Origin of the sequence: Phycicoccus sp. CSK15P-2 (assembly GCF_016888005.1) — a bacterium.
Classification (GTDB): Bacteria; Actinomycetota; Actinomycetes; order Actinomycetales; family Dermatophilaceae; genus Phycicoccus.
In genome coordinates, this window is record NZ_JAFDVE010000031.1 from 1 (window position 1) to 56,038 (window position 56,038).

Genomic DNA, 56,038 nt, shown 5'->3' on the forward strand with positions numbered 1-56,038 from the left:
CGCCCGCGGCCGCCCCCGCGCCCCGGGGGGGGGGGGGGCCGCGGGGGGCGGGCGGCCCCCCCCCCCCCCGGCCCCCGCGACCTGGTCCCCGGTCAGCGGGGTCCGTCAGCTCAGCCGACGGTCACGGTCTGACCGAGGACGTTGACACCGGTGACAGCGTCCCAGGTACCGACGTTCGCCGTCCGGATGGCGTAGCGCGGGTCGTCCGCCGTCGTGTCGTCCGCGGCCGGCAGCGCGAGCGCCAGGGAATACTGCCCGGGCCGCACCCCGGAGAGGTCTGCCGTGAGCGTCGTGGTCGTCCCCGGCATCCAGGACCGGGCGTCCGACTCGAGCGGGACCTCGACCGACCCACCGCTGCCCGTCAGGACCAGCGTCGCGGGCCGCGGCTGGTACGGCGCCGCCCATCCGTCGTTGCGGACGTCGATGCTCACCGTCGGCGCGCTCTGGCCGGAGCCGTCCACGGTGCTCGACTCCAGGACGAACCGGTACCCGAGCCGCTTGGCGGTCTCGGTGATGCCGGCCGCACCCCAGCTGTTCAGCACGTCCTGGTTGTAGTCACGGTTGAGGTAGCTGTAGTGGTAGCGCGCCATCTCGGCGGACGCGCTCGGCCACTCGGACCGCGGCGGGTTGACGTTGCACGTCTCCCCACCCATGGGGACGTAGGCCGTCTCGGCTTCCAGGTACTCCTGGTCGAGCGAGATCGGGTCGGACAGGAAGGTGCCGAAGTCGTCGGGCGACGCGAGGAAGCAGTCGTTGTGGTGTCCCACGCGTGCGATCGGCGTGTCGGTCCAGGCCTGGTCGGCGGTCACCGCGCTGTCGGCCCCGCTCGGCACGTCGAGCAGCTGCTGCTTGGAGAGCATCGTGCGGACCTGGACGCTCCGGTCGGCCGGAAGCTCGTCGAGGAGCGCCTCGACGACGGCGTTGCGGTTCTCCCAGTCGGCCTCGGTGACGACACCCGGGTTCGAGGGGTCGGCGACGAAGTGGTCGGTGTAGTACCCCTCGCCCCACAGCCCGACGAAGCCCTGCTGCACCACGGCGATGACGTCGGAGTTGGCCCGCATCACCGGCCCAAGCTGCTCGATGTGCGAGAGCACGACGTCGACCGGGGCGTCACCGTACGGCGGCTCGTAGGGCCACGCCCCGCCCTGGGCGTAGGCGAACCGCAGGATCACCGAGACGCCCGCGTCCCGGGCGGCGTCGAAGTCGGCCTGCAGCTTGCCGAGCAGGTCGGCGTCGAGGGTGGGGGTGTCGGCGAACTTCTCGAGATAGACGACGCGCAGGATCTGGGTGATGCCCTCGGACCGGTACCCCGCGAGGACGCTCTCCTGGAGTGGCGTCCATCCGGAGCCGTCGGCCCGCAGGTGGGTCTCGGTGTGGTGGTAGAACCCGCGTTGTGGGTTGGCGACGACCGCGTCGGACGCCTGGTAGGTCACGGTCGAGGCCGCCTCGGCATCGGCGGTGGCCGTCACCGGCACGGCCAGGCCGACGCCGACGGCGAGGGCGGCTGCTGTCAGGACTTTTCTCACGGAGGATCTCCTTCGGTCGGTCCCGGCGGGGATGCGCGCCGGGTCACTTCATCCCGCTCGACGCGAGGCCGTCGATGACCCGGCGTTGGAGCACGATGAAGAGGATGAGGACCGGCGCCATCGCGAGCAGGCTCGCGGCCATGACGACGGGGTAGTCGGTCGTGCGGTCTCCGATGAGTGTGGCGAGCCCGGCCGACAACGGCATCTCGTCGCTGTACGTGGTGACGACGAGCGGCCACAGCAGCTCGTTCCACGACCAGAGCACGGTGGTGATGGCGAGGACGCTGATGGACGGGCGGGCCAGCGGCAGCATGACCCGCCAGAAGACCTGGAACGGGTTGGCGCCGTCGAGGCGTGCTGCCTCCTCCAGCTCCCGCGGCATCCCGAGGAACGCGGTGCGCATGAGGAAGGTCCCGAACGCGCTGAACAGGCCGGGGAGGACGAGCCCGGGCAGGCTGTCGAGCAGCCCGAGCCCCTGGATGATCTGGTACTGCGAGAGCAGGTACACCTGCGAGGGCACCATGAGGATGGACAGCACGAGGGCGAGGAGGACCCCGCTGCCGCGGAAGCGCATCCGCGCGAACGCGTACCCGGCGAGGGTGCAGAAGAGGATCTGCGCGAGGGTGCGGATCGTCGTCATCCACACCGATGTCTTCAGCTGGTCGAGGAACGGCAGCCGGTCGAAGACGACGGCGTAGTTGTCCCAGCGCAGCTCGGCCGGCCAGAAGACCGGGGTCACCGACACGACCTCGGCGTTGGTCGACAGCGACATGATGACCTGCCAGACGAACGGGAAGGCCATGACCGCGCCGCCGGTGGCGAGGACGAGATGGGCGACCACGTGGGACTGGCGGGCCCGCCCGGAGCGCCGGACGGATGGGCGCGCGACGGTCTCAGACATCCTGGACCCACCGCCGCTGCATCCGGAACTGGAGGGCGGTGACGACGCCGATGACGAGGAAGATCACCATCGCGACGGCGGCCGCGTAGCCCTTGTCGTTGTTGACGAAGCCCTCCCGGTAGAAGAGGTAGACGAGCGACATGCTCTGCGGCAGGACGGGGTTGGCGCTGCCGAGGATGGCGTACAGCAGGTCGAAGAGCTGGAAGCTCGAGATGACCGTGATGATCGTGACGAAGAAGATGCTCGGGGTGAGCAGCGGCACGGTGATCGACCGGAACTGCCGCCAGGTGCTCGCGCCGTCCAGCTCAGCGGCCTCGTAGAGCTCCGGCGGGATGGTCTTCAGCCCTGCGCCGAGGACGATGACGGAGAACCCGAGCGAGGACCAGAGCCCGACGATGGCGACGGCGACGATGGCGGTCGAGGAGTCGGAGACCCAGTACGGCCCGTCGACGCCGACCACCCCGAGCGCCCGGTTGACGAGGCCGAAGTCGCCGTTGAACATCACCCGCCACACCATCGCGATCGCGGTGGGCATCGCGACGTACGGCAGGAAGAACAGGACCCGGTAGAACTGGGCGAACCGCAGCCCCGGCAGGTTGAGCAGGCTCGCGACGTACACGGCGATGGGGATGCCGAGGGCCACGATGCCCGTGTAGACCAGGGTGTTGCCGAGCGAGGTGTACAGCTGCGGGTCGGCGACGAGCTCGGTGAAGTTGCCGAACCCGATGAACGTCGACCCGCCGAACGGGCCCGACCTCGTCATCGACAGGTAGGCGGTGTTGACGATCGGCCACAGGTAGAACACCGCCACCCCGGTGAAGAGGGGTAGGACGAACAGCCACGGCCAGACGCCGTCCCGGCGCAGCGGGGGGCGTCGCTGCCCGCCGGGCCGCCGCGACCGGGTGCTCCGGCCCTGCCGGGCCGCCGCCACCTCGGGGGAGGCGACGACCCGGGGGTCGTGGGTGGACGTCGTCATCGGGTCGCTCACTCCTCGGCGAGCGCCGCGTCCATCTGCTTCGCCAGGTCGGCGGTCACCTGGTCGACCGGCTTCGCCCCGGAGAAGGCCTGCGGGAGGAGGTCGGTCTCGAGGGCGTTCCAGGCGGCGGAGTTGTTGCTCACCGGGAGCGGCTTCGCATAGGCCACCGCGTCGAGGAAGACCTGGAGGTTCGCGTCCGGCATCGACGCGGTGAACGCGCTCTGGGTGCCGGTGAAGGCCGGGATGACCGAGCCCGCGTCACCCTGCTGCTGCTGGGCGTCCTTGCTCGCGAGGAACACCTGGAGCGCCTGCGCGGCCTCCTTGTTGGTCGACGACGCCGCGACGACGTTGGCCACGCCGTGGATGACGGTGGCCTGCTCCTCGTCCGTCGGCAGCGGCAAGACCGTGACGTCCTTCGCCAGCGCCTCGTCCTGGAGCGCGGCCCGGAACCAGCTGCCGCCCCAGTACATCGCGAGCTTGCCGGACGTGAACCACTGGTCGGCCGTGGTGTCGGTCAGCTGCTGCATCGACGGCGAGGCACCGCTCTCCATCAGGTCGGTCCAGAACTGGATGCCGGCCTGGTCCTCGGGCGTCGCGTAGCCGGAGGTGCCGTCCTCCACGACGTAGCCGCCGGCCTGGAAGATCGTGTTGTAGTACGTCGTCTGGCCGTCCATCCCGCCCGCGGCGCCGTAGACCCCGTCGGACTTCAGCTTCTCGGAGATCTCGGCGGCCGTGTCCTGGAACTCCTGCCACGTCCAGTCGCCCGTCGGCAGGTCGACACCGGCCTTGTCGAAGAGCGCCGTGTTGGTCCAGATGCCGATCGTGTCGAAGTCCTTCGGGACGCCGTACTGCGTGCCGTCGACCGTGTAGAGGTCGACGAGCGAGGACGGGTAGCTCGCCGGGTCGATCGCACCGGCCTCGACCTCCCCGGTGATCGGCTCGATCTTGCCGTTGGAGGCGTAGAGGCCGATGTTCGGGCCGTTCATCCAGAACAGGTCTGGCAGCGTGTCGCTCGAGGCCTGGGTCTGCAGCTTGGTCCAGTACTCCCCCCACGGCGTGACGTTCACGGTGACGTCGATGTTCGGGTACTTCTCGTTGAACGCCGCGAGGTTCTCGTCGATCGCCGCCACCTGGGTCTGGTCCCAGACGCTGTAGGTGATGTCGGCGGCCAGGTCCTGGGCCGGCTCGGTCCAGCCGCCGGAGGAGTCCGCGCCCTCTCCTCCCGTGTCGTCGCCGTTGCCGCAGCCGGCGGCGAGCAGGGTGACTCCGAGGGCCAGTGCGGCCGCGCGGGTTGCGCCGCGGGCTGGGGTGCGGGTCATGTGGGGTTCCTTCCGGGGATGGTGGTGCTGCGGGTGAAGTGCGCGATGACGTCCGCGGGCAGGTCCGGGACCTCGAGAGGGCGGGAGCCCTCGCGCAGTGAGCGGGCGGCGAGAGCACCGGCGGCGACGGCCGCACGGGCCGCGACGGGTGAGACGAGGGTCGGGGCGCCGTCGACGACGTGGTCGAGGAACTCGGTCATCGTGAGCAGGTCGGCGTCCTCGTGGCCGGAGGTGACGCCCTCGACGGGGTACTCGACGTCGCCGGCGACCTGCCACTCGTGGCGGCGGTTCCAGACCTTGACGACCGCTCCGCCGGTGTCGCCGACGTTCTCGAGACGCCCCTCGGTCCCGATGACGGTGTAGTTGCGCCAGTAGTCCGGGGTGAAGTGGCACTGCTGGTAGCTGGCCTGGACGCCGTTGTCGAGCGTCATGAGCATCATCGAGAGGTCCTCGACGTCGACGACGGGGTTGAGCCCGGTCTGGGTGGCCGGCGGCCAGTTGTCGTAGGAGAACCAGTCCGGCATCGTCTCGCCGGGGCGCTCGCGCCGGTCGGTGACGTCGCCGTAGACCATGAGGGCCCCCATCCCGACGACTCTTCGGGTGTAGCCCGCGGCGAGGTGGTGGACGACGTCGAGGTCGTGGCTGGCCTTCTGGAGCAGCAGGGTGTTCGTGCGGCTGCGGTCGGCGTGCCAGTCCTTGAAGTAGTAGTCCCCGCCGTTGCCGACGAAGTGGCGCACCCAGACGGCCTTGACCTCGCCGATCTCGCCGCGCTCGACGATGCCGCGCATGGTGCGCACGACGCCGGAGTGCCGGAAGTTGTGGCCGACGTAGAGCGGGGTGCCGGTGCGGGCGGCGGTCGCGAGCACCCGGTCGGCGCCCTCGAGGGTGATGGCGAGCGGCTTCTCGAGGTAGACGGCGACCCCCGCCTCGAGCAGCGCGACGGCGACGTCCTCGTGGGTGTCGTCGGGGGTCAGGACCACGGCCGCGTCGACGCCCCCGGCATCGAGGAGGGAGTCCAGCGTGGGGTGCCGGGCGGCGTCCGGGTGGTCCGCTGCGGCCTGTGCGAGACGCGTCTCGTCGGGGTCGGTCACCGCGACGACCTGCGCTCCGGGCCGGGCGGTGGCCACGTGCGCGGAGATCGGGCTGCGGGCGCCGTAGCCGACCACGGCCACCCGGACCTCGCCGCCGCCGGTCATCGACCGGCCCGCATCGCCGCGCATGACGACATCGTGCACGAGGTGATCATTTTTGTCACTATCTCTGCCCAAATGATCATGTACGGACGCTAGCCCGGTCGGCGGCGACCCGCCAGGGGGGTGCCACGATGTTTTACCCGGCCGCAACACGGGCATCCCGACAGCCGCCGACCGTGTGCCGGCAGTGCTGTGCGCCGTCCCGCGTCAGGCGGAGTCGGCGACGAGCAGCTCGACCCCGGCCGCCGTGAGCTCGGCCTCGACGTCCGCGGAGACCGGTCGGTCGGTGACGAGCACGTCGACCGTGGACAGCGGGCAGATGCGGGCGAACGTGCTGCGCCCGATCTTCGTGGAGTCCGCCGCGACGAGGACCCTGCGCGCCACGCCCGCCAGCTCGCGGCTGGCCTGGGCCTCGCCCTCGTGCACCGTCGTCGCACCGAACTGCCCGCTCAGGCCGTCGACCCCGAGCACCGCCCAGTCGATGCTGAAGTCACGCAGCGACGCCCCGACGAGCGGGCCGACGAGCTCGTACGACTGGCGGCGCGGCACGCCGCCGGTCACGACGATCTTGACGTGCTCGCGGACCGACATCTCGTACGCGATGTTGAGCGCGTTCGTGACGATGGTGACCCCGGGCCCCTCACCCTCGGGCTGCAACGCGCTGCTGCGTCCGATCGCGCGGGCGACCTCGGTGGTCGTCGTCCCCCCGTTGAGACCGACGGCGTCACCCTGGCGCAGCAGGCCCGCGACCGTCCGCGCGATGGCGGTCTTCGCGTCGGCCTGCCGCGCGATCTTGTACTGCAGCGGCAGCTCGTACCCCGAGCCGCGTGCGCTGGCCCCCCCGTGGGTCCGGGTGACGAGCCCGTGCTCGGCGAGCGTGTTGAGGTCGCGACGCACCGTGGCACCGGAGACGCCGAGGACGTCGCTGATCTCGGAGATCGACACGCTGCCGCGCTCGCTCACGAGGTCGAGCAGCGTGTTGAGCCGCTTCTGCGCCGTCATCCTGGACCGTCCCTCCGTCGTCGCGCCCATGCTGCCAGACCACTCTGTTGCACCTGTTGATCAGTTCTGCTCAAATATTCGTCAATCAGTCAAAACTGCGCGCCACGTACGATGGTGACGCCCCACCGTCCCGAAGGATGCCGATGTCCTCCACGCACGTCGACGCCGAGATCGCCTCGCAGCCGGACACCTGGCTGGCCGCGGCCCGGCTGGCGCCCTCCCTCGCCGACGTCCTCCCCGCGCCCGGGGAGCGGGTCGCCGTCGTGGGCTGCGGCACGAGCTGGTTCGTCGCGATGGCCTACGCCGTGCTGCGCGAGCAGGCGGGGCACGGTGTCACGGACGCTTTCGCCGGCAGCGAGTACCCGACGAGCCGTGCCTACGACCGGGTTCTCGCCATCTCCCGCTCCGGGACGACGACCGAGGTCATCGAGCTGCTCGACCAGCTGCGCGGGCAGCGGACCGTCCTGCTCACGGCGGTCCCGGACGCACCCGCGGCGGCGGCCGCCGCATCCGTCGTCGGCCTCGCGTTCGCCGACGAGCAGTCCGTGGTCCAGACCCGGTTCGCGACGAGCACCCTCGCCCTCCTCCGGGCGCACACCGGCGAGGTCGTCGGACCGCTCGCGGACCAGGCCCGGCGGGCGCTCGAGACGCCGCTGCCGGACCTCGACGTCGACCAGTGCACGTTCGTCGGTCGCGGCTGGGCCGTCGGGCTCGCCGCCGAGGCCGCGCTGAAGACCCGCGAGGCCGCACAGTTCTGGGCCGAGTCCTACCCGGCCATGGACTACCGCCACGGCCCCATCGCCATCGCCCAGCCGGGGCGCCTCGTGTGGAGCCTCGGCCCGGCCCCCGAGGGACTGGACGACGACGTCGCCACCACCGGCGCCACCTTCGTCCAGCACGACCTCGACCCGATGGCCGGGCTCGTCGTCGCACAGCGCTTCGCCGTGGCCCTCGCCACCTCCCGAGGGCTCGACCCCGACCGGCCCCGGTCGCTGACCCGCTCGGTCATCCTCGCGTGAGGCCGGGAGCCACCGCGTGACCCCCGGCACGGCAGCGGTCTGGGGCGTCGACGTCGGCGGGACGACGACCAAGGCCCTCCTGCTCGCGCCCGACGGCACCGTCCTCGACGAGCGCCGCGCCCCGACGCCGTCCCCCGACGCGGACGGCACGCGGGTCGCCTCCGCGGTCACCGAGCTCGTCGGCCCGGACCCGGGCGGGGCGGTGGGCGTCGTCGTGCCCGGGGTGGTCGACGAGAGCCGGGGAGTGGCCGTGTGGTCCGCCAACCTCGGCTTCCGGGACGCCCCCCTGCTGCGGTTGCTGTCCGGCCGGATCGGCGCGCCGGTCGCGTTCGGCCAGGACGTCCGGGCCGGGGCGCTCGGCGAGACGGTCGACGGTGCCGCGGCGGACGCGCCGGGTCCGGTCGTCTTCCTGCCCGTGGGCACCGGCGTCGCCGCGGCGGTGCTCCTCGACGGCGTACCCCTCGTGTCGGGTGGCTGGGCGGGCGAGGTCGGCCAGCTCGTCCTCACCGGGGGCCGGCGGGCCGGCGAGGTGGTCGAGGCCGTGGGGTCCGCCTCCGCGCTCGCCCGGCGGGCCGGGGAGCCGGACGCCCGGAGGGTGGCCGAACGCGTCGCCGCGGGAGACCCGGTCGCGCTCGAGCTCTGGCAGGACGCGGTCGACGCGCTTGCCGTCGCCGTCGCCGCACTCGTCGTCTCGGTGGCACCCGCCCTCGTCGTCGTGGGAGGAGGCCTGGCCCAGGCGGGGTCGACCCTGCTCGACCCGCTCATCGGAGCCGTCGCGGCGCTCACCCCGGGCCTGCGACAGCCCCGCGTCGTCCCCGCCGTCCACGGCGACCTCGCCGCGGCCCGCGGCGCCGCCGTCCTCGCGCGCCGGCTCGCCGGCGGTCCCCGGCCCGGCACCGCCGACCCCGTCCGGGCCGCACCGTGACGGCCGTCCAGCGGGTCGTCGCCGTCACCCCCAACCCGGCCGTCGACGTCACGTACCGGGTGGCCGAGCAGCGGCTCGGCGAGACCGTGCGCGTCCAGGAGGTCATCCGGCGCCCGGGGGGCAAGGGCGTCAACGTGGCTCGCGTCCTGGCTGCGCTCGGCGTGCCGGTCGTGGCCCTCCAGCCGGTGGGCGGGCCGACGGGTGACCTCGTCTCGGCCGGGCTGGCGCAGCTCGGCGTCGAGGCCGTCCTCGTGCCCAGCCCGGTCGAGACCCGGACGACGGTCGCCGTGGTCGACGACCTGAGCCATCCGACGCTCCTCTCCGAGCCCGGGGGCCACCAGCCGCCGGCGGTGTGGGACCGGCTCGTGGCCGCGGTGGCCCGGCTCGCCGTCCCCCGGGGGTGGGTGGTCGTCAGCGGGTCGCTCCCACCCGGGACGCCGGACGGTCGGATGCACGACCTCGTCGCCGCCGCCCGGGACGCCGGCTCGCGCGTCCTCGTCGACTCCTCCGGGCCGGCCCTGCTCGCGGCCGCCTCGGCCGGCGTGGACGTCCTCGGGCCCAACGCGGCCGAGGCACTCGAGGCCACGGGTACCACCGGCCTGGACGCCGCGGCCGAAGCGCTGCTCGACGCGGGCGCGGGCACCGTCGTGGTCTCCCGGGGCGGCGACGGTCTCACGGCGTGGACCGCGGACCGGAGCCGTCTCGACCAGCCGGCCGTGCCCGGGGTGACCGGCAACCCGACCGGAGCGGGGGACGCCGCCACCGCCGGGCTCGTCGCCGCCCTCGGCCGGGGCGCCACGCCGGCCGACGCGCTGCGGGAGGCAGCGGTCACCGGGGCCGCCGCCGTCCTCGCCCCCGTCGCGGGCGAGGTCGACCCCGACGTCCTGGCCGGGCTCGCGGACCGCCTGCCCACCTCCGGCGCTCCGCCTCTCCCGACCACCCCGAGGACGCGATGACCGCCCCGACCACCCGTCCCGACGTCGTCGAGGAGGCCCGCCGCCTCGGCCGGGGGCTCGGCGCCTTCAACGTCGTCCTCCTCGAGCACGCCGAGGGCATCGTCACCGGGGCCGACCGGGCTGGGCTCCCGGTCGTCCTGCAGGTCAGCCAGAACACCGCGCGCTACCACGGCGCGTTCGAGCCGGTGGCCGCCGCGAGCCTCGCCCTGGCGCGCGCCGCCACCGTCCCGGTCGTCGTCCACCTCGACCACGCCGAGGACGTCGACCTCGTCCACCGTGCTGTCGCCCTCGGGGTCGACAGCGTCATGTACGACGGCTCGGCACTGCCCTACGCCGAGAACGTCGCCACGACCCGGGCCGTCGTCGAGCACTGCCACGCGGCCGGGGTGCGGGTCGAGGCCGAGCTCGGGGAGGTCGGCGGCAAGGACGGCGTGCACGCCCCGGGGGTGCGGACCGACCCCGACGAGGCGGCCGCGTTCGTCGCGTCCACCGGCGTCGACTCGCTCGCCGTGGCGGTCGGCACCTCGCACGCCATGACGACCCGCACCGCGGCCGTCGACCACGACCTCATCGCCCGGCTCGCCACGGCCGTGCCGGTCCCGCTCGTGCTGCACGGGTCGTCCGGTCTGGACGACGACGGGCTGGCGGGCGCGGTCGCCGCGGGCATGACGAAGGTCAACATCTCGACCCACCTCAACGCACTGTTCACCGCGGCCGTCCGCGACGTCCTGGCCGCGGACGACGCGGTCGTCGACCCGCGCCGGTACGTGGGGCCGGGGCGCGAGGCACTGGCCGCGGAGGTCGAGCGGCTGCTCCGGATCCTCGCCGGGTGACCGGGTCGCTGCTCGGCCTGCCTCCGGCGCGGACCGCGCCGGACGAGGGGCTCATTGCGCATCTGCGCACGCTCGTCGCGGCCGAGGACCCGCCCTCGCCGGAGCTGCCCCGCACGACCGTGGACGGCCTCGTGACCGCCCTGCTCGCGGTCGAGGACGACGCCCGGTCCCGGTACCGCGCACTCGGGCTCTCCGACGAGACCGCTGCCGCGACCCTGGCCGACGTCGGGCGGAAGGTCGCGGCCTACGGCGCGGATGTCGACGGGCCGTGGCTCGTCGGGCTGCTGCGCGCCGACGTCGTCGCCGCGGGCCGGCTGCAAGTGACGCGGGTCCCGCACGCCGACGGTGCCTCCCTCCACGTGCCCGAGGGCGGGCCGCTCACGCCGGAGGTCGTGGACTCCGCGCTCCGGCAGGTCCGTTCGCTGCTCGGCCCGGTGCCTCTGCACTGCACGTCCTGGCTGCTCGACCCAACGCTCGACGCCCTTCCGCCGACGTCGAACATCCGGCGGTTCGCCGCGCGTTTCGACGTCACCCCGACGCAGCCGGGCGCCGAAGGTGTCCACGACGTGTGCCGCTTCGTGTTCCGGCGACCCGTCCGCGACGTGCTGGACCCGGACCTCGTGACGCCCCGCACCTCGCTCGAGCGGCTCGTGGCCGCGCATCTGCGCGCCGGCGGCTCGTGGTCGGTCCCGCACGGTGACCTGCGGGACGACTGACGAGGGTGCGCGACACGCCGACCGGGGGGCTGGAGGACGCGCGTGTCGCGCACCCTCGTCGAGGGCCGCACACCGACTGGCCCGGTGAGACGGCCGCCCGACGGGAACATCCGTGCCATCGAGTGGCTTGGCCCTGAGGTAGACACCCACCGGTGCGTGACGGGGCCTCCCCGCCGCGCGCCCCGTCCACAGCAGGAGCGACCACATGAAGCAGCGTGCACTCGGAGACCTCGAGGTCGGCGCCGTCGGGCTCGGCGGGATGCCCATGTCCATCGAGGGTCGCCCCGACCGCGAGCGTGCGGTCCGCACCATCCACGCCGCGCTCGACGCCGGGGTGACGCTCGTCGACACCGCCGACGCCTACCACCGCGACGCCGGGGAGGTCGGGCACAACGAGGCGCTCATCGCCGAGGCCCTGCGCTCCTACGGCGGGGACACGTCCTCGGTCGTCGTCGCCACCAAGGGTGGCCACTTGCGTCCCGGCGACGGGTCGTGGACGCAGAACGGCCGGCCGGAGTACCTCAAGGAGGCCGCCAGGGCGTCGGCGCAGCGGCTCGGGGTGGACGCCATCGGGCTCTACCAGTTCCACCGCCCGGACCCGGAGCTCCCCTACGCCGACTCGGTCGGGGCGCTGGCCGAGCTGCTCGACGAGGGCGTCATCCAGCGGGCCGGGATCTCGAACGCGTCCGTCGCCCAGATCGACGAGGCGAACGACGTGCTGGGCGGGCGGCTCGCGTCGGTGCAGAACCAGTTCTCGCCGGCGTTCCGGTCCTCCCGCGAGGAGCTCGAGCACTGCGCGTCACTCGGCGTCGCCTTCCTGCCGTGGAGCCCGCTGGGCGGCATCAAGAGCGCGGCGGACCTCGGCGGCAACCACTCGGCGTTCGCCGAGGTCGCGGACGCGCACGGAGTGTCGCCGCAGCAGGTCGCGCTCGCGTGGGAGCTCGCGCTCGCCGACGTCGTCCTGCCCATCCCGGGGTCCTCGCGTCCGGAGTCGATCACCGACTCCGTGCAGGCCGCCGAGCTGCAGCTCACGCCCGACGAGCTGGCCGCCCTGGACGCCGACGCCGCCTGAGCCCGCGCCCGCCGGGCCGAGACCCCGGTTCGTCCACGAGACCCCGGTTCCGAACCGGGGTCTCGTGGACATTTCGGGGTGACCCCGAAATGTCGAGGGGGTGGGGTGGCGGGCGAGTGGGGTGGCCCGGGGGGTCGGAGGTCAGCCCAGGTGGCCGCGGACGCTCGCGTGACCCTTGAGCAGGTTGCGGGCGATCGTCCGCCGCTGGATCTCGTCCGTGCCCTCGTAGATGCGCAGCAGTCGCAGCTCGCGGTACCAGCGCTCCAGCGGCAGCTCCCGGGTGTAGCCCATCCCGCCGTGCACCTGGAGCATCCGGTCGACGATCTCGTTGCAGCGCACCCCGCCGTACAGCTTGGCCATCGACTGCGCCTGGCGCGAGTCCCTCCCCCGGTCCACCTGCCACGCCGCCGCGAGGACGAGCCACCGCAGCGCCTCGATGTCGACCGCCGAGTCCGCGACCATCCACTGGATGGCCTGCCGCTCGGCGATCGGCTTGCCGAACGTCTCCCGGTTGTGGGCCCACTCCATCCCCATCTCGACCATCCGCTCGCAGCCGCCGAGTGCCCGCGCAGGCAGCAGGTAGCGGCCGCGGCCGATCCACTGCATGGCGAGCGCGAAGCCCTTGCCCTCCTCGCCGAGGATCGACGAGGAGGGCACCCGGACACCGTCGAAGGTCAGCGCCGCCGGGCCCCACTCGCCCATCGTGTCGATCTGGTCCGAGGTCCAGCCCTGGTCGCGGTCGACGATGAAGCAGGTGACCGACTCCCCGGTCCGGCCCTCCTTGTGCTTCTCGGCGTCCGTCACGGCGAAGACCATGACGAAGTCGGCCTCCGTGCCACCGGTGATGAAGGTCTTCTCCCCGGTGACGACCCAGTCCTCGCCGTCCTTCTTCGCCGAGGTGCGGATGGCCCGGGCGTCGGACCCGGCGCCGGGCTCGGTGATCGCGAAGCAGCTCTTCTTCGTGCCCTCGATCGTCGGGACCAGGTACTCCTCCTTCTGCGCGTCGTTGGCGTGGAAGAGGATGTTGTCGGCGTAGCCGCCGAAACGGAACGGGACGAAGGACCGTCCGAGCTCGACCTCCACGAGCGCGGCCATCACCGCCGAGAGCCCCATCCCGCCGTACTCCTCGGGTGTCTGCACGCCGAAGAAGCCGGACTCGCGGGCCAGGTCCTGGAGCTGCTTCAGCTCCTCGGGCGGCAGCCCGCGCTCGCCCCGGCGCTCACGCGCGAGCACGTCCTGCTCCAGCGGCATGATCTCCTTCTCGACGAACGTGCGCACCCACTGGCGGATGTCCTTCTCGTCCTCGGTCAGCTCGAGGTCCATGGGTCAGCTCTCCGTTCCGCTGGTCGACCGGGTGGTGGCCGGTGTCGGCTGATCGCCGAACCGGGCCCGCAGCTCCCGCTTGAGGATCTTCATGCTCGGGCCGAGGGGCATCGCGTCGACGACCTCGACCCGGCGGGGGTACTTGTGCTTGCCGAGCCGCTCGCGCGACCAGGCGATGAGCTCGTCCGGGTCGAGCGGGGTCTCGCCGGAGGGGACGACGACAGCGCAGACCTCCTCGCCGTAGGTCTCGTCCGGGAGGCCGATGACGGCGACCTGCTCGACCGCCTCGTGCCGCGAGAGGACCTCCTCGACGTCGCGCGGGTAGACGTTGAACCCGCCGCGGATGACGAGGTCCTTCTTGCGGTCGACGATGCGGATGAAGCCCTCGTCGTCCTTGACCCCGATGTCACCGGTGCGGAACCATCCGTCGACCATCACCTGGTCGGTGGCGTCCGGGTCGTCGAGGTAGCCGGCGAAGACGTTGTGCCCGCGGATGACGACCTCGCCGCGCTCCCCGGGCGGGAGCAGGTGGACCTCGTCGTCGACGGAGTCGTCGGCGATCTCGACGTCGACACCCCACACCGGGTGCCCGATCGTCCCCGGACGCGTGCCGAAGAGCTTCTGGTTGGACGAAGCCGTCGGGGACGTCTCGGAGAGGCCGTAGCCCTCGTAGATCGGCGCCCCGAAGGTCTCCTCGAACCGTTCGAGCACGACGACCGGCAGGGACGCGCCGCCCGAGACGCAGTCCCGGAGCTGCGGCAGGGCCGTGGCGGAGGCGGCGGCCTCGAGCAGCTGGACGTACATGGTCGGGACGCCCATGAAGATCGTCGCCCGCTCGCGGACCATGAGGTCGATGGCCTGTGCGGCGTCGAAGCGCGGCTGGAGGACCAGGGTGGTCCCCAGCCGGAAGGTCGTGTTCATCGCGACGGACTGGCCGTAGACGTGGAACAGCGGGAGGCTGCCCATGACGATGTCGTCGCGGCGGATCTCGTTGCCGTCGAAGGCGTTCGTCGTCGCGTTCATCACGAGGTTGAGGTGGGTGAGGAGGGCACCCTTGGGCAGCCCGGTCGTCCCCGAGGTGTAGAAGATGACCGCCGGGTCGCCGGGGTCGCGGGTGACGTAGGTGGGCAGCGGCTCGGCGGCGTCGGCCAGCCCCGTCACGGACGCGGCGGGGACGCCGGCCTCGGCGGCGGCCGGCTCGGCGAGCTGGGCCAGGGCGTCGTGGTGCAGCAGGAGCTCGGCGCCGGAGTGCCCGAGCGTGTACGCGACCTCACGCACCCCGAGCAGGGTCGGGACGGGCACCACGACGCCACCCGTGGCGAGGATCCCGTAGTAGGACGTGACGAACTCGGTGACGTTGGGGGCGAGCAGGGCGACCCGGGTCCCCGGACCGACGCCCCGGGCCCGCAGCGCGCCGGCCGCCCCCAGGGCGTGCTGCCAGAGCGTGGCGTAGTCGGTGCGTCGGTCGCCCTCGACCACCGCGAGGTGGTCCGGGCGGCGGCGGGCCTGCTCGGCGAGCAGGGTGGCGAGGGAGAGGCTGGTCATGTCCGTCCTTGCTGGGTCGACGAAGGGGCTGCCCGAACGTGTGTGAACACGCGGCGCCACGTGCGGCGTGTTCACACACGTTCGGGGGGGCGGAGGGGGTGGGGGCCCCCGGGAGCCCGCGGCGGGGGTGCCCTTCTCCGGCGGGGCGTCACCGGCGGACGAGGCGTCCTCGGTGATCTCGGCGTCGCCGAGGTCGCTGGTCAGCACCTCGGTGAGGTCCTGGCCCGCTCCGCCCTCGAGCTCGACGATCTTCATGCCGGACAGGCCGAGGTGGCTGTCGGCGGAGTACCGGAAGGGCGCGTAGCCCGGACCCTCGAACGACGCCCCGTCGGACTCGATGGCCTCGACGATGCCGTCGCGGCTCAGGTTGTCGCCGGCGGCCATCAGGGCCTGGACGAAGGTGTACGCCCAGGACATCCCGTAGACGCGGTAGTTCGTCAGGTCGCCGTCCTCGCCGTGCTCGTCCCAGACCTGCTGCCACAGCTGGACCCACGGGTCGTCCGGGGTGTCGACGCCGGGGATGTACTCGGAGGTCATGACGCCGTCGAGCAGGGCCGTGCCGTCCGTCACCTTGCCCTCGGAGAACCGCGCGAGGAGCGACCCGACGAGCGTGGGGTCGGAGCCGACGTTGCTGTAGAACCACTGCGGCTCGTAGCCGAGCGTGAGCGAGACGAGCTGCGAGAGCGCGGTGTAGGACGGCACGTTGAAGCCGATGACGAGGTCGGCGCCGGCTGCCTTGAGCTGTGCGACCTGCGGGGCCACGTCGGTGTTGCCGGGCGTGTAGCGCACCGCCTCGACGACCTGGTCGTCGATGTACTGGCGCACGCCCTGCTCGCCGTCCTCGCCGAAGTCGTCGTCCTGGAGGAAGAGGCCGACCTTGGCGTCGGGCATGTTCTCCTTGATGTACTGCCCGATGATCTTGCCCTCGATGACGTAGTCGGGCTGCCAGCCGAAGGTGTAGGGGTACTCCTGCGGTGTCTCGCCCCACTTCCGCGCACCCGAGGACACGAACAGGTCGGGCACCTTCTCCTCGTTGAGGAAGTCGATGACGGCGCTGTGCGTCGGGGTGCCCAGACCCCCCACGATGCCGAAGACCTCGTCCTGCTGGACGAGCTCGTTGGTCACCTGGGTGGTGTTCGTCGGGTTGTACCCGTCGTCCTTGATGACGAGCTCGATGTTCTTGCCGTTGATGCCACCGCTGGCGTTGACGTAGTCGAAGTACGCCTTGGCCCCGCCGGGGATCTCGGAGTAGCCGGGTGCGGCGACACCCGTGAGCGGCCAGTGCCCGCCCACGGTGATGGTGTCCTCGGTGACGCCGGGGACGTTCTCGGGCGCGTCGGCCGACGCGTCCTCCCGGCTCTCGCCGGCGCCGCACGCGGTGACGAACGTGCAGGCCGCCGCGGCGACGGCGACGGCTGCCCGACGCCCCCTTGTCGTGGTTGGGCTCCTCATGACGACCTCTCTCTCTCGGAACTGGGTGGTGCGTCGTGCTGGGGTGCGGGGGCGGCGGCCGCGGCCCGCAGGGCCGCGCGGCGCGCCTGCCGCATGCGGACGGTGCCGACGAGCCCGCCGGGAGCGAGCAGGATGACGAGGACCATGACGACCCCGTAGACGAGCGGTGCGAGCTCGGCGGCCTGGACGTCGGTGAGTCCGAGGTCGCCGCCGAGGCCCGTGGCGAGCTGGGGCAGGAAGGTGAGCAGCGCGGCGCCGATGAGCGCGCCGGCCAGGCTGCCGAGCCCGCCGAGGACGATCGCCGTGACGAGGGTGAGCGAGAGCGTCAGGGTGAACCCGCTCGGGGCGGTGAGCCGGACGACGAAGGCCATGAGACCCCCGGCCAGCCCTGCGCAGGCCGCGCTGACGACGAAGGCGAGCACCCGGGCACGGCCGAGGTCGATGCCGGCGAGCTGGGCTGCGACCTCGTCGTCGCGCACCGCCTTCCAGCGGCGGCCGACCCGGCTGCTCGAGACGTTGGCGAGCAGGACGAGGACGAGGACGAGCGCCACGCCGGCCAGGTAGGCGACGTAGCGGCTCGACGACGGGTCGGTGGCGGTGAGGAAGAAGACGGCGTCGGCGAACCACCCCGGGACCTCAGGCAGGGGGACGGTCAGCCCCTGCTCCCCGCCGAGCAGGTCGCTCCAGAAGATGGCCAGGCCGGGGACCGCGATGGCGAGCGCGAGGGTGGCGCCGGCGAGGTAGGGGCCGTGCAGCCGGGCCGCGGCCATGCCGACGACCGCACCGACGAGGGTGGCGACGACGACCGCACCGAGGAGCACGACGACGACCGGCAGGCCGGAGTCGGACCGCTGCAGCACCGCCGCGGTGTAGGCACCGATCGCCATGAAGGCGCCGTGCCCCAGTGAGAGCTGGCCGTTGAGCCCGGTGAGGACGGTGAGCCCGGCGGCGGCGATGGCGAGGTAGGAGAACGACGCGAGCTGGGAGACCCGGAAGCTGCCGAGGAAGGACATCAGGGCGACGACGACCACGACGCCGACGGCGCCGACGACGAGGTGGCGTCCGAGCGTGTGGTCGGTGACCCGGCGCAGGGCCTGGGGCTGCTGCACGTCAGACCCTCCGCTCGTGCACGGTCGCGAAGAGCCCGCCGGGCCGCACGAGGAGGACGACGACGAGCACGAGGAGCGCGGAGAGCGGAACGACCTCCGACCCGACGTACCCGCTGACCAGGCTGAGGGTCAGCCCGAGCGCGAGGCCCCCGACGACGGCGCCACCCGGGCTGTCGAGCCCGCCGAGGACCGCGGCGACGAAGCCGTACACGACGACCGAGTCCATGTATCCCGGGTGGACCAGGCCGCCGCCGGCGATGAGGATGCCGGCGAGCGACCCGACGACCGAGGCCAGGGCCCAGCCGAGGGTGAGCATCCGGCCGACCTTGACCCCCAGCAGGCGGGCGACCTCCGGCCCGAACGCCGCGGCCCGCATCCGCAGCCCGATGTCGGTCCCTCGGAAGAGCGCGACGAGCAGGCCCATGACGACGAGCACCGCGACCAGGGTGAATATCCCGAAGCCGGTGAGCGGCACGGTGCTGTCGCCCACCTGGAAGCCGCGGATGCCGAAGGGTGCGGGGAAGGACCGGAACCGTGCCCCGAAGACGATGGCCGCCAACGAGTGCAGCACGATGAAGAGCCCGAGGGTGAGGATGACGGCGTTGATCTCCGCCTTGCCCTCGACGTGCCGGACCACGAGCCGCTCGATGACTGCACCGAGGAGGAAGCCGCTGAGCAGCGCGGCGACGAAGCCCACCCAGTAGGAGGCGCCGGCGTCGATGAGGACCAGGGCGACGTAGGTGGTCACCATGGCCATCGGGGCCTGGGCGAAGTTCACGATCCGCGTGGAGCGCCAGATCATGACGAGCGCCAGGGCGAAGGCGGCGTACACCGCGCCGAGCGTCAGCCCGGTCAGCAGGATCGAGAGCAGCTGCTGCACGTCGTCGTCCTCTCGGCTCGAAGGTGGCGGGTCAGAACCCGAGGTAGGCGTGGCGGAGCGAGCTGTCGTCGACGAGGGTCCGGGCGTCGTCGTGGACGACCACCTTCCCGAGGTCGAGGACGAGCCCGACGTCCGCGATGGACAGGGCGCTGCGGGCGTTCTGCTCGACGAGGAGGACGGTGAGTCCCTGCTCGTCGACGAGGCCGCGCAGCAGGTCGAAGATCTGCCCGACGACGCGCGGCGCGAGGCCGAGGGAGGGCTCGTCGAGCAGGAGGATGCTCGGCTCCGCGAGGAGGGCGCGGGCGATGACGAGCATCTGCCGCTCACCACCGGACAGCGTGTGCGCCACCTGGTTCGACCGGTCGCCGAGAAGGGGGAAGAGCCCGAAGACACGCTCGAGGCCGAACCGCCGTTCGGTCTGCGGGCGGGCGCCCAGCGAGCCGAGCCGGAGGTTCTCCTCCACGGTGAGCTGGGCGATGACGCCGCGGCCCTCGGGCACGTGGGCGAGACCGGCGCGGGTCATCTCCTCCGCGGGGGTCGAGAGGAGGTCGGTGTCGCCGAGGGTGGCGGTGCCACGGGTCGGCGGGACGAGGCCGGAGAGCGTGCGCAGCAGGGTGGTCTTGCCCGCGCCGTTGGCGCCGAGGACGGCGGTGACCTTGCCTTCGGGAGCGGTGAACGTCACGCCGTCGAGCGCGCGGACGGCGCCGTAGGTCGTCGTGAGGTCCTGGACGTCGAGCACGGTCACGACCCCGCCACCGGGTCTGAGGACGCGTCGGCGTGGCTCACCGCGTCGCCGAGGTAGGCGGCGACGACCGCCTCGTCCTCGCGCACCTCGTCGGGTGTGCCCCGGGCGATGAGCCGTCCGAAGTCGAGGACCGCGATGTCGTCACAGACGCTCATCACGAGGTCCATGTGGTGCTCGACGAGCATCACGGCCATCCGGTCGGTGAGCCCGCGGACCAGCTCGCCGAGCTCGGCCATCTCGTCGCTCGACAGACCGGACGCCGGCTCGTCGAGGAGCAGCAGCTCGGGCTCGACGACGAGCGCCCGGGCCAGGGCGACCTTCTTGCGGATGGCGTAGGGCAGGCTGCCGGGGTACCGGGGCGCGTGCTCGGCGATGCCGAGCTCCGCGAGGGCGGCCATCGACCGCTCGCGCAGGGCCGTCTCCTCGCGGGTGCTGCCCGGCAGGGCGAGCAGCCCGGACCAGAAGCCGGCGCGGGCGTGCCGGTCGGCGCCGACGGTGACGTTCTCGAGGACGGTCATCCGCTCGAACAGGCCGAGGCCCTGCAGGGTGCGCGAGATGCCGAGACCTGCGAGGTCGTGCGGACGCAGCCGGGACAGCTGCTCGCCCTTCCAGGTGATGCGCCCCTCGCCCGGGCGCTGGAAGCCGCACGCGACGTTGAACAGCGTGGTCTTGCCCGCGCCGTTGGGGCCGATGACGCCGAGCACCCGGCCCTCGCTGATGTCGAGGCTGACCTCCGAGAGGGCGGTGATTCCGCCGAATCGCACCGTGACGCCCTCGAGCCCGAGCAGCGCACGACCGGTGTCGTGCTGCGCTTCGGCATGGACAGCCGTCACGGTGGCTCCTCATCGTCGGGGACCCCAGGGGCCCCAGCCTGGACGGAGTGCACAAACCGGCGATATGGGCGCGCAGCACAAAATCACTGGTGCGCTCCGCCGTGTTCGTGCCACCCGGGCTGACAAGCACTGTGCTCGGATGCCACCCTGTGGCCATGCCCACCCCGGGAGCGTCCGGACTCGTCTCCCCTCCCCCCGGCACCGGCGTGCTCGCCGAGGAGCAGCTGGAGCAAGCGCTGCGGCGTGCCTGGGGCGCGTTGCTCCCGCAGGCGGACGCCATCTCCGACGCCATCACCGCGGCGATCTTCGAGAAGGACCCGGAGTGGTACGAGGGGGCGCCCGAGAACATGCTGGCGGACGTCCGCCGCAGCACGCGCGAGCACGTCCGTGGCGGGCTGCTGACGATGTCCGGACGGCCCGACGCCGAGCACCGGGTCACCGAGGTCTGGCGGCAGACCGGCCGCCGGCGAGCCCGTCAGGGGGTCCCCCTCGAGCTCGTGCTCAACGCGTACACGCTGGGCAGCCGGGTGCTCTGGGAGGCGCTGCTGGAGCTCGGCCCGCGCAGCGAGCTCGGCCTGGACGACCACGTGCTCAACGTCGCCGGGCAACGGCTGTGGCACTCCCTGCACGTGCAGAACGCCGTGCTCATCGACGCGCACCGGCGCGAGAGCGCCCGGCTCGTCCGGCGCGACCTGCACCGGCAGGCGGGGTACCTCGACGGGCTCATCGACGGCCGCGGAGCGGACCCGGCGTTCGCCGCCGAGGCGGCCGAGACCCTCGGGGTCGCGACGGACGAAGCCCTCGCCTGCGTGGCGGCGACGGTCGAGGAGTCCCTCGGCGAGCCGCTGCGCTCGCCCGACGACCGGCTCGAACGGGCCGGACGGACATCGGCCTGGTACGTGCGCGGCGGGGTCCAGGTGGGTCTGGTGCCGATGGGCGGCCTCGGCTGCGGCGAGCTCGTCGAGCTGCTGCGGCCGGCGGCCACCGGCCGGGTCGGCGTGGCGCTGGCCGCGGACGGGCTGCGCGGGTTCGGCAGCGCCTACCAGCTGGCGGTGCGAGCCGCGCAGACCCTTCCCCGCGGATGCGCCGACGTCGTCGCCGTCAACGACCGCCTTCCCGAGGTGCTGCTCAGTGCCAACCCCGACATCACGTCCCTGCTCGTGGAGGAGTCCATCGGCCCGCTGCTCAGCCAGCCCGAGGGACACCGTGAGGTGCTGCTCGACACCCTCGCCGCACTCCTCCGGTGCAACGTGTCGCACTCGCGCGCCGCCGAGGAGCTGTTCTGCCACCGCAACACGGTCATCTACCGGCAGAAGCAGATCGAGCAGCTCACCGGACGCGACCTCCACGTGGCCCGCGACCGCCTGCTGCTCGCTCTCGGGCTGATGTCCACCGGCCGGTCGGTACGTCCTGCACGGGGCTGAGTCGCACCCGAGGGTCGTCGGCCCGAGCCGGGCCGGCTGGTCACTCGCGCGGCACCACCGGCCGTGGAGGGGCCGGTCCTGCGCACCAGCCCCCGGTGTGTCGCCTGCCCATCCTGGCGTACCACCCTGCACGTCCGCCCGCGCCGCCACGGGCCTTGCCGAAGCGCGCGCGCCTCGGGACACTGGTCGCGGCGGTCGGCGGCACCAGCCACGGGGACGCCTCTCGAGGAAGGCCACACGATGACGGACGCAGCCATCCAGCTGTTGGTGGGCACGACGAAGGGAGCCTTCGTCGTCGAGGGGGACGCCGGGCGCACGCAGTGGTCGGTCCGCGGGCCGTACTGCGACGGCTGGCCGGTCAACCACATGGTCGGCGACCCACGGACGGGGACGATCTGGGCCGGCGGCGGCGGTGAGTGGTCCGGCGCAGGGGTCTGGCGCTCGGCTGACGGCGGGCACTCCTGGGAGGTCACCAAGCTGACCACGGGGCAGGTCGACGAGTGGGCCGCGAACGACCCCGACTTCGCGGCGATGGTCGGCTGGGAGGAGGGTGGCGCGCCCTTCGGGGACCAGTTCGGCCAGGTGTGGTCGCTCGTCCGCGTCGGAGACCGGCTCTACGCCGGGACCAAGCCCGCGATGCTGCTGGTCAGCGACGACGACGGCCGGACGTGGGAGACGGTCAAGGGGCTCACCGACCATCCGTCCCGCGAGGAGTGGGGCCCGGGCGCGGCCGGGCTCACGTTGCACACCATCGTCGCCGACCCGGAGGACCCGGACCGGATGTGGGTCGGCATCTCGGCCGCCGGGGTGTTCGTCACGACCGACGGCGGCGTCACGTGGGAGCGCTGCAACGACCTCGCCGACCCGGCCGAGGGTGGCGGCGCGAGCCATCCGGCCGGCCCCTCCGACGGGCAGGTCGGGATGTGCGTCCACCACGTCGAGCACGCCGGGGGCGACGTGCTCTACCAGCAGAACCACTACGGGGTGTGGCGCTCCGACGACGCCGGGGGGACCTGGCACGGCATCGGCGAGGGGTTGCCGTCCACGTTCGGGTTCCCGCTGTGGACGCACCCGCGCGACGAGCGGACGCTCTGGACGCTACCGCTCAACGGCGACATGGAGGGGCGGTACCCGCCGGACGCCTCGGCGGCCGTGTGGCGCTCCCGCGACGGCGGGACCACCTGGGAGGCCCAGCGGGAGGGCCTGCCGCAGGAGTCCTGCTACTTCACGGTGCTCCGCCAGGCGATGACCGGCGACCGGCGGGACCCCGCGGGCGTCTACTTCGGGACGAACACCGGCTCGGTGTTCGCCAGCACCGACGAAGGCGAGACGTGGGTGGAGGTCGCGCGGCACCTGCCGACTGTCCTGTCCGTCGACGTCCTCGAGCCGGCTCCGGCCGCGGCCGCCGGCTCGTAGGCTGACGGCATGGCGACGAAGACCGCGGCAGGAACGACCGTCGAGTTCAGCGGGGCCGTCGAGGTGCTCGGCCCGGTGACGCTCGTGCGGCTGCCGGACGACGCGAGCGCCGCGCTGCCCTCCCGGGGGCAGGTGGCGGTGCACGGGTCCTTCGCGGGCAGGGAGCTCGCCACGGTCGTCGAGCCCGACGGGCGGCGCGGTCACTGGCTGCGCGTCCAGGACACGCTGGCCTCCGCGGCAGGGGTCGAGGAGGGCGACCCGGTCGAGGTCACCCTCGTCGTCGCCGAGGAGTGGCCCGAGCCCGAGGTACCGGACGACCTCGCTGCGGCACTGGGTTCCGCACCCCAGGCGATCCGGGAGGTCTGGGAGGACATCACGCCGATGGCCCGGTGGGAGTGGGTGCGCTGGGTCGGGGCGACGAAGAACGCGGACACGCGAGCCAAGCGGGTCCGGGTCAGCCTCGACAAGATGGACCACGGCAAGCGGCGGCCCTGCTGCTTCGACCTCTCCTCCTGCACGGACCCGGACGTCATGCGCAGCGGCAAGCTCCCCGAGCCGTCCTGACTCCGGGCCCCGGCGCGCACAGCGGACGCGGGTCGTCCGGTTCTTCTCCTACGGTCTCCGGGAAGCCAGCGGAAGAGACCCCGGAGGAGCAGACATGACGGACACGGAGCGGCTCAGCTTCGAGGAGGTCCGGGAGGCCGGGCCGGACGACTGGCGGCAGATCATCGGGCGGCTGAAGGCCCGCTACCGGACCGCCGACTTCGCGTCCGGGGTCGCGCTCGTCCACGAGATCGGGAAGGTGACGGACGCCGGCCGCCGGCCCGAGGTCGTCCTCACGGACGCCGACGTCGTCGTGGCCCTGCCCGGCGCGAGCGACGCCGGCGTCACCCGCACCGACCTCGAGGCTGCGGCGCGGATCAGCGAGGCGGCGGCCCGGCTCGGAGCGTCGGCGGACCCCGGCGGGATCACCCAGCTCGAGCTCGGCCTGGACACCACGCACGGCGAGGAGCTGGCGCCGGTGTACGCGGCCCTGCTCGGCTCGGAGGTCGTGCAGGGCGAGCCGGTGGACCGCACGGGCCAGGTTCCGACCCTGTGGTGGCAGGGCCCGCCCGACGGCGACGCCGGGCCGCCGCTGCCGGAGCCCACCGTCCCTCAGCGCTGGCACGCCGACGTGTGGGTCGCGACGGACGAGGGCGAGCGCCGTGTGGCCGCCGTGCTCGAGGCCGGCGGCCGGCTCGTCAGCGACGCGGCCGCGCCGTCCTACTGGGTCGTCGAGGACGCCGATGGGAACCGGTCCTGCGTCTGCACCGTCGCCGACCGCGGTCGATGACCGTCGACCACCTTCCGCGCGGCGTCAGGGGCGGAGCATCACCTTGATCGCCTCGCGGCCGTCCATCGCGGCGTAGCCGGCGGGGGTCTCCTCGAGCGAGAGCGTGCGGTCGAAGACCCGGCCCGGGTCGACGCTGCCGTCGAGCACGCCCGGCAGCAGCTGCTCGATGTACGCGCGCACCGGCGCGACCCCGCCCGTGAGGGTGACGTTGGGCCCGAACAGGACCCGCCCGACCGGGCCGTCCGAGTACTGCGGTACCCCGACCCGGCTGATCGTGCCGCCGGGGCGGACCACCCCGAGCGCCTGCTCGTAGGCGGGCAGGTGCCCGACGCACTCGAGGACCACCGGGCTGCCGCCGTCGGTGAGCTCCTTGACGGCAGCGATGCCCTCGTCCCCTCGCTCGGCGACGACGTCGGTGGCGCCGTACTCGCGGCCGAGGTCGGTACGTGCCTCGTGGCGCCCCATGAGGACGATGCGCCCGGCGCCCTGCTGGCGGGCGGACAGCACGGCCAGCAGGCCGACCGCGCCGTCCCCGATGACCGTCACGGTGCTGCCCTCGGTGACACCGCCGGTCCGCGCGGCGTGCCAGCCGGTGCCGTAGACGTCCGAGAGGGTGAGGAGCGAGGCGAGCATCCGCTCGTCGGTGTCGTCGCCGACGCCGGGGACCGGGACGAGGGTGCCGTCGGCGAGAGGGACGAGCATCGCCTCGGACTGGCCGCCGGGAGTGCCGAGGCCGTCGAGGTCGCCCCACCAGCCGCCGTTCACGCAGGACGTGTGCAGACCCGCACTGCAGAACTCGCAGTGGCCGCACGAGATGAGGAAGGGCGCGATGACGAAGTCGCCGGGGCGCACGGTGCGCACCTCGTCGCCGACCTCCTCGACGACGCCGACGAACTCGTGGCCGATGGGCTTGCCGCCCTCGACCGGCTCGGCGTTGTGGAACGGGTGGAGGTCACTGCCGCAGATGCACGACCGGACGACGCGCACCAGGGCGTCGGTGGGGCGGCGCAGGGTGGGGTCGGGGGCGTCGACGACGCGCACGTCGCCGGCGCCGAAGATATAGGTGGCTCGCATGCCCCCATCCCACACCGTGCCGTGCGCTCCCCGCGAGTCGGGCCGCCCCACCTTTCTCGCCTGATGCCGGAACCTCCGGTCACGCACCGGATACTTCGGGGTGCGTGACCGGAGGTTCCCGCCTGGAGCCGGTGCCTGCACTCACCCGTCGGCTCGGCCCGGTCATCCGGTGGTGACGCGCTCGATCCGGGTCCAGCCCTTCCGTCCGCGCGCCTCGAGGATGGCCAGGAGCCGCGGCGCTGCCGGCGCCGCCTGGCTCGTGGTGGCGTCCATGAGCCGGACGAAGGGGTCGTCCAGCCCCTCCTCCGACCCCAGCTCCCCGGCCTCGAGGGCCCGCTGTATGAGCCGCTCCAGGACGTCGGCGAGTGGCCGTGGGTGCGCCATGAGCGTGGAGGGTTGACGCAGCGTCCAGGTCAAGCGCCGGTCTGGGCGTGCTGTCGGCGCAGGTGCGTGCCCCCGCCGACGGAGTGGCTCAGCGCCGGCGGCGGACCACCACCACGACGACGGCCGTGAGGGCCGCGACGACCGCGGCGCCGACGGCCGAGGCCGCGAGCGTGGGGCGGCCGTGGTCGTCCGTCGCGGCGTCCTGCACGCCACGCAGCCGCTGCTGGGTGCGGCTCTTGACGTCGAGCTTGGCGCCGAGGGCGTCGATGGTGGCCGCGAGGTCCTCGCGCGTCTCCTCGACGTGCGCCTCGAGCTGTGCGGGGTCCGAGGGGTCGGGTACCGCCTGCGGGGTCCGGGGCCCGTCCGGGGTGGTCGCGCTCATCGTGGGTCTCCCTCCGGTGTCGGAGCGGTGGTGTCGGGGTGGGCGGTGCCGGGGTGCTTCACGGCCTCGACGTCGGCCTTGACGTTCTCGACGCTGCGCTGCACGGGCGGGGTGGACTCGGCCACCTGCTTCTTGCCGACGAGGGCAGCGACCCCGGCGGCGGCGAACAGCACGACGGCGACGACGAGCGCGGCCAGCCAGGCGTCGACGACGAGGGCGAGCCCGAGGATCGCGGCGGCGACGAGGGCGCCGAGGCCGTAGAGGGCCACGACCCCCGCGGTGCCGAAGAGGCCGGCGCCGATGCCAGCGTGCCTGACCGACTCCTGCAGCTCGGCCTTGGCGAGGGCGATCTCGGAGCGGACGAGCTCGGAGAGGTCGGTGCTCATCCGGGCGACGAGCTGGCCGGTCGTCGCGTCGGGGTCGGGCCCGGTGGCCCGTGGGTCGGCGCCGCTCACGACGACCGGTGCTTTCCGGGCGTGCCGGCCGGGCCGGCCGCCGTCACACCGTCGGTGGGCGGCACCTCGGGCGTCGCGTCGTCGGCGCCGTCCCCGCGGTGGCGCTCGACAGCCTCGCTCGCCCTCGCGCCCACCTCGCTCGCCTTCTCGCCGACCTTGCGCCCGGCCTCTCGGCCCTTCTGCAGGGCCGTCTGCTGAGTGCGGTCCACGCCCTTCTGCACGCGCGGGTTGGACCAGATGCTCCGCGCCGTGTCCGCGATCTCCTCGTACCGCTCACGTCCGGCTCTGGCACCGAGCACGTACCCCACCGCGGCGGCGGCGAGGAGGGTCAGCTTCGACATGGTGGGTCCTCTCGACGGGGCCGACGGTCACGGCCGGCTGTCATGATCCCCCGCTCGTTACCCATCCGACCGGGGAGGCACACCCCCGTCTCGGAGACTGGTTCCGGTCTGCTCCAACCGCACTCGACGTCGCCGGACGACACGGTTCGGCCGCCTGACGCTCGGGTGCCACGGCCTCCGTCCCGCTCGGCGGCCGCACGGCCGCAGGTGACGGCCTGCAGGTGGCCCCAGCCGGGCGCCTCGCGGTAGGTCCTCGGCTGTCGACCGCGACCCTCGTGAGCGCCGTGCACGAGCCCCCGGGGGGCCGGGGTAGGTTCCGACCTGTCCGGAGCGGACGATGCATCGCGCCGCGCCTGAGGATCACAAGATCCTATATTTGACACTTAAGAGCTACTAGAGGATCTTTTCTGATACCTGAGAGAGGTGGATGATGGCTGGCGCGATACGAGGACGCACCCCTGTTGCGGTGACGCGAGCGCTGGATGGTCTGGGACGTGACCTGACCACCTGGCGCAAGCTGCGCCACCTGACGGTCGAGCAGGTCGCCGACCGTGCCGGTGTCAGCCGCAGCACCGTCCTGCGCCTCGAGAGCGGACGGGGAGCGTCGGTGGAGAACCTGTTGCGGGTGGCTCGCGCGCTGGGCGTCCTGGAGCTTCTGGCCAAGGCCCTCGACCCGTACGCCACCGATGTGGGCCGCCTCCGCGCCGACGAAGAGCTCCCGGCGAGAGTGCGGCCTCGCGGAGGCCACGGGTGAGCGCCGTCGAGGTCTGGGTGTCCGTCGCGGGCGTCGACGTGCGCGCCGGCACTCTGTACTCTCACCGCCGCCGCGGCGGCGGCGCCGAGAGCGCCAGCTTCACCTACGCCGCCGAGTACCTCGCGGACCCGCGCGCCTACTCCCTGGAGCCCGGACTACCCCTCGAAGCCGGCGCCCACCAGAGCGTCATCGGTCATCCGACGTTCGGTGCGTTCGGGGACTGCGCCCCGGACCGATGGGGCCGGACTCTGGTCGTGCGGCGCGAGGCCGCCCAAGCCCGAGCCGAAGGCCGCGAACCGCGCAGCCTCGGCGAGGCCGATTACCTCCTCGGGGTCCGCGACGACCTGCGACAGGGCGCGCTGCGTTTCCGCCGCGCAGACGGGCCGTTCGAGGCGGTGGAGGAGCACGGTGTCCCCGCTCTGACCGACCTGCCCGAGCTGCTCGACCTCGCTGCTCGAGCCGAGACGGACTCGGCGGACCTCTCGGATCTCCAACGCCTCGTCCGCGTCGGCAGCTCCCTCGGCGGGGCAAGGCCCAAAGCTCACGTTCGCGACGCCGACGGCAACCTCGCCATCGCCAAGTTCCCCAGCGCCGCGCACGACACGTGGAACGTCATGGCGTGGGAGAAGGTCGCGCTCGAGCTCGCCGCCCGGGCCGGGATCACCGTTCCGGGGAGCACCCTGCTCGACCTCGCCGGCCGCGCCGTTCTCGTCGTCGACCGGTTCGACCGGGCCAGCGGCGCCGACGGTGGGGCTATCGGCCGGGTCGGCTACGTCAGCGCGATGACGATGCTCCGGTCCACCGACGGCGAGCACGGCAGCTACCTGGAGGTGGCCGAGGCCATCGAGACACGCTCGTCACGCGCGACCGCCGACCTGCGCCAGCTCTGGCGCCGCATCGTGTTCTCCATCCTCGTCTCGAACACCGACGACCACCTGCGCAACCACGGATTCCTCCACGCGGGTGGGGACACCTGGCGGCTGTCCCCGGCGTTCGACCTGAACCCCGACCCCGAACCGGGACCCAAGCACCTGAGCACGACCATCGACCTGGGTGATGACACCGCCAGCATCCCGCTGGCGCTCTCCGTCGCGGACTACTTCCGCCTCGACGCCGAGGAGGCCGGCGCCATCGTCGCGCAGGTCAAGGCGTCCGTCTCACAGTGGGCCACGGTGGCTCGCCGTTGCGGCCTGTCCTCGCAGGAGATCACCGCCATGTCATGGGCGTTCGAGGCGCACTCCGCGCGCACGTCCAGATAGACGCAGCGGCCACGCGGGTCCGACCCGTGGGGAGCCGGTGCTGCCCCGGGCGCCCGCCCGGCGCGGACCGACCGCTCTCCTCGCCGGTGACGTGATCTCCCCAGATCGCCGTCGTCGCCGGTGTCGTTGATCGCGAGGTGCTCCATGAAGGAGTCGGGCGCGGCCCCGTGCCGGTGCTCCTCGCCGGGCGGGCACCACACGGTCTGGCCGGGGTACAGCTCGACCTTCTCACCGCCGCGGGGCTGCACCCACGCGACGCCCGCGACGACGTGCGGGGTCTGGCCCTGTTCGACCTGGCCCGGCAGTCGTCGACTACGACGACATCGCGCGCGACGCGGCGGCGATGCTCCGGCTCGAGGCGGGGCGCGCGCCGCACGATCCCACCATCCGCCTGGTCCTCAACGACCTGAAAGACGAAGGGCTCCTGAAGCCGCAGGGCACAGGACGCTCGGCCGTGTGGTTGCGTGTGACCACGTAGGTCTCCTCTGTCATCGACGGGCCACCGGACCGCCGAGCGCCCCTACCAGCTCCAGGTCACCCACTCGACGCCCACGTCACCTCGCGTGGGCCGGACGAGTGTCACCGACTCCGGGCCGGTCGCGGTCGGCCCACCGATCGGGAACGCCAGTCGACTGTCGCCGGAGTCCAGGGCCACGTACTGGCCGTCCACGACGGTGAGCGCCCCCACCGTGCGCCCGATCAGCGACACCATCGAGGACGGCCCGGCGCTGTGGCTTCCGATCCTTCCGAACGGCTTCGTCCGTCCGGTGAGGACCACGTGTCCCATGTGGACCTCGACGACGTCATGGCGGAAGAAGATCCCCGTGATGCGCAGGCCGACCACCTCCGCGCGCGCTGCCGCCACCGGGTCATGTGAGTCAGGATGCGCCACAAGGACATTGTCGCGCCTGACGGTGAACCGTGGGTGCGCATCTCGCCGGTCATCGGCGGTTCCGGACAGATCTGGTGCCGCGGCGACCTGCACCGCACCGCTCGCACCGGCGCCCTCTTCACCCACGGGACGTCAGACGGCGTGACGCCTCAGCTCGGCCTTGGCCAGGGCGTTCTTGTGCACCTCGTCCGGGCCGTCGGCGAAGCGCAGCGTCCGGTTGCCGGCCCAGGCCGCGGCGAGGTCGAAGTCCTGCGAGATGCCGCCCGCACCGTGCACCTGGATCGCCTTGTCGAGGATCCACTCGACGGTCGCCGGGGTGGCGATCTTGATGGCCTGGATCTCGGTGTGCGCGCCCTTGTTGCCGACGGTGTCCATGAGCCACGCGGCCTTGAGGACGAGCAGCCGCAGCTGCTCGATCCGCACCCGCGACTCGGCGATCCAGTCCCGCACCACGCCCTGCTCGGACAGCGTCCGGCCGAAGGCCACCCGCTCCGACGCCCGGGCGCACATGGCCTCCAGGGCCGCCTCCGCCACCCCGATCGCGCGCATGCAGTGGTGGATCCGACCCGGACCCAGCCGGGCCTGGGCGATGGCGAACCCGGCGCCCTCCTCGCCGACGAGGTTGCCCGCCGGGACCCGCACGTCGTGGAACGCGAGCTCGGCGTGCCCGCCGTGGTCGCGGTCGTCGTAGCCGAAGACCTCCATCGGCCGCACCACCTCGAGCCCCTCGGCGTCCCGCGGCACGAGGACCATCGACTGCTGGCGGTGCCGGTCGGCGTCCGGGTCGGTCTTGCCCATGACGACGAAGACCTCGCACTCCGGGTTCATCGCCCCCGTGATCCACCACTTCCGCCCGCTGACGACGTACGAGTCGCCGTCCCGCCGGATCGAGGTGGAGATGTTCGTCGCGTCGGAGGAGGCGACGTCCGGCTCGGTCATCGCGAAGGCCGAACGGATCCGGCCCTCGAGCAGCGGCGCCAGCCAGCGCTCCTTCTGCTCGGGCGTGCCGAACATCGCGAGCACCTCCATGTTCCCCGTGTCCGGCGCCGAGCAGTTGAGCACCGCCGGAGCCAGCCGCCCCAGCCGGCCGGTGACCTCCGCGAGCGGTGCGTACTGCAGGTTGGTCAGCCCCGCCCCGTACTGCTGCCCGCCGGTCTCACCCGGCAGGAAGAGGTTCCACAGGCCACGCCGCCGAGCCTCCGCGCGCAGCTCGTCCAGCACCGGCACGGTCGACCACGCCCACGGGTCGTCCAGCTCGAGCATCTGCGCCTCGAACGTGGCGCGCGCCGGGACGACGCGGCCGTCCATGAACGCCAGCAGCTCGGTGCGCAGCTCCTCGGTGCGGTCGTCGAGAGCGAAGTCCATCGCGGGCTCCTTCGGTCGTGGGGAGGACAGGACGGGGTCAGGGGGAGGACGACAGCGCGTCCAGGCCGGCGGCGAGCAGCGGCTCGACGACCGCGCCGACCCCCTCGAAGCCCTCGCCGACGGTCTGCCCGGCGAGGTAGCGGTGGTGGATGCCCTCGAGGATGGCGGCGAGCTTGTACGCGGCGAGTGCGACCCGGAAGCGCAGGTCGACCGGGCCGAGCCCGATGGCGTCCGCGTACCGGACGAGCATCTCGGCCTCGCTCAGGTGCCCCGGCGCGCTGACGGCATCCGCCACGGCACCGGGCGCGAGCTGCGCCAGCCGACCGTAGAGGACGAGCAGCGCGAGGTCGGTGAGGGTGTCGCCGAGGGTGGCCATCTCCCAGTCGATGACGGCCGCGATCCTGTCCCGGTCGTCGGTGAGGCAGTTGTCGAGCCGGTAGTCGCCGTGGACGATGCCGGGACGCGAGTCCCGCGCCGCGGCCTCGACGCCGTCCTCGAGCTGCTGCGCGAGCCGCGCCTCGAGCGGCCGCTCCGTGGTCAGCGAGCGCTTCATCTGGGTGCTCCACCGCCCGACCTGCCGGACGAGGAACCCCTCCGGCCGGCCGAAGTCGGCGAGCCCCACCGAGGCCGGGTCGACCGCGTGCAGCGCCGCGAGCGTGTCGACGAGCCGCTCGCTGAGTGCTCGGGTGCGCTCCGCGCCGAGCACCGACAGCTGCTCGGCGGTGCGGTACGGACGGCCCGGCACGTCCTGCATCACGTAGAAGGGTGCGCCGACCACCGCCTCGTCCTCGCACAGCGCGTACGTCTCGGGCACCGGGACCGCGGTGGGCGCCAGCGCCGAGACGACCCGGTGCTCGCGCGGCATGTCGTGCGCCGTGGCCAGCACGTGCCCGAGCGGCGGACGGCGGACGATCCACGTCCGCTCGCCGTCCCCGACCCGGTACGTGAGGTTGGACTTGCCGCCGGCGATGTGCACCACCTGCAACGGCGCTGTCCCCGTGAGGGTCGTGGCGTGGTCATCGTCGAGGTGCACCCGCCACCACGCGGTGAGCGCGGCGGGGTCCAGGCCCGGCGGGGTGCCGGGCTCGGCGGGAGCGTCGGTGGTCACGGGACGACGATGCTGATGACCTCGGCGACGCAGGCCGGCTTGGCCCCGCCGTCGATCTCGACCGTCACCTTCGTGCGCACCTGGAAGCCGCCGCCGCCCGGCTCGACGGACAGCAGCTCGACCCCGGCCCGCACCTGCGACCCGACCGGTACCGGCGCGGGGTAGCGCACCTTGTCCGAGCCGTAGTTGACCCCCATCCGGATGCCCTCGACCGTGTAGACCTGCCACACGAGCATCGGCACGAGCGACAGTGTGAGGTAGCCGTGCGCGATCGTGCCGCCGAACGGGCCGTCCTTCGCGCGTTCGGGGTCGACGTGGATCCACTGGTGGTCGCCCGTCGCGTCCGCGAAGGTGTCGACCTGCTCCTGGGTGACGGTGTGCCACGGCGAGTGCCCGAGGTGGGTGCCCGCGGCGGCCTGCAGCTCCTCGACGCCGGTGAAGGTGCGCACCCCCGGTCAGCCCCTCGGCCCGCCGGCGACGTACAGCACCTGTCCGGAGACGAACCCGGCGCCCTCGCTGCAGAAGAACGACGCGGCGTGCGCGATGTCGGCGGGCTTGCCGGTGCGCGCCACCGGGATGGCCTTGGCGTTCGCCTCGACGAAGTCGGCGAACGACATCCCGACCCGCTCGGCGGTGGCGGCGGTCATGTCGGTCTCGATGAACCCGGGCGCGATCGCGTTCGCGGTGACGTTGTAGCGGCCGAGCTCGAACGCCAGGGTCTTCGTGAGGCCCTGCATCCCGGCCTTGGCCGCCGCGTAGTTGGCCTGGCCGCGGTTGCCGAGCGCGCTCGTGCTCGACAGGTTGACGATCCGGCCGTACGTCGCCTCGACCATGTGCGCCTGGCAGGCGCGGCTCATGAGGAACGCGCCGCGCAGGTGGACGGTCATCACGGCGTCCCAGTCGTCGGCCGTCATCTTGAAGAGCAGGTTGTCGCGGATGATCCCGGCGTTGTTGACCAGGACGGTCGGCGGGCCGAGCTCGGCGGCGATGCGCTCGACGGCGGCGGTGACGGCCGCCTCGTCGCCGACGTCGCAGCCGACCGCGAGGGCCCGTCCGCCGGCGTGGGTGATGTCGTCGACGGTGCTCTGGCAGGCGGCCTCGTCGAGGTCGACGACGGCGACGTCCATCCCGTCGGCGGCCAGGCGGCGGGCGACCTCGGCGCCGATGCCGCGGGCGGCTCCGGTGACGACGGCGGTGCGGGGGGTGCTCATGCGGGATGCTCCTGGGGTGTCGGGGACGGGATGGGTCCGGGCCGGTCAGCCGGGGTCGGCGACGTACGCGACGCGTCCCACGGTCTCACCGTCGGCGAGGCGCTGGACGCCGCCGGCGAGGTCGGCCAGCGATAGGCGCTCGCTGACGAGGGGGGCGACCACGCCCTCGTCAGCGAGGCGACTGAGGTCGGCGTGGCACTGCTGCACGGCCGCGGGGTCGAGCCGCGTGTACAGGCCCCAGTGCAGGCCGAGGATCGAGTAGTTCTTGACGAGCGCGTGGTTCAGTGCGGCCGACTGGATCTCGCCTCCGGCGAACCCGACGACGACGATGCGTCCCTCGAAGGCGATGCACTTGGTGGACCGCTGGTAGGTCTCGCCGCCGACCGGGTCGTAGACGACATCGGCCCCGCGGCCCCCGGTCTCGGCCTTGACGACATCGACGAAGTCCTGCTCGTGCCGGTCGACGACGACGTCCGCGCCGAGCGCGCGGGCCACCTCCGCCTTGGCCGGGCCACCGACGACGCCGATGACCCGGGCGCCGGCGGCCGTGCCGAGCTGGACGGCGGCGCTGCCCACGCCACCCGCGGCGGCGTGGACGAGGAGGGTCTCGCCCTCGCGCAGCGCCGCCCGGCGGTGCAGGCCGAACCATCCGGTCTGGTAGCCGACGTACAGCGACGCGGCCTGGGCGTCGTCGAGGGCGTCCGGCGCCGGGAAGGACGTCCGGGCCTCCATGACGGCGAGCTCGGCGAACCCGCCCGAGGGCAGGACGGCCGCCCCGAGGACGCGGTCGCCGACCGCGAAGTCCTCGACGCCGTCGCCCACCGCGACCACCTCGCCGCACAGCTCGACACCCGGCGTGAACGGCAGCTCGGGCTTGACCTGGTAGGTGCCGCGGCACATGAGCACGTCCGGGAAGTTCGCCGACGACGCGAGGACGCGGACGACGAGCTGCCCCTCGGCGGGCGAGGGGTCGTCGACGTCGACGAGCGTGAGGACGTCCCGCGGCTCTCCCGGCCCGCTGACCTGCCATGCCTTCACCGGCTGCTCCCTTCCGAGACGGAGGCGCCGAAGCCCGGGCCGGCCAGCACCCCGGCGTCCTCGAGCTTGCGCTGCAGCCGGTTCATCCCGGCCAGCCAGCGGTCGGGGTCGGTGGCGCGCGCGGCGTAGTACCCGCCGACCTCGGGGTGCGGCAGGACGAGGAAACGGTCGTGCGAGAGGGCCTCGAACGCCAGGTCGGCGACCTCCTCCGGGGTGCGCGCGGCGTCCCGGCTGAGCAGGCCCTGCAGACCGGAGGCGTTCTCGAGCATCCGGGTCTGCACACCCTGCGGGCAGACGGCCTGGACCACGACGCCGCGGTGGCGGTACGTGGCCGACAGCCACTCGGCGACGGCGACCGCGCCGTGCTTGGTCACCGAGTACGTGGGGCTGCCGAGCATGGTCAGCAGGCCGGCCGCGGAGGCGGTGACGACGTAGCGCCCCGAACCGCGCTCGACCCACCGGGGGACGAGGAGCCGCGCGGCTCGGACGTGCGCCATGACGTTGACCTCGTGGGCGGCGTGCCAGTCGTCCTCGGTCGAGTCGAGGCCGTCGCCGCGGTCGATGCCCGCGTTGCCGAACCAGACGTCGACGTCGCCGAGACGGTCCCGGGCCGCCGCGACGAGGGCGCCGACACCGTCCGGTGAGGCGACGTCCCCGGCGACGGCGAACGCGCCGGTCTCGGCGGCGACCTCGCCCAGCGCCTCGGCGTCGACGTCCGCGACGACGACCCGCAGACCCTCGGCCACGAGCTTCGTGGCGATCGCCCGGCCGATGCCGTGCGCCGCGCCGGTGACGACCGCCCCGGCGCCGTGACCGCCGGTCATCCGACGCCGCCCGTCAGGGTGACACCACCGTCGACGACGAGCGTCTGGCCGGTGAGCCACCCGGCGTCGTCGGACAGGAGGAACGCCACGACGCCGCCGATGTCGTCGGGGACGCCGAGCCGCTGCAGCGGGTACTGCGCGGCCACCTTCTCCTCGCGCCCCTCGTACAGGGCGCGGGCGAACTGGGTCTTGACGACGGCCGGCGCGACGGCGTTGACCCGGATGTCCGGGCCGAGCTCGACCGCGAGCGCCTCGGTGAGGCTGACGAGTGCGGCCTTGCTCGCGCCGTACATCGAGATACCGGGGGACGGCTTGACGCCCGCGACCGACGAGACGTTGACCACCGAGCCCCCGTGCTCGCCCATCCAGGCGGCGTGCGCGGCCTGGGTCCAGCCGAGGGTCGCGACGACGTTGACCTCCATGATCTTGCGCGCGGCGTCGAGGTCGAGCTGGACGAGAGGACCGTAGGAGGGGTTGATGCCGGCGTTGTTGACGAGGAGCTCGAGGCTGCCGAAGGTCTCGACCGCGGCGGCGACGGCCGCCGCCCGGTGCTCGGCGTCGTCCGCCCTGCCCGCGACGGCGAGGGCGTGCTCGGCGCCGCCCAGCTGCGCGACGGCCTCGTCGAGCGCGTCCTGCTTGCGTGCGGTGAGCACGACCCGGCCGCCCTCGGCGACGATCCGCTCGGCGATGGCGAGGCCGATGCCGCGGCTGGCGCCGGTGACCAGCGCCGTCTTTCCGGCCAGCCGCTGAGGGCTCGGCGCGGGGCTCATGACAGCCGCTCCACGACCATCGCCATGCCCTGTCCGCCGCCGACGCACATCGTCTCGAGGCCGACGTGGCCGTCGGTGCGGCGCAGGCCGTTGAGCAGGGTCGAGGTGATCCGCGCGCCGGTCATCCCGAACGGGTGGCCGACCGCGATGGCACCGCCGTGCACGTTGAGCCTGTCCTCGTCGATGCCGAGCTCGCGGGACGAGCCGAGGACCTGGGCGGCGAACGCCTCGTTGAGCTCGACGAGGTCGACGTCCTCGATCGTCATGCCGGCGCGGGAAAGGGCCTGACGGGTGGCGTCGACCGGGCCGAGGCCCATGATCTCCGGCGACAGCCCGGAGACGCCGGTGGAGACGATGCGGGCGAGCGGGGTGATGCCGAGCTCGGCGGCCTTGGTGTCCGACATGACGACGACCGCGGCCGCGCCGTCGTTGAGCGGGCAGCAGTTGCCTGCGGTCACGGTGCCGTCGGGGCGGAACACCGGCTGCAGCTGCGAGACGGCCTCGTACGTGACACCGGCGCGCGGGCCGTCGTCGCGGTCGACGACGGTGCCGTCGGGCAGGGTGACCGGGGTGATGTCGGTGGCCCAGAACCCGTCGGCGATGGCCTGCTCGGCGCGGTTCTGGCTGCGGACGCCCCAACGGTCCTGGTCCTCGCGCGAGATGCCGTTCCGCTGCGCCACGTTCTCGGCGGTCTGGCCCATCGCGATGTAGATGTCCGGCAGGTCTCCGCTCTCGCGTGGGTCGGCCCACGTCCCGGCCCCGCCCTGGGCGCGCTTGTCGGTCCGGGCCTCGGCGTCGGCGACCCGCGGGTTGTGGGTGCCGGGCAGGCCGTCGGCACGCCCGGCCCCGTACCGGCTGACCGTCTCGACACCGACCGAGAGGAACGCGTGGCCCTCCCCGGCGCGGATGGCGTGCATGGCCATCCGGGTCGTCTGCAGCGAGGAGGAGCAGTAGCGGTTGACGGTGGTGCCGGGGAGGTGGTCCATCCCCGCGAGCACGGCGACGGCGCGGCCGAGGTTGTGCCCCGCCTCGCCCGCGGGCTGTCCGACGCCGAGCATGAGGTCGTCGAGGTCGGTGCGGTCGAGCTGGGGAACCTGGGCGAGGGCGGCCTCGACCATCTGGACGGCGAGGTCGTCCGGGCGGACGTCGACGAGCGACCCCTTGCCGGCGCGTCCGATCGGTGAGCGTGCGGTGGCGACGATGACGGCCTCGGGCATGAAACGCCTTTCCTGTGAATGACTAAGCGCTCGTTCAGGCATAGCCTTGCCGCCGAACCGTCCGAGGTCAAGAGGTGAGAGGAACGCCACGATGAGCCAGCCCAGCCGTGGCACCGCGCGCACCGAGGCCACCCAGGACCGGTTGTACCGGGCCGCGGTCGAGGCGTTCGCCGCGAAGGGCTTCCACGGCACGAGCACGAGGGACATCGCGGCCGCGGCCGGGATGTCTCCGGCGGCGCTCTACGTCCACCACCGCTCGAAGGAGGAGATCCTGTTCCGGATCTCGCGGCGTGGGCACGAGTCGATCCTCGCGGTCGTCCGCTCGGCACGGGCGTCGACGAGCGAGCCACGCGAGGCTCTTCGGGCGGTCGTGCGGGAGTTCGTCGCCTACCACGCGCGCAGCCACACCTCCGCGCGGATCGTCAACTACGAGCTGGCCGCGCTGGACGCCGAGCACCGGGCCGACATCGAGGGTCTGCGGCACGCCATCGACGCCGAGGTCCAGGGGCTCGTCGCGGAGGGCGTGGCGGCCGGTGTCTTCGAGTGCCCCGAGCCGCGGATCGCGGCGGCGGCGCTCACCTCGCTCGGCGTGGATGTCGCGCGCTGGTACCGCGAGGACGGGGGATGGACTCCCGAGCAGCTGGGCGAGCACTACGCCGACGTCGCGCTGCGCGTGGTGGGCGCCGTGCCCGAGGGCTGACGCTGCCGCTGAGGGCTGACGTGGCTGAAGGGTCTGTCGCAGTCGGCGCCGCACCTCTACCGTGGAGCCACCGCGGACGACGCAGGGAGGCGTGCCATGGCGGACACCGACGAGCGGAAGACCCGACCGACCGGCGACGACGTCGAGGCCTACCTCGCAGCGGTCGCGGACGAGCGCCGGAGGGCGGACGCCGAGGAGGCGCTGCGGATCGTCCGGGAGGTGACCGGCACCGAGCCCGTGATGTGGGGGTCCACGATCGGGTTCGGCCGGCAGCCGTACCGGACGTCCGACGGCAAGGACCGCGAGTGGTTCGCCGTCGGGCTCGCCGCGCGGAAGGCGGCGCTCACGCTGTACGGGTTGACGTTCTACGGCTCGAACGCCGAGCTGCTCGAACGGCTCGGCCCGCACACGACCGGCAAGGGGTGCGTGTACGTCAAGCGGCTCGCGGACCTCGACGAGGCGGTGCTGCGCGAGCTCGTCGCGCACGCGTGGTCGACGAACCACGACCCGGACTGACGCCGCTGGGCGCCGGGTGAACGGCGGAACCTCCCGTCGCCGGGCGACCGCAGAACCCGGGGTCCGGCCCGGGACGTCCACATGCTCCGAATCCCGGGCCACCCACCCGCAGACCCCAGGTCCGACCCGGGACGTCCACATGCTCCGAATCCCGGGCCACCAACCCACCCACCCACCCGCCGGCCCGCCTCCCGGCGCAAACGTACGTCCGCACCGGATGCTGAGCCGGTGGTCCGTCTCGCGGCTCACCTCCCGGTGCACATGTACATGTGCACCGACTCCTGAGCCGGTGCGTCTTCTCGCGGCTCACGTTCCGGGGCATGTGTACGGATGCTCCGAAGCGTGAGACGTGGGCGGGGCGCCGTGTTCTGGATGAACTGTCGCACCTGCTGTCGCGGGGCCGCGAGGGTGGTGGCCCGGATGTCGGAGCACATGGACGTCTCGGAGGGCACCCCTGACCGGCCGCCCCCGGTCCGGGGGCACAGGATCCGGAACATCCGGGGCGTGGTGGAGAATCGGCGGCGATGACGCTCACCGACCGCCTGACCGGCGGCGTCGGCACCGCCGCCCCGGGCATCGGCGCCGACGCCGCCCTCGACGTCTTCGTCGAGTGGGCCGGCGAGCGCGGCTTCAGCCTCTACCCGGCGCAGGAGGAAGCCGTCCTCGCCCTGGCCGACGGCGCCCACGTCGTCCTCGCCACCCCCACGGGCTCGGGCAAGTCGCTCGTCGCCGTCGCGGCACACGCGCAGGCCCTCGCCACCGGCCGTCGCTCCTGGTACACCGCCCCCATCAAGGCGCTCGTGTCCGAGAAGTTCTTCGCGCTCGTCGAGACCTTCGGGGCCGAGAACGTCGGGATGCTCACCGGCGACGCCGCGGTCAACCCCGGCGCCCCCATCATCTGCGCCACCGCCGAGGTCCTCGCGAACCACGCGCTGCGGGAACGGGATGCGTCCGATGTCGGGCTCGTCGTCATGGACGAGTTCCACTTCTACGGCGAGCCCGACCGCGGCTGGGCCTGGCAGGTGCCGCTCCTCCTCCTGCCCGACACCCAGATGCTCCTCATGTCCGCGACCCTCGGCGACACCACGACCCTCGAACGCGACCTGCACACCCGCACCGGCCGCGACGTCGTCGCCGTCACGGGAGCCGAGCGCCCCGTCCCGCTCGAGTTCGAGTGGGTGCTCACCTCGGTGCACGAGACCCTCGAGCTCCTCCTGCGCGACGACCGCGCACCGGTCTACGTCGTCTCGTTCACCCAGGCCGGAGCCGTCGAGCAGGCCCAGGCCCTGTCGTCCGTCGACGTCGTGTCGCAGCAGCGCAAGGCCGCCATCAAGGAGGCCGTGGGCGGCTTCCGGTTCGGCAAGGGCTTCGGCCAGACGCTGCGCCGGCTCGTGCTGCACGGCATCGGCGTCCACCACGCCGGGATGCTGCCCAAGTACCGGCGGCTCGTCGAGACCCTCGCCCAGGCCGGGCTGCTCGCCGTCATCTGCGGCACCGACACGCTCGGCGTCGGCATCAACGTGCCCATCCGCACCGTCCTCCTCACCTCGCTCACGAAGTACGACGGCCGCAAGCAGCGGATGCTGCGCGCCCGCGAGTTCCACCAGATCGCCGGACGCGCCGGACGGGCCGGCTTCGACACCGTCGGCTACGTCGTCGTCCAGGCGCCCGACCACGTCATCGAGAACTCCAAGGCCCTCGCCAAGGCCGGCGGCGACCCGAAGAAGGAACGGCGCATCGTCCGCAAGAAGCCACCCGAGGGCGTGCTCACGTACAACGAGGCCGCGTACGACCGGCTGGTCTCGGCCGATCCCGAGCCGCTCCAGCCCAAGATGCGTGTGACCCACGCGATGGTCCTGAACGTCCTCGACCAGTGGGAGGGCCAGCAGGAGGCGCTGCACACCCTGCTGCTCGACAACCACGAGGACGACGAACGCCGCGAGCGCCTCGTCGAGCGGTGCGTCCAGGTGCTCGGCTCGCTCGTGCGGGCCGGAGTCGTCGAGCCCGACGACGGGTCGTCCGTCGCCGACTGGCTGCCCCCCGAGCCGGAGCCGAGCAGCGAGCCGGAGCCTGTCCCGGCCGGAGCAGCGATCGGGCAGGAGGACGAGCCGGACCCGCCTGGGCAGGGGATCGGATCGCTCGGGGAGGCGCTGGCCGCCGCGGGCCTCGCACCGTCAGCGGTGACCGCCGCAGGGTCCGGGAACGAGCCGGCCAGGGCATCAGAACCTTCGGTCGCGGACGGGGAGGCTCGGGGTGCGCCACGGGAGGTTCCGGCATCAGGCGAGAAAGTGGGGGTTGACCAGGTGGCGGCCGGCCCGATCGAGCGGTTCCTGCGCGGTGACGGCCGCCGCTACGCCGAAGGCCCGTTCCAGGTCGCGATGGACCTGCACGAGGGGTTCGCGCTCAACCAGCCGCTCTCGGCGTTCGCGCTCGCCGCGCTCGAGCTCCTCGACACGGACTCGCCCGACTACGCGCTCGGCGTCGTCAGCGTCATCGAGGCCACCCTCGACGACCCGCGTCCGGTGCTCATGGCCCAGCAGTTCGAGGCGCGCGGCGAGGCGGTCGCCGCGATGAAGGCCGACGGGATGGAGTACGAGGAGCGGATGGACGCCCTCGAGGACGTCACCTGGCCGAAGCCGCTCGCCGAACAGCTCGAGCTCGCACTGCGGACGTACCGGCAGTCCCACCCCTGGGTCGACCCGCGCGACCTGTCGCCCAAGGCCGTCGTCCGCGAGATGTTCGAGCGGGCGATGTCGTTCGGGGAGTTCACCGCACACCACAAGCTCGCGCGGGCCGAGGGAGTCGTCCTGCGCTACCTCACGGACGCCTACCGCGCGCTGCGCGCGACCGTGCCGGAGTCGGCCCGTACCGAGGAGCTCGACGACCTCGTCGAGTGGCTCGGCGAGGTCGTCCGGCACACCGACTCGAGCCTCCTCGACGAGTGGGAGGCGCTGACCCGTCCGGACGCCGCGCCCGGGACCGAGGTACGACCATCCACGGAGGGGCGGGCCCTGTCGGCCAACCCTCGGGCGCTACGGGTCATGGTTCGGCAGAGCATGTTCCGGCGGGTCGAGCTGCTGGCACTGCGCCGCTACGAGGCGCTCGCCGCGCTCGACGGCGGGCTCCCCGCCGACGCCTGGCAGGAGGCCCATGCCGAGTACCTCACCGAGTACGACGAGGTCGGTACCGGACCCGGCGCCCGCGGACCCGCGCTCTTCACGGTGGACGAGGGCGAGGACGGCGACGGCACGTGGACCGTCACCCAGATCCTCGACGACCCCGAGGGCGACCACGACTGGCGGATCACCGCCGAGCTGGACCTCGCCGCCACCGACGAGGCCGGGGAGCCCGCGCTGACCGTCACGGCCTTCGCTCCGACCGGGTGAACCACGCCGCTCGAACGTGACGAGCGGATGACGGATCCGCTCCGCGAGGTGTGCCTGTCGGAGGTCTGGGTAAGGATGGGAGTACTGACCGGCTACCCCGACGAGAGGACCCCGGCCATGACCACGACGCAGTGGGACGCCACGAGCCTGACCACCCGCTTCGACGAGGTCCGCTCGCACACCGAGCGCCTCGCCTCCCCGCTCTCCCCCGAGGACCAGACCGTCCAGTCGATGCCCGACGTCTCGCCGACGAAATGGCACCGCGCGCACGTCACCTGGTTCTTCGAGACCTTCGTGCTCTCCGAGCACGAGACCGGCTTCGCACCGTTCCAGGACCAGTACTGGTTCCTCTTCAACAGCTACTACGAGGGCATCGGCCCCAGGTACTCGCGCCCCGACCGTGGGCTCATCACCCGGCCCGGCGCGCACGACGTCGGCGACTACCGCGGCAACGTCGACGACCGGGTGCGCGACCTCATCGCCACCCTCGACGAGGGCGCGCTCGAGAAGCTCGCGTCCACCATCGAGCTCGGCTTCCACCACGAGCAGCAGCACCAGGAGCTGCTCCTCATGGACATCAAGCACGTCCTGTCCCGCAACCCGCTCCAGCCGGCGTACGCCGGCCGGCCACGCGAGCACTGCGAGCCGGACGCCGTGGGCTGGGTCGACGTCGAGGGCGGGCTCGTCGAGGTCGGCCACGAGGGGCCCGGCTTCTCGTTCGACAACGAGCTGCCGCGGCACCGCCAGTTCCTCGAGCCGTACCGCCTGGCCGACCGGCTCGTCACGAACGGCGAGTGGCTCGAGTTCATCCGCGACGGCGGCTACTCGCGTCCCGACCTCTGGCTCTCCGACGGCTGGGCCATGGTCAAGGCCGAGGGCTGGCGGGCACCGTTCTACTGGACCGAGCACGACGGCGTCTGGCTCGAGCACACCCTGCACGGCACGTTCCCGGTCAACCCGGGCCTGCCGGTCGCACACGTGAGCTTCTACGAGGCCGACGCCTACGCCACGTGGTCGGGCAAGCGGCTGCCCAGCGAGGCCGAGTGGGAGCACGCCGTCGTCGAGGACGGGCAGTCGGAAGCATCCGTCGGCAACCTCGCCGACCTCACGAGCTACCACCCGGGGCCGGCCCCGGAGCCCGGCGGCGAGCACCGGCTCCGCCAGGTGTACGGCGACTGCTGGGAGTGGACGTCCTCGGCGTACCACGCCTACCCCGGGTTCCACCCTCCCGAGGGCGCGATCGGGGAGTACAACGGCAAGTTCATGTCGAACCAGATGGTGCTGCGTGGCGGGTGCGCGCTGACCCCGCCGGGGCACGCCCGCGCCACGTACCGCAACTTCTTCCCGCACCGCTCGCGGTGGGCGCTGTCCGGCGTCCGGCTGGCCGACGGCGGCGCGCCGAGGGCGGCGGCGTGACGGGCGCGGTCGAGCCCCTGGTCACCGTCCTCCTCGACCCCGACTGGGCGTCCGGGTCGCTCGTCGACGACGTCCGCCGTGGGCTCGGGGCACAGCCGCGCCGGCTGCCCCCGAAGTGGCTGTACGACGATGTCGGCGCCGGGCTGTTCGACGAGATCACCCGCCTGCCCGAGTACTACCCGACCGAGGCGGAGCGCGCGATCCTGCACGAGCACGCCGCGGACATCGCCGCGGCCTGCGACGCGAGCACGCTCGTCGAGCTCGGCAGCGGCACCAGCGACAAGACCCGAACCCTGCTGGACGCCCTGCGCTCCCCGGAGCGTCCGACCGGTCCGCTGCGCCGCTTCGTCCCGGTCGACGTCTCGGACGCCACCCTGCGCGACGCCGCCGCCATGCTCAGCGAGCGCTACCCGGGGCTGGCCGTCGAGGCCGTCGTCGGCGACTTCACCCTGCACCTCGGGCAGCTGCCCCGAGGCGACCGGAGGATGGTCGCCTTCCTCGGCAGCACGATCGGCAACTTCTACGTCGAGGAGCGGCGGGCGTTCCTCGGCGCCCTCGCCGACTCCCTCGAACAGGGGGAGTGGCTGCTCCTCGGCACCGACCTCCTCAAGGAGGAGGGGCGCATCCTCGCGGCCTACGACGACGAGGCAGGGGTCACCGAGCGGTTCATCCGCAACTGCCTCACCGTCGTCAACCGCGAGCTCGGGGCCGACTTCGACCCCGGTGCGTTCAGCTACGTCCCACTGTGGGACCGCCGGATGGAGCGGGTCGACATGCGGCTGCGCGCCGAGGAGCCGCAGGTCGTGTCGGTGCCGGGCGCGGACACGAGCGTCGAGCTCATGACGGGCGAGGAGATCCGGGTCGAGATCTCCACGAAGTTCCGGCCGGAGGGCATCCGGGCCGAGCTCGCGGAGGCCGGCTTCGAGGTCACCGGGTCCTGGACGGACCGGGCCGGCGACTTCGCGCTCACGCTCGCTCGCCGCGGCTGACGGCTGCGACGCCGCTCAGCCCGCGACGGCGTGCTCCGGGCTCCACGGGGTCATCGCCGGAGGCACGGGCGACCCGGAGGCCGACTCGAGCAACGAGTCCAGCCACTCCACGGCCGAGGCGCGCAGGGTCGGGTCCGGGTCGTACGTCGCCGCGCGCTCGACGTGCTCGATCGCGGCCCGCAGGCGCTGCGCCCCGCGGATGGTGTCCCCCATCGTGTGGCGGTCACTGGTCGGTCTCATGGGTACTCCCGGGTGCCGGCTTCGGAGGTCGCGCGGAGTCCTCGTCGACTCCCCGTGGGTGGCTCACTCCACCGTCCTCGCGACAGCCGCGGCTGTCGCGCCTCTCTTCCCAGGAGGGGCCACTCCGCCCCCGTGATAACGACCGAACGGGGGACCCCCCGCCCGAGGCGTCACTCCGGGGCGGACCCGGGCTCCATCTGCTGGGCGAGGTACTGCTGGATGCTGATCCGCTCGATGGCGTCGAGCTGGGACTCGAAGAAGTCGGCGTGCTTCTCCTCGTCGCGGACCATCTCCTCGAACACCGCGGCCGAGCCGTGGTCGCCGAGGTCGTGGCACTCCTTGGCGGCCGCGTTGAACTGCGCGACGGCGGCGAGCTCGGAGGAGTGCGCGAGCCGCAGCATCTCGTGGGCGTCCTCACCGATGGTGATCGCCCCGAGCTTCTGCACGTTGGGGTGGCCCTCGAAGAAGAGGATGCGGTTGATGAGGGCGTCGGCGTCCCGCATCTCGTCGATCGACAGGTCGTAGAACACCTTGCCGAGCCGGGTGAAGCCCCAGTTGTCGAGCATCCGGGCATGGAGGAAGTACGTGTTCGTCACGGTGAGCTCGAAGGTCAGCGCCTCGTTGAAGAGCTCGACGACACGGCGGTCAACTGGCTGCACGAAGTATCCCATCGTCGACGGTCGGATCGGTCGCCAGGACCAGCAGGTCGTCCATCGTGCGGGCCCGGACGACGTCATGCTCGCAGACGATGGCCTTGACCGCGAAGACACACCCGCCACAGTCGGTGCCGGCGCCCGTGGCGCGGCAGACCTCGGCCAGCGAGGTGGACCCGGCGTCGAGGGCAGCCGTGATCGCGGCGTCGTTGACGACCCGGCAGTGACAGATGATCACCGCACACCTCCCGCGATCGCCCGCGGCCCGTCCGCGGAGTCAGGTAAACCTCACCACACGAAGGTAAGGCTTGCCTAATCGTAGTCCACGATGTGGGTCGGCGGAGCGCTCGGTAGCGTCCGCTCCGTGGCGACGATCCGGACGGCGACGGTCGAGGACACCGCGTCCCTGCACGACGTGTGCCTGCGCACCGGGGCGGCCGGCGAGGACGCCACCGCGCTGCACGAGGACCCCCACATGCTCGGGCTCTTCTGGGCCGACCCGTTCGTGCACGCTCCGGAGGCCGTCGCCCTGGTCGTCGAGGACGCCGAGGGCGTCGGCGGCTACGCCGTGGGCGTCCCCGACACCGGCGCGTTCGAGCGCTGGCGGGACGAGGTCTGGCTCCCGCCGCTGCGAAGGAGGTACCCCCGCGGCAGCGGCCGGACCCCGGCGGACGCGGCGGCCGTCCGTCTCCTGCACGAGCCGCCGCCGACCGACCCCGCCGTGCTCCGCCGGTACCCGGCCCATCTCCACGCCGACCTGCTGCCGCGGGTCCAGGGCCACGGCTGGGGACGCCGGCTCGTCGAGGACGTCCTCGCCCGCCTCGTCTCCGCCGGCGCCACCGGCGCGCACGTCGGCGTCGACCCGCGCAACGCCCGCGGCCGCGCGTTCTGGCAGCGACTCGGGTTCACCCCGGACGCCGGCCTCGGCGAGCACCTGCTCGTCCGGGGGCTCCGGCCTCCGGTCACCCGCTGACGACGCGACGCAGCCCGGCCTCGACCTCGTCCAGCCAGCGGCCGACGGACGCCCGCGCCTCGGGGGTGTCCGGGTAGCGGCAGCGCAGATGCAGGCCGTCGTCGTTGACGACGAACCAGATCATCACCCCGTCGGTGCGGATGGACGCCGAGACGTACTGCACCTCGAGCGCCGGGTCGAGGTCGACCGGAAGTCGGCGGGTGTCCAGCCAGGACACCGCGAACATCCCCGGCGCCTGAGGCATCCCGCCCCAGGGCGCCAGGATCGGCGCGAGCGGCCACGACCCGAGCCGCAGCGCCTCCTTGACGGACGCGGCGCACGCGGCGGGGTCGACGTCGAAGGACTCGATGACCGCGTTCGTGATGAACCATCCGCACGCGTCGTGCCAGCGGTCCTCGTAGCGGCTGTGCACGGGGAAGACGGCGCGCAGCGGACGCCCTGCCACCTCGCGGGTCACCGCCGTGAGCACCGAGACCGCGAGCGCGATCATCCGCGTGCCCCCCTCACGCGCCACGACGGCGAACCGCTCGGCGCCCGCGGCGTCGAGGACGTCACGGACCTCGACGATCTCGGGACGTGGGGACGAGACGTCGCCGAGGGGCAGCGGGAAGAGCGGCATGACCCCTCCCTCGGACTCGAGGATGTCGGCCCATCGCCGCCGGACCTCGCCGGGCGCCGGAGGACGGGCCTCGAGCGCGGCGGTGTGCTCGGCGAAGGAGGGCACCGGCGGAAGGTCGGCACCGGGACGCCGCCCGGCGCGGACGTCGTCGAGGCAGTGCACGAGATCCCGGACGAGGACGACCAGGCTCCACATGTCGACGTGCGCGTGGTCGGAGGCGATGACGAGCGCAGGCCGGCCGTCCGCGACCGACCCGTCCGGCTCGACGAGCACGACGCGGTGGGACGGCACCGAGAAGGACGTGCACACGCTGTCGAGCACGTCCCGCAGGACCTCACGGGACGCCACGCCCAGTGACGCCTCGTGCTCGACCCAGCCCGTCGGCGCGAGCTCGACCTCGTGCAGCGCGACAGCACCGGAGTCGGTGCGGGAGAACGCGGTCCGCAGCGTCCCGTGTCGACGGACCACGGCGCTCCAGGCTCGCGCGAGGTCGTCCTCGGCCACCGGGCCCGGCAGCCGGACCGCGATGGCCATCCACGACCCGGGACGCTCGCCCTCGCCCACGTGACGTCCCTGGTCGAACGAGACGGGAAGGGCGCGTCCGGGCACCCCGGCCGGCTCGACGGCGAGGCTGCGCACGCGTCCCGGCACGAGGGACATCTGCGCGACATTGGTGAGCCGCATGCCGCCGTACTCTAGGGGGCACCCCCCGACGACGGTTCGACCTGGAGGCGGCGTGCCCACGCTCGATGTCACCGACGCGGAGCTCGACTACGAGCTCAGCGGTGACTCCGGCCCGCTCGTCGTCCAGCTGCACGGGCTGACCTCCTGCCGCGAACGCGACGCGCGGATCGGGCTGGACCTCAGCCGCGTGCTGCACGGCCACCGGGTGCTGCGCTACGACGCGCGCGGACACGGCCTGTCCAGCGGCGCGGGCCGTTCGGCGGGGTACACCTGGCCGCACCTCGCCGACGACCTCCTCACCCTGCTCGACCACGTGGCACCCGGCGAGCGGGTGCACGGCGTCGGCCCCTCGATGGGGACCGCGACTCTCCTGCACGCCGCCGTCCGTGACCCCGACCGCTTCTCGACCCTGACGCTGCTGGTCCCACCCACCGCGTGGGCGACCCGCCGCGCACAGGCGGCGACGTACCTCGCCAACGCCGACGCCGTCGAGCGGGACGGCCTCGCCGCGTTCGTCGAGCGGGCCCGCGCCCTCGACGCACCCCCCGCGCTGGCCGACGCACCCCTCACCGAGCCGTCCGTGGCAGAAGAGCTCCTGCCGTCGATCCTGCGTGGCGCGGCGTCCACCGACCTCCCCCCGACCGAGGAGGTCTGCGACCTGGACGTCCCGACGCTCGTCCTCGCGTGGAGCGACGACCCGAACCACCCGCTGAGCACGGCGGCCCTCCTGCACGAGCTCATCGACGACAGCCGGCTCGTCGTGGCCCGCACGCCGTACGGGATCATGGCCTGGCCCGGCCTGTTCGCCGACCACGTCCTCACCCACGGCGACGCGCCTCCGGCGGCCGCCGACCCACGCAGCGCCTGACCGCGAGCGGGACGGCTCAGCGGGCAGCCGGGTCGTCCGGCGGGGCGTCGCCGGGCTGCCACGTGGGTGGGTCGGCCGCGGTGAGGTCGGGGTCGTCGACCGCGAACGTCCGGACCCGCCCGACCTCGGTGTGTGGGCCCTCGAAGCGGACGGTCACCCGGCCCACCCCGCTGCCCTGCACCCAGCCGCGGCCGTGCTCGGTGTGCTCGACGTCCTGTCCCGGACGCCACGACACGGTGGCGGGCTCGGGCTCGTCCCCGGCTGCCGGGAGGGGCTCGGCCGAACCGCCGTCACCGCCGCCGGCGTCCGGTCGGGCGAAGTCGTCGACCCGGCTCGGCGCCTGCGGGGCCGGCAGGGAGTCGTCGAGCAGGCCGTCGAGGAGGTCGGGCTGGGTGTAGAGCGAGAGCCCGGAGACGCCGACCCCGACGAGCCGCAGCCCGTCGCTGACGTCGAGCGCCGCGAGGAGCCGCTCCGCCTGGCGCAGCACGACGGCGGTGTCGTCCGTCGGCTGGTCGAGGGTGACCGAGCGCGTCACCGTGCTGAAGTCGTGCCTGCGTGCCTTCAGGACGACCGTGCGCCCGGAGAGGCCGTCGGTCCGCAGCCGCTCACCCACCCGCTCGGTGAGTGCACGCAGGTGCGCGCCGAGCCGGACCCGGTCGGTGACGTCGGTGTCGAACGTGGTCTCGGCGGAGACCGACTTGGCGGCGCGCTCGATGACGACCTCGCGGTCGTCCGCCCCGAGCGCGAAGGCGTGCAGCTGGGTGCCGTGCGCCTTGCCCAGCAGCGCGACGCACTCGTCCACGCCGAGCTCGGCGAGCCGTCCGACGGTGGTCACGCCGTAGGCCGAGAGCCGTGCGGCGGTGGCCGGGCCCACGCCCGGGATCGCCCGCACCGACATCGGCGCGAGCCGCTGCGCCTCCTCCCCGGCCGGGACGACGAGCAGGCCGTCCGGCTTGGCGAGGTCGGAGTGGATCTTCGCGACGAGCTTGCTCGTCCCGCCGCCGATGCTCGCGGTGAGGCCGGTGGCGTCGTGGATCCGGGCCCGCAGCCGCTCGGCGGTCTCCTCGACCTCGTCGACGCCGGGGGAGGGCAGGGCCGGGGTGAGGTCGAGGTAGGCCTCGTCGATGGAGACCTGTTCGACGAGGGGGGTCACCGCACGGACGAGCTCCATGACGGCGGCGGAGGCGTCCCGGTACGCCGGGAAGCGCGGGCTGAGGAACGCCGCGTTGGGGCAGCGCCGCCGCGCCTCGCTCGTCGCCATCGCCGAGCGGATACCGAACGCGCGCGCCTCGTAGGACGCGGTGGAGACGACCCCGCGGCCCCGGACCCCGCCGACGACCACGGGCTTGCCCCGCAGGGACGGCTTGTGCAGCTGCTCGACGGCCGTGAAGAAGGCGTCGAGGTCCAGGTGGAGGATCACCGGACGGGCACGCACTGGCCCAGTGTCCCCCGCGCCGCCGACGGCGTCGGAGACCCGGGGACGGCCGGCGCGGTCGGTCCGGGGCAGGGCGGGGGAGCCCGTGCGGAGAGCGCTAGCTCACGCGGCCGCGTGACACAGGGCTCTCAGCCGCGGGGCAGATCGCCGCCGTAGCGGGCGGCGGCCACCATCGCCGGCTGGAACGCCAGGCGCGCCAGCCGCTTGCCGTCGGTGTCGAGCCCGAAGCCGTCCTTGCGCTCGAGCCACTGCGCGATGTTGCCGGGGAACACGGCGACGAAGAACGCCCCACCCACCCGGCCGACCCGGGCGCGGGCGGGCTGGCGCCACGCGAGCAGCGTCGCGGCCCCGAGGGCGATCTCCGCGACCCCGGACCAGACGACGACGTCGTCCTCGTCCCAGGGCACCCAGGTGGGCACGACCCACTCGGGCACCTGGGCACGGAACTCCTCCCGGGCGGAGGACAGGTGGCCGACGCCGGCGACGACGAGACCCGCCCCGACCGCGACCTTGGCCGCGGCGCGCGCCATCCTTCCTGTGCGGCTCCGCCGCTCGTTGCCGTCGCTGGTGCTGTGCCGCATGATGCTCCTCGTCGTCGATCCACCGGGTCGGTCGCCCCGGTCCCGCTCCTCGTACCCGGCGTCCCCGGTCGTCATGCGGGGACGCGCTCGCCGTCGACGGTGGTCACGAGGCCCTCGCCGAGGAAGCACAGCATCCCGGTCGCGGCTGCCGCCTCGGGCAGGGCCGCCGGGTAGAGCCAGGCCGCGTCGACCGGGCCGCCGACGACCGAGCGGTACTCGGCGACGCCCTTGTAGGGGCAGACGGTCCGGGTGCCACTGGGCTCCAGCAGGTCGGTGCGGACGTCGGCCTCGGGGACGTACCACCGGGCCGGGAGCGCGGTCTCGAACACGCCGACCGCGCCGGTCGTGTCGGCGAGGACGACCGGGTCGCGGCCCTCCGGCTCCCACGTGACGACGACGTGGCGGCTGCTCGGCCACGCGTCGACCCGGTGGTAGGGGTCGCGCGGGTGTCCGAGCACCGGCTCGTCCTCCTCGAGGACGGCGTCGAGCGGCTCGCTGCCGGCATCCTCGGCGGCCCGCGCCCCGGGAGGCAGGGTGTCGAGCCGCTCGAGGTACAGACCCGCCAGTCCGGGCAGCTCCGGCTGCGGGTCGCGGTAGAACCACAGCAGGTCCGGGACGGTGCGCGCGCCGGCGCGGACGTGCGAGTAGGTGGCGTCCCCCTTGAAGGGGCAGTGCGAGGTCGTGTCGCTCGGCCCGAGGAGCTCGGGGTCGACATCGGTGACCGGGACGTAGTAGCGGGGCAGCAGCCCGGTCTCGTGGAGGAGCATCGCGCCCGTCGTGTCGACGAGGGTGCGGCGGTCGCCCGCGCCGTCGCCGACGAGCACGCGGACGCGCTTGGCGAGCGGCGTCAGCAGCACCTTGTGGGCCGGGCCGTCGACGGTGAAGTTCGCCGGGCCGGGCGAGGCGGACAGGGGGCCGGGAGGAAGGGTCAGCGCCATGCCAGGTCGAACACCGGCACGGCCCCGGTCCTTCCGCTCGCTCTGCGGCGCTCCCCCCGCCGGAGGCCAGGGGTGTCTGCGGAACCGTTACCGCCGCGGTAGCGAACCCTTCGTCCACGGGAGCATCCCTGCACACCCCTCTCCTGGGCGCGACCTGCCGAGGAGCCGACGGGTTGGAGACTCGCATCGTCCCGCAGAGGATGTGAAACGACCCCCGACGAAAAGCGTGTCGGGGCCTCGACCATTCAGTGCGCAAGGGGGGACCCCGTCGTCACGGGACCTCGTCCCTCGGCCCCGCGCCTCCTCCTCAAATCCCGCCAGTCACCAGTGAACGTGCACGACCCCCGACGAAAAGCGTGTCGGGGGTCGTTCACGTTCAGTGCGCAAGGGGGGATTTGAACCCCCACGCCCGTAAGGACACTGCCACCTGAAGACAGCGCGTCTGCCGTTCCGCCACTTGCGCGTGGTGCTCGATGAGCCGTCCCAGTGTGCCCGATGAACCCCCGATGCTCCAAAGCAGTCGAGCGGTCAGACGCTACCCACGTCCCGCTCCACCCACGCCCGAGCGCGCTCGGGGCGGCGCGCACCCGGGTGCCGTCGCGGTCACGAGCAGGCGGGAGCCTCGGCCTCGGCCTGGTGGTCGGACGGGCGGGCACGGCCGCCTCGCGGCCGTAGCCGCACCCCGGGCAGCGGAGGCGCCGGGATCCGGGCGACATCGCCCTCGTACCCCTCGACGGCGCCGAACGGGCCCGCGACGTCGCCGTCCCCCGACTCCCAGGCCTCCCGCGCGGCGGCGACCTCGTCGTGCGAGCGACCGACGAAGTTCCACCACATGACGATCTCCTCCCCGAACGGCTCGCCCCCCAGCACGACGACCCGCGCACCGTCCTCGCCGGCCGTCAGGGCCACGTCGCGGGTGGCTCCGCTCCCGGCCGGGTCGAGCACACCGAGCTCGGCCGCTACCAGCTCCCGACCCGCCACCGTGACCGACCCGGTGTCCACGAGGACACCGATCTCGAAGGTCGCGGGGACCTGCAGTGCCAGCGACGTCCCGGGCCGAAGCCGGACCTCGGCACCGAGCAGCGGCGACTCGACCCGCACCGGCGACTCCGACTCCCACAGCGACCCCACGAACACCTGCGCCGACACACCGTCGGCCGGCTCCAGGACCGGGGGCACGTGGTGCTCGAAGCGTGGCTCGACCGCGGCGGAGGCCGCCGGCAGCACGACCCACAGCTGCACCCCGTGGAGCACACTCGTCGAGGACGTCGAGACCTCCGAGTGCGAGATCCCCCGCCCCGCCGTCATGAGGTTGACCTCGCCAGGGCGCACCGTCGCCACCGTGCCCAGCGAGTCGCGATGCTCGACCTCGCCGGCGAACAGCCACGACACCGTCGCCAGCCCACAGTGCGGGTGCGGCGCGACGTCCATCCCGCCGGTGGCGGCGACATCGTCCGGACCGTAGTGGTCGGCGAAGCACCACGCGCCGACGAACGACCTCTCCCGCGACGGGAGCGTCCGCCGTACGGTCATCGCGCGAGGCCCCCCGAGAGGCACCTCGCGTGGCCGCACCACCTCGACCCGGACTGCCATGGCCCCACGCTACGCGGAGGGCAGCCAGCCGTCCGGCCCCGACGACCCGGCGGGGTACTCCTCCATCGGCACCTTGTCCTGGGCGAAGGCGCGCAGCACCGGCGCGACGATCCGCCAGCACTCCTCTGCCGAGTCCCCCCGCACCGACAGCAGCCGCTCGCCGTCGAGGATCTGGCCCAGCACCTCCCCGTAGGCGTGCATCCGCGGGGGCGCGAGCGTGGCCGACAGCGTCTTCTGCTCGAGGTCGAAGGGGTCGCCCTCGGCGTTCATCGTCATGCTGAGCTCCATCGACCCCGGCTTGAGCCCGATGACGAGCCGGTCCGGGCCCTCCGCGCCCTGGAACCCGCCCGGCAGGTGCGCGACGTCGCGGAAGGTCACGACGATCTCCTTGCGCGGCTCGCCCATCCCCTTGCCGCTGCGCAGCACGAACGGCACGCCGGCCCACCGGTTGTTCTCGACCGCGACCGTCATCTGCGCCAGCGTCTCGGTCTTGCGCGCCGGGTCCACGCCCTCCTCGGAGGTGTAGTCCGGGATCTTCCGCCGGCCGATCGTCCCCGCGGTGTACCGCGCCCGGCGGGCCGACCTCGCGGCACTGCGCCCCCACGGCCGGACCGCCCGCAGCACCTGTGCCTTCTGGTCCTGCACCTCCTCGCTGTCCAGCGTCGTCACCGACTCCATGGCGAAGAGCGCGAGCACCTGGAGCAGGTGGCTCTGCAGCATGTCCCGCAACGCCCCGGCTCCGTCGTAGTAGCCGGCCCGGCCCTCGAGCGCGAGGTCCTCGTCGTAGACGATCTCGACCCGCTCGATGTGGTCGCGGCTCCACACGGGCTGGAAGATGCGGTTCGCGAAACGCGTCCCCACGAGGTTGAGGACGGTGTTCACGCCGAGGAAGTGGTCGATCCGGAACACCCGCTCCTCCGGGACGACCCGGTGCAGCAGCGCGTTGAGGTCGCGGGCGCTCGCGAGGTCCGTGCCGAACGGCTTCTCCAGCGCGAGCCGGGTCACCTCGGGGAGGCGCAGGTCGGCCAGGAGGGCACAGCACCGTGTCGTCACCGAGGGCGGCAGCGCGAAGAAGACGACGAGCGGGCCGTCGCCGCACCCTTCGACCAAGGCCCCGAGCGAGTCGGGGTCGAGGATGTCCGACCGCACGTACTCGGTGTGCTTCACGACCCGGCCGGTCACCGCCTTCGGGGCCTGGACCTGCGCGAACGCCCCCTCGACCCGTGATGTCCACTCGGCGGCCGACAGCTCTGCCCGGTCCGCCCCGACGACCCGGACCCGTCGGTCACGCTCGGTGCTCAGCAGCGTGGCGAGCCCGGGGAGGAGCAGGCGTCGCGTGAGGTCACCCCCGGCGCCCAGCACGAGCAGCGTGACCGGCGGTGAGCTCTGCGTAGCCATGCCCACGATCCTCGCGCATCCGCCTGGACGCGTCCTGTGACGAGGATCGGCACGATCTCGTCGCCCGGCGTCCAGAACGCTCCCAGGCGTGGAAGATACGCTGAACCCCACGTCTGCCGACCCCGAGACCGCCGAGGAGGTGCACCATGGGTCTGCTCGACCGTCTCGAGGCGGGGATCGAGCGCGCCGTGCAAGGCACCTTCGCCCGGCACCTGCGCTCCAACGTCCACCCCGTCGAGATCGCCAGCAACATCCGCCGGGCCATGGACGACCGCGCCGTCACCTCGTCCGGGCGCGCCATCGTCCCCAACGTCTTCGTCATCGAGCTCAGCCCGGGCGACTACGACCGGCTCTCCCCCGACCTGCAGAGCGTCGAGGACGACCTCGTCGCCGCGGCCGAGGAGCACTGCGACGGCCAGCACTACCAGCCCGCCGGCCCCATCGACATCGTCTTCGAGGAGCACGACGACCTCGAGACCGGCGTCTTCCGGCTGCGCCCCTCGAAAGCCTCGCGCCCCCGCGCCACGGGGATGACCGGCCAGCAGCGCGCGGTCCGCTCCTCCCGTGAGGCCGCCCCGTCGGACGCCGCCGGCGGAGACGCTGCGGCCGGTTCCGCCGCCGCTGCCGCCGCCGGCGCTGCTGCAGCGGGTGCCTCCCCGGCCTCCGACGAGGACGACCAGCCCACCCGCCCGCACGAGACCCGTGGCGGCTCGCTCCCGCGCCGCCGGGTCAACCCCGCCGACCGCCCCTGGCTGGACGTCGACGGCGAGCGCTACCCGCTCATGGGAGCGATGACGGTCCTCGGGCGGGACGACGCCGCCGACATCATCCTCGACGACCCCGGCATCTCCCGCCGGCACAGCGAGCTGCGGGTCACGACCGACGGCCCGCACTTCGTGACCACCGTGCGCGACCTCGGGTCGACGAACGGCACCTACGTGAACGGCGAGCGCATCTCGAGCACGCACCTCGAGGACGGCGACCGGATCACCGTGGGGCGCACCTCCATCACCTTCCGCGCGGGTCGGCGGTGACCCGACGATGATGAGTGAGCTCACCCTCACCGTGCTCCGGCTCGGTCTGCTCGTCGTGCTGTGGGTCTTCATCTTCGCCGTCGTCGGCGTGCTCCGCGGTGACCTCTACGGCACCCGGGTGAACCGCCGCGCCACGACGCCCGCCCGCGGCAACCCCGCCCTCCCCGCCCCGCAGGGCCGCCGCGGACGGCCGAAGTCAGACCGGCGCGCGCCGTCCAAGCTCGTCGTCACCGCCGGGCCCTTGTCCGGCACGGTCCTCCCGCTGCACCGCAGCGGCACGCTCATCGGCCGCAGCCCCGAGTGCGCTCTCGTCCTCGACGACGACTACGCGTCCGGCCGGCACGCCCGCATCTTCCAGGACGACCACGGGGTCTGGATGGTCGAGGACCTCCGCTCCACCAACGGCACCTACCTGGGCGCCACGCGTCTCACCGACCCCCGGG

The 56,038-nt window shown here is 73.1% G+C and carries 56 protein-coding genes and 1 tRNA gene (1 of these 57 cut by a window edge); 21 read left to right on the plus strand and 36 right to left on the minus strand.

Annotation, left to right across the window (positions count from 1 at the left end; genetic code table 11):
* Positions 1 to 110: 110 nt before the first annotated feature.
* From JQN72_RS16515 to JQN72_RS16540, 6 genes are all read right to left on the minus strand, one after another.
* Positions 111 to 1,526, minus strand: a complete 1,416-nt coding sequence (locus tag JQN72_RS16515; protein WP_204136237.1) for a DUF4832 domain-containing protein — start codon at positions 1,524 to 1,526, stop codon at positions 111 to 113.
* Between the two features lie 43 nt (positions 1,527 to 1,569).
* Entirely contained in the window at positions 1,570 to 2,427 is an 858-nt protein-coding gene (locus JQN72_RS16520) for a carbohydrate ABC transporter permease (protein ID WP_204136238.1), read from the minus strand.
* A complete protein-coding gene (locus tag JQN72_RS16525) occupies positions 2,420 to 3,403 on the minus strand; it encodes a carbohydrate ABC transporter permease (RefSeq protein WP_204136239.1) in 984 nt (327 codons plus the stop codon). Before JQN72_RS16525 ends, JQN72_RS16520 begins: the two co-directional genes overlap by 8 nt.
* 8 nt (positions 3,404 to 3,411) lie before the next feature.
* Complete coding sequence (locus JQN72_RS16530) at positions 3,412 to 4,722, minus strand: sugar ABC transporter substrate-binding protein (RefSeq protein WP_204136240.1); 1,311 nt, start codon at positions 4,720 to 4,722, stop codon at positions 3,412 to 3,414.
* Positions 4,719 to 5,918 (minus strand): Gfo/Idh/MocA family protein, encoded by a 1,200-nt coding sequence (locus JQN72_RS16535; protein ID WP_204136293.1) that lies wholly within the window; start codon positions 5,916 to 5,918, stop codon positions 4,719 to 4,721. Before JQN72_RS16535 ends, JQN72_RS16530 begins: the two co-directional genes overlap by 4 nt.
* Positions 5,919 to 6,122: 204 nt before the next feature.
* Positions 6,123 to 6,917, minus strand: coding sequence for a DeoR/GlpR family DNA-binding transcription regulator (locus tag JQN72_RS16540; protein WP_204136241.1), 795 nt, complete (start codon positions 6,915 to 6,917; stop codon positions 6,123 to 6,125).
* 143 nt (positions 6,918 to 7,060) lie between these two features.
* Here JQN72_RS16540 and JQN72_RS16545 point away from each other — a divergent pair, with 143 nt between their 5' ends.
* From JQN72_RS16545 to JQN72_RS16570, 6 genes are all read left to right on the plus strand, one after another.
* Positions 7,061 to 7,936 carry an SIS domain-containing protein gene (locus JQN72_RS16545; RefSeq protein ID WP_204136242.1) on the plus strand — a complete coding sequence of 292 codons (876 nt, stop codon included), beginning with the start codon at positions 7,061 to 7,063 and terminating at the stop codon, positions 7,934 to 7,936.
* Positions 7,937 to 7,952: 16 nt separating this feature from the next.
* Positions 7,953 to 8,861, plus strand: coding sequence for an ROK family protein (locus JQN72_RS16550; RefSeq protein ID WP_204136243.1), 909 nt, complete (start codon positions 7,953 to 7,955; stop codon positions 8,859 to 8,861).
* Positions 8,858 to 9,817, plus strand: a complete 960-nt coding sequence (locus JQN72_RS16555) for a 1-phosphofructokinase family hexose kinase (protein ID WP_204136244.1) — start codon at positions 8,858 to 8,860, stop codon at positions 9,815 to 9,817. The genes JQN72_RS16550 and JQN72_RS16555 overlap by 4 nt, the downstream gene beginning before the upstream one ends.
* Positions 9,814 to 10,650 (plus strand): class II fructose-bisphosphate aldolase, encoded by an 837-nt coding sequence (locus JQN72_RS16560; protein WP_204136245.1) that lies wholly within the window; start codon positions 9,814 to 9,816, stop codon positions 10,648 to 10,650. Before JQN72_RS16555 ends, JQN72_RS16560 begins: the two co-directional genes overlap by 4 nt.
* Positions 10,647 to 11,366, plus strand: a complete 720-nt coding sequence (locus JQN72_RS16565) for an acyltransferase domain-containing protein (RefSeq protein ID WP_204136246.1) — start codon at positions 10,647 to 10,649, stop codon at positions 11,364 to 11,366. Before JQN72_RS16560 ends, JQN72_RS16565 begins: the two co-directional genes overlap by 4 nt.
* Before the next feature lie 205 nt (positions 11,367 to 11,571).
* Positions 11,572 to 12,438 carry an aldo/keto reductase gene (locus JQN72_RS16570; protein WP_204136247.1) on the plus strand — a complete coding sequence of 289 codons (867 nt, stop codon included), beginning with the start codon at positions 11,572 to 11,574 and terminating at the stop codon, positions 12,436 to 12,438.
* A gap of 141 nt (positions 12,439 to 12,579) precedes the next feature.
* On the opposite strand, the gene JQN72_RS16575 is transcribed toward JQN72_RS16570, so the two are convergent.
* The 6 genes from JQN72_RS16575 to JQN72_RS16605 are packed head-to-tail and all read right to left on the minus strand — an operon-like array spanning position 12,580 to position 20,325.
* A complete protein-coding gene (locus JQN72_RS16575) occupies positions 12,580 to 13,761 on the minus strand; it encodes an acyl-CoA dehydrogenase family protein (protein ID WP_204136248.1) in 1,182 nt (393 codons plus the stop codon).
* Between the two features lie 3 nt (positions 13,762 to 13,764).
* Positions 13,765 to 16,758 (minus strand): AMP-binding protein, encoded by a 2,994-nt coding sequence (locus JQN72_RS19000; RefSeq protein ID WP_307812779.1) that lies wholly within the window; start codon positions 16,756 to 16,758, stop codon positions 13,765 to 13,767.
* The gene (locus JQN72_RS16590) at positions 16,755 to 17,867 is read right to left on the minus strand and encodes a branched-chain amino acid ABC transporter permease (RefSeq protein ID WP_307812781.1); all 1,113 of its coding nucleotides are present in this window, start codon (positions 17,865 to 17,867) and stop codon (positions 16,755 to 16,757) included. Before JQN72_RS16590 ends, JQN72_RS19000 begins: the two co-directional genes overlap by 4 nt.
* Position 17,868: 1 nt before the next feature.
* Complete coding sequence (locus tag JQN72_RS16595) at positions 17,869 to 18,747, minus strand: branched-chain amino acid ABC transporter permease (RefSeq protein ID WP_204136249.1); 879 nt, start codon at positions 18,745 to 18,747, stop codon at positions 17,869 to 17,871.
* Positions 18,748 to 18,778: 31 nt separating this feature from the next.
* Positions 18,779 to 19,492, minus strand: coding sequence for an ABC transporter ATP-binding protein (locus JQN72_RS16600; protein WP_307812782.1), 714 nt, complete (start codon positions 19,490 to 19,492; stop codon positions 18,779 to 18,781).
* On the minus strand, positions 19,489 to 20,325 hold the full coding sequence (locus JQN72_RS16605; RefSeq protein ID WP_204136250.1) for an ABC transporter ATP-binding protein: 837 nt from the start codon (positions 20,323 to 20,325) through the stop codon (positions 19,489 to 19,491). Before JQN72_RS16605 ends, JQN72_RS16600 begins: the two co-directional genes overlap by 4 nt.
* A gap of 155 nt (positions 20,326 to 20,480) precedes the next feature.
* On the opposite strand from JQN72_RS16605, the gene JQN72_RS16610 reads away from it, so the two are divergent.
* From JQN72_RS16610 to JQN72_RS16625, 4 genes are all read left to right on the plus strand, one after another.
* Entirely contained in the window at positions 20,481 to 21,749 is a 1,269-nt protein-coding gene (locus JQN72_RS16610; protein ID WP_204136251.1) for a CdaR family transcriptional regulator, read from the plus strand.
* A 240-nt stretch (positions 21,750 to 21,989) separates the two neighbouring features.
* A complete protein-coding gene (locus tag JQN72_RS16615; protein WP_239100796.1) occupies positions 21,990 to 23,165 on the plus strand; it encodes a sialidase family protein in 1,176 nt (391 codons plus the stop codon).
* A 9-nt stretch (positions 23,166 to 23,174) separates the two neighbouring features.
* On the plus strand, positions 23,175 to 23,729 hold the full coding sequence (locus tag JQN72_RS16620) for a YdeI/OmpD-associated family protein (protein ID WP_204136252.1): 555 nt from the start codon (positions 23,175 to 23,177) through the stop codon (positions 23,727 to 23,729).
* A 94-nt stretch (positions 23,730 to 23,823) separates the two neighbouring features.
* Positions 23,824 to 24,498, plus strand: a complete 675-nt coding sequence (locus JQN72_RS16625; protein WP_204136253.1) for a VOC family protein — start codon at positions 23,824 to 23,826, stop codon at positions 24,496 to 24,498.
* A 24-nt stretch (positions 24,499 to 24,522) separates the two neighbouring features.
* On the opposite strand, the gene JQN72_RS16630 is transcribed toward JQN72_RS16625, so the two are convergent.
* The 5 genes from JQN72_RS16630 to JQN72_RS16650 form a co-directional block, all read right to left on the minus strand.
* The gene (locus JQN72_RS16630; RefSeq protein WP_204136254.1) at positions 24,523 to 25,572 is read right to left on the minus strand and encodes an alcohol dehydrogenase catalytic domain-containing protein; all 1,050 of its coding nucleotides are present in this window, start codon (positions 25,570 to 25,572) and stop codon (positions 24,523 to 24,525) included.
* 162 nt (positions 25,573 to 25,734) lie between these two features.
* Positions 25,735 to 25,956 (minus strand): hypothetical protein, encoded by a 222-nt coding sequence (locus tag JQN72_RS16635; RefSeq protein WP_204136255.1) that lies wholly within the window; start codon positions 25,954 to 25,956, stop codon positions 25,735 to 25,737.
* Between the two features lie 88 nt (positions 25,957 to 26,044).
* Positions 26,045 to 26,338, minus strand: a complete 294-nt coding sequence (locus tag JQN72_RS16640) for a DUF3618 domain-containing protein (RefSeq protein ID WP_204136256.1) — start codon at positions 26,336 to 26,338, stop codon at positions 26,045 to 26,047.
* The gene (locus tag JQN72_RS16645) at positions 26,335 to 26,793 is read right to left on the minus strand and encodes a phage holin family protein (RefSeq protein ID WP_307812784.1); all 459 of its coding nucleotides are present in this window, start codon (positions 26,791 to 26,793) and stop codon (positions 26,335 to 26,337) included. Before JQN72_RS16645 ends, JQN72_RS16640 begins: the two co-directional genes overlap by 4 nt.
* Positions 26,790 to 27,134 carry a YtxH domain-containing protein gene (locus tag JQN72_RS16650; protein WP_204136257.1) on the minus strand — a complete coding sequence of 115 codons (345 nt, stop codon included), beginning with the start codon at positions 27,132 to 27,134 and terminating at the stop codon, positions 26,790 to 26,792. Before JQN72_RS16650 ends, JQN72_RS16645 begins: the two co-directional genes overlap by 4 nt.
* A gap of 466 nt (positions 27,135 to 27,600) precedes the next feature.
* Here JQN72_RS16650 and JQN72_RS16655 point away from each other — a divergent pair, with 466 nt between their 5' ends.
* Entirely contained in the window at positions 27,601 to 27,888 is a 288-nt protein-coding gene (locus JQN72_RS16655) for a helix-turn-helix transcriptional regulator (RefSeq protein WP_307812785.1), read from the plus strand.
* Positions 27,885 to 29,147 carry a type II toxin-antitoxin system HipA family toxin gene (locus tag JQN72_RS16660; protein ID WP_204136259.1) on the plus strand — a complete coding sequence of 421 codons (1,263 nt, stop codon included), beginning with the start codon at positions 27,885 to 27,887 and terminating at the stop codon, positions 29,145 to 29,147. The genes JQN72_RS16655 and JQN72_RS16660 overlap by 4 nt, the downstream gene beginning before the upstream one ends.
* A gap of 520 nt (positions 29,148 to 29,667) precedes the next feature.
* On the opposite strand, the gene JQN72_RS16665 is transcribed toward JQN72_RS16660, so the two are convergent.
* From JQN72_RS16665 to JQN72_RS16705, 9 genes are all read right to left on the minus strand, one after another.
* Positions 29,668 to 30,012 (minus strand): hypothetical protein, encoded by a 345-nt coding sequence (locus tag JQN72_RS16665; RefSeq protein ID WP_204136260.1) that lies wholly within the window; start codon positions 30,010 to 30,012, stop codon positions 29,668 to 29,670.
* 159 nt (positions 30,013 to 30,171) lie between these two features.
* A complete protein-coding gene (locus tag JQN72_RS16670) occupies positions 30,172 to 31,404 on the minus strand; it encodes an acyl-CoA dehydrogenase family protein (protein ID WP_204136261.1) in 1,233 nt (410 codons plus the stop codon).
* A 37-nt stretch (positions 31,405 to 31,441) separates the two neighbouring features.
* Positions 31,442 to 32,512 (minus strand): phosphotransferase family protein, encoded by a 1,071-nt coding sequence (locus JQN72_RS16675; protein ID WP_307812786.1) that lies wholly within the window; start codon positions 32,510 to 32,512, stop codon positions 31,442 to 31,444.
* Positions 32,509 to 32,961, minus strand: a complete 453-nt coding sequence (locus tag JQN72_RS16680) for a MaoC family dehydratase (protein WP_204136262.1) — start codon at positions 32,959 to 32,961, stop codon at positions 32,509 to 32,511. Before JQN72_RS16680 ends, JQN72_RS16675 begins: the two co-directional genes overlap by 4 nt.
* Before the next feature lie 6 nt (positions 32,962 to 32,967).
* Complete coding sequence (locus JQN72_RS16685) at positions 32,968 to 33,723, minus strand: SDR family oxidoreductase (RefSeq protein WP_204136263.1); 756 nt, start codon at positions 33,721 to 33,723, stop codon at positions 32,968 to 32,970.
* A 45-nt stretch (positions 33,724 to 33,768) separates the two neighbouring features.
* A complete protein-coding gene (locus JQN72_RS16690) occupies positions 33,769 to 34,761 on the minus strand; it encodes an NADPH:quinone oxidoreductase family protein (RefSeq protein WP_204136264.1) in 993 nt (330 codons plus the stop codon).
* Positions 34,758 to 35,585, minus strand: a complete 828-nt coding sequence (locus JQN72_RS16695; RefSeq protein WP_204136265.1) for an SDR family oxidoreductase — start codon at positions 35,583 to 35,585, stop codon at positions 34,758 to 34,760. Before JQN72_RS16695 ends, JQN72_RS16690 begins: the two co-directional genes overlap by 4 nt.
* The gene (locus JQN72_RS16700) at positions 35,582 to 36,355 is read right to left on the minus strand and encodes an SDR family oxidoreductase (RefSeq protein WP_204136266.1); all 774 of its coding nucleotides are present in this window, start codon (positions 36,353 to 36,355) and stop codon (positions 35,582 to 35,584) included. The genes JQN72_RS16695 and JQN72_RS16700 overlap by 4 nt, the downstream gene beginning before the upstream one ends.
* On the minus strand, positions 36,352 to 37,572 hold the full coding sequence (locus tag JQN72_RS16705) for an acetyl-CoA C-acetyltransferase (protein WP_204136267.1): 1,221 nt from the start codon (positions 37,570 to 37,572) through the stop codon (positions 36,352 to 36,354). Before JQN72_RS16705 ends, JQN72_RS16700 begins: the two co-directional genes overlap by 4 nt.
* Positions 37,573 to 37,663: 91 nt before the next feature.
* Here JQN72_RS16705 and JQN72_RS16710 point away from each other — a divergent pair, with 91 nt between their 5' ends.
* The 5 genes from JQN72_RS16710 (at position 37,664) to egtD (ending at position 44,579) form a co-directional block, all read left to right on the plus strand.
* Positions 37,664 to 38,272, plus strand: a complete 609-nt coding sequence (locus JQN72_RS16710; protein WP_204136268.1) for a TetR/AcrR family transcriptional regulator — start codon at positions 37,664 to 37,666, stop codon at positions 38,270 to 38,272.
* Between the two features lie 96 nt (positions 38,273 to 38,368).
* Positions 38,369 to 38,788 (plus strand): DUF1801 domain-containing protein, encoded by a 420-nt coding sequence (locus tag JQN72_RS16715; RefSeq protein WP_204136269.1) that lies wholly within the window; start codon positions 38,369 to 38,371, stop codon positions 38,786 to 38,788.
* A gap of 524 nt (positions 38,789 to 39,312) precedes the next feature.
* Complete coding sequence (locus JQN72_RS18595) at positions 39,313 to 42,174, plus strand: RNA helicase (RefSeq protein WP_239100798.1); 2,862 nt, start codon at positions 39,313 to 39,315, stop codon at positions 42,172 to 42,174.
* Between the two features lie 117 nt (positions 42,175 to 42,291).
* Positions 42,292 to 43,590 (plus strand): ergothioneine biosynthesis protein EgtB, encoded by a 1,299-nt coding sequence (egtB, locus tag JQN72_RS16730; RefSeq protein WP_204136270.1) that lies wholly within the window; start codon positions 42,292 to 42,294, stop codon positions 43,588 to 43,590.
* Complete coding sequence (egtD, locus tag JQN72_RS16735) at positions 43,587 to 44,579, plus strand: L-histidine N(alpha)-methyltransferase (protein WP_204136271.1); 993 nt, start codon at positions 43,587 to 43,589, stop codon at positions 44,577 to 44,579. Before egtB ends, egtD begins: the two co-directional genes overlap by 4 nt.
* A 15-nt stretch (positions 44,580 to 44,594) precedes the next feature.
* On the opposite strand, the gene JQN72_RS16740 is transcribed toward egtD, so the two are convergent.
* The 3 genes from JQN72_RS16740 to JQN72_RS16750 all read right to left on the minus strand — a co-directional run bounded on the left by JQN72_RS16740 (position 44,595) and on the right by JQN72_RS16750 (position 45,710).
* Positions 44,595 to 44,819: a hypothetical protein gene (locus JQN72_RS16740; protein ID WP_204136272.1), complete on the minus strand. Its 225-nt coding sequence runs from the start codon at positions 44,817 to 44,819 to the stop codon at positions 44,595 to 44,597.
* 170 nt (positions 44,820 to 44,989) lie between these two features.
* The gene (gene bfr / locus JQN72_RS16745) at positions 44,990 to 45,478 is read right to left on the minus strand and encodes a bacterioferritin (protein ID WP_204136273.1); all 489 of its coding nucleotides are present in this window, start codon (positions 45,476 to 45,478) and stop codon (positions 44,990 to 44,992) included.
* Complete coding sequence (locus JQN72_RS16750) at positions 45,465 to 45,710, minus strand: bacterioferritin-associated ferredoxin (protein WP_204136274.1); 246 nt, start codon at positions 45,708 to 45,710, stop codon at positions 45,465 to 45,467. The genes bfr and JQN72_RS16750 overlap by 14 nt, the downstream gene beginning before the upstream one ends.
* 126 nt (positions 45,711 to 45,836) lie before the next feature.
* On the opposite strand from JQN72_RS16750, the gene JQN72_RS16755 reads away from it, so the two are divergent.
* Positions 45,837 to 46,445: a GNAT family N-acetyltransferase gene (locus JQN72_RS16755; RefSeq protein ID WP_204136275.1), complete on the plus strand. Its 609-nt coding sequence runs from the start codon at positions 45,837 to 45,839 to the stop codon at positions 46,443 to 46,445.
* Here JQN72_RS16755 and JQN72_RS16760 read toward each other — a convergent pair.
* Entirely contained in the window at positions 46,435 to 47,748 is a 1,314-nt protein-coding gene (locus JQN72_RS16760) for a condensation domain-containing protein (protein ID WP_204136276.1), read from the minus strand. The genes JQN72_RS16755 and JQN72_RS16760 overlap by 11 nt on opposite strands.
* Before the next feature lie 52 nt (positions 47,749 to 47,800).
* Between JQN72_RS16760 and JQN72_RS16765 the strand changes: the two genes are divergently transcribed.
* Positions 47,801 to 48,616 (plus strand): alpha/beta hydrolase, encoded by an 816-nt coding sequence (locus JQN72_RS16765; RefSeq protein ID WP_307812788.1) that lies wholly within the window; start codon positions 47,801 to 47,803, stop codon positions 48,614 to 48,616.
* A 16-nt stretch (positions 48,617 to 48,632) separates the two neighbouring features.
* On the opposite strand, the gene JQN72_RS16770 is transcribed toward JQN72_RS16765, so the two are convergent.
* From JQN72_RS16770 to JQN72_RS16795, 6 genes are all read right to left on the minus strand, one after another.
* On the minus strand, positions 48,633 to 50,051 hold the full coding sequence (locus JQN72_RS16770; RefSeq protein WP_204136278.1) for a DNA polymerase IV: 1,419 nt from the start codon (positions 50,049 to 50,051) through the stop codon (positions 48,633 to 48,635).
* A gap of 128 nt (positions 50,052 to 50,179) precedes the next feature.
* Entirely contained in the window at positions 50,180 to 50,632 is a 453-nt protein-coding gene (locus JQN72_RS16775; protein WP_239100799.1) for a hypothetical protein, read from the minus strand.
* Between the two features lie 71 nt (positions 50,633 to 50,703).
* On the minus strand, positions 50,704 to 51,570 hold the full coding sequence (locus tag JQN72_RS16780) for a DUF427 domain-containing protein (protein ID WP_204136279.1): 867 nt from the start codon (positions 51,568 to 51,570) through the stop codon (positions 50,704 to 50,706).
* 380 nt (positions 51,571 to 51,950) lie between these two features.
* Positions 51,951 to 52,033: transfer RNA gene (locus JQN72_RS16785), tRNA-Leu, on the minus strand.
* Between the two features lie 140 nt (positions 52,034 to 52,173).
* Positions 52,174 to 53,163 (minus strand): pirin family protein, encoded by a 990-nt coding sequence (locus tag JQN72_RS16790; protein WP_204136280.1) that lies wholly within the window; start codon positions 53,161 to 53,163, stop codon positions 52,174 to 52,176.
* A 9-nt stretch (positions 53,164 to 53,172) separates the two neighbouring features.
* On the minus strand, positions 53,173 to 54,561 hold the full coding sequence (locus tag JQN72_RS16795) for a glucose-6-phosphate dehydrogenase (RefSeq protein ID WP_204136281.1): 1,389 nt from the start codon (positions 54,559 to 54,561) through the stop codon (positions 53,173 to 53,175).
* Between the two features lie 146 nt (positions 54,562 to 54,707).
* Between JQN72_RS16795 and JQN72_RS16800 the strand changes: the two genes are divergently transcribed.
* Positions 54,708 to 55,595 (plus strand): DUF3662 and FHA domain-containing protein, encoded by an 888-nt coding sequence (locus JQN72_RS16800; protein WP_204136282.1) that lies wholly within the window; start codon positions 54,708 to 54,710, stop codon positions 55,593 to 55,595.
* A gap of 10 nt (positions 55,596 to 55,605) precedes the next feature.
* Positions 55,606 to 56,038, plus strand: partial view of an FHA domain-containing protein gene (locus JQN72_RS16805; RefSeq protein WP_204136283.1) — the 5' portion only. Its footprint extends 59 nt past the window's final position; 433 of the gene's 492 nt are visible here — the first part of the coding sequence; it begins with the start codon at positions 55,606 to 55,608; the stop codon falls past the right edge of the window.

Coding starts and splice junctions, on each gene's coding strand:
- JQN72_RS16520 (WP_204136238.1), bottom strand. CDS start 2,427: ATGTCTGAGACCGTCGCGCGCCCATCCGTCCGGCGCTCCGGGCGGGCC.
- JQN72_RS16525 (WP_204136239.1), bottom strand. CDS start 3,403: ATGACGACGTCCACCCACGACCCCCGGGTCGTCGCCTCCCCCGAGGTG.
- JQN72_RS16530 (WP_204136240.1), bottom strand. CDS start 4,722: ATGACCCGCACCCCAGCCCGCGGCGCAACCCGCGCGGCCGCACTGGCC.
- JQN72_RS16535 (WP_204136293.1), bottom strand. CDS start 5,918: ATGACCGGCGGCGGCGAGGTCCGGGTGGCCGTGGTCGGCTACGGCGCC.
- JQN72_RS16540 (WP_204136241.1), bottom strand. CDS start 6,917: ATGACGGCGCAGAAGCGGCTCAACACGCTGCTCGACCTCGTGAGCGAG.
- JQN72_RS16545 (WP_204136242.1), top strand. CDS start 7,061: ATGTCCTCCACGCACGTCGACGCCGAGATCGCCTCGCAGCCGGACACC.
- JQN72_RS16560 (WP_204136245.1), top strand. CDS start 9,814: ATGACCGCCCCGACCACCCGTCCCGACGTCGTCGAGGAGGCCCGCCGC.
- JQN72_RS16570 (WP_204136247.1), top strand. CDS start 11,572: ATGAAGCAGCGTGCACTCGGAGACCTCGAGGTCGGCGCCGTCGGGCTC.
- JQN72_RS16575 (WP_204136248.1), bottom strand. CDS start 13,761: ATGGACCTCGAGCTGACCGAGGACGAGAAGGACATCCGCCAGTGGGTG.
- JQN72_RS19000 (WP_307812779.1), bottom strand. CDS start 16,758: ATGAGGAGCCCAACCACGACAAGGGGGCGTCGGGCAGCCGTCGCCGTC.
- JQN72_RS16610 (WP_204136251.1), top strand. CDS start 20,481: ATGCCCACCCCGGGAGCGTCCGGACTCGTCTCCCCTCCCCCCGGCACC.
- JQN72_RS16615 (WP_239100796.1), top strand. CDS start 21,990: ATGACGGACGCAGCCATCCAGCTGTTGGTGGGCACGACGAAGGGAGCC.
- JQN72_RS16620 (WP_204136252.1), top strand. CDS start 23,175: ATGGCGACGAAGACCGCGGCAGGAACGACCGTCGAGTTCAGCGGGGCC.
- JQN72_RS16625 (WP_204136253.1), top strand. CDS start 23,824: ATGACGGACACGGAGCGGCTCAGCTTCGAGGAGGTCCGGGAGGCCGGG.
- JQN72_RS16630 (WP_204136254.1), bottom strand. CDS start 25,572: ATGCGAGCCACCTATATCTTCGGCGCCGGCGACGTGCGCGTCGTCGAC.
- JQN72_RS16635 (WP_204136255.1), bottom strand. CDS start 25,956: ATGGCGCACCCACGGCCACTCGCCGACGTCCTGGAGCGGCTCATACAG.
- JQN72_RS16640 (WP_204136256.1), bottom strand. CDS start 26,338: ATGAGCGCGACCACCCCGGACGGGCCCCGGACCCCGCAGGCGGTACCC.
- JQN72_RS16650 (WP_204136257.1), bottom strand. CDS start 27,134: ATGTCGAAGCTGACCCTCCTCGCCGCCGCCGCGGTGGGGTACGTGCTC.
- JQN72_RS16670 (WP_204136261.1), bottom strand. CDS start 31,404: ATGGACTTCGCTCTCGACGACCGCACCGAGGAGCTGCGCACCGAGCTG.
- JQN72_RS16685 (WP_204136263.1), bottom strand. CDS start 33,723: ATGAGCACCCCCCGCACCGCCGTCGTCACCGGAGCCGCCCGCGGCATC.
- JQN72_RS16695 (WP_204136265.1), bottom strand. CDS start 35,585: ATGACCGGCGGTCACGGCGCCGGGGCGGTCGTCACCGGCGCGGCGCAC.
- JQN72_RS16700 (WP_204136266.1), bottom strand. CDS start 36,355: ATGAGCCCCGCGCCGAGCCCTCAGCGGCTGGCCGGAAAGACGGCGCTG.
- JQN72_RS16705 (WP_204136267.1), bottom strand. CDS start 37,572: ATGCCCGAGGCCGTCATCGTCGCCACCGCACGCTCACCGATCGGACGC.
- JQN72_RS16710 (WP_204136268.1), top strand. CDS start 37,664: ATGAGCCAGCCCAGCCGTGGCACCGCGCGCACCGAGGCCACCCAGGAC.
- JQN72_RS16715 (WP_204136269.1), top strand. CDS start 38,369: ATGGCGGACACCGACGAGCGGAAGACCCGACCGACCGGCGACGACGTC.
- JQN72_RS18595 (WP_239100798.1), top strand. CDS start 39,313: ATGACGCTCACCGACCGCCTGACCGGCGGCGTCGGCACCGCCGCCCCG.
- egtB (WP_204136270.1), top strand. CDS start 42,292: ATGACCACGACGCAGTGGGACGCCACGAGCCTGACCACCCGCTTCGAC.
- JQN72_RS16740 (WP_204136272.1), bottom strand. CDS start 44,819: ATGAGACCGACCAGTGACCGCCACACGATGGGGGACACCATCCGCGGG.
- JQN72_RS16760 (WP_204136276.1), bottom strand. CDS start 47,748: ATGCGGCTCACCAATGTCGCGCAGATGTCCCTCGTGCCGGGACGCGTG.
- JQN72_RS16775 (WP_239100799.1), bottom strand. CDS start 50,632: ATGCGGCACAGCACCAGCGACGGCAACGAGCGGCGGAGCCGCACAGGA.
- JQN72_RS16780 (WP_204136279.1), bottom strand. CDS start 51,570: ATGGCGCTGACCCTTCCTCCCGGCCCCCTGTCCGCCTCGCCCGGCCCG.
- JQN72_RS16790 (WP_204136280.1), bottom strand. CDS start 53,163: ATGGCAGTCCGGGTCGAGGTGGTGCGGCCACGCGAGGTGCCTCTCGGG.
- JQN72_RS16795 (WP_204136281.1), bottom strand. CDS start 54,561: ATGGCTACGCAGAGCTCACCGCCGGTCACGCTGCTCGTGCTGGGCGCC.
- JQN72_RS16800 (WP_204136282.1), top strand. CDS start 54,708: ATGGGTCTGCTCGACCGTCTCGAGGCGGGGATCGAGCGCGCCGTGCAA.